The sequence below is a fragment of the Planobispora rosea genome (assembly GCF_014648175.1).
Taxonomy (GTDB): Bacteria; Actinomycetota; Actinomycetes; order Streptosporangiales; family Streptosporangiaceae; genus Planobispora; species Planobispora rosea.
This window is the reverse complement of record NZ_BMQP01000027.1, coordinates 54,248-108,109: the sequence shown is the minus strand read 5'-3', so window position 1 is coordinate 108,109 and position 53,862 is coordinate 54,248. Positions and strand designations below refer to the sequence as shown.

44 protein-coding genes (1 of these 44 running past the window's edge) are annotated in these 53,862 nt (G+C 72.8%); 13 read left to right on the top strand and 31 right to left on the bottom strand.

Annotation, left to right across the window (positions count from 1 at the left end; genetic code table 11):
- Positions 1-122: 122 nt before the first annotated feature.
- The 3 genes from IEZ08_RS25150 to IEZ08_RS25140 all read right to left on the bottom strand — a co-directional run bounded on the left by IEZ08_RS25150 (position 123) and on the right by IEZ08_RS25140 (position 6,432).
- A complete protein-coding gene (locus IEZ08_RS25150) occupies positions 123-935 on the bottom strand; it encodes a hypothetical protein (RefSeq protein ID WP_189243109.1) in 813 nt (270 codons plus the stop codon).
- A gap of 103 nt (positions 936-1,038) precedes the next feature.
- Positions 1,039-5,280, bottom strand: coding sequence for an AAA family ATPase (locus IEZ08_RS40345; protein WP_189243108.1), 4,242 nt, complete (start codon positions 5,278-5,280; stop codon positions 1,039-1,041).
- Positions 5,281-6,432, bottom strand: coding sequence for an exonuclease SbcCD subunit D (locus IEZ08_RS25140; RefSeq protein WP_189243107.1), 1,152 nt, complete (start codon positions 6,430-6,432; stop codon positions 5,281-5,283).
- Between the two features lie 147 nt (positions 6,433-6,579).
- Between IEZ08_RS25140 and IEZ08_RS25135 the strand changes: the two genes are divergently transcribed.
- Complete coding sequence (locus IEZ08_RS25135; protein ID WP_229803484.1) at positions 6,580-8,103, top strand: alpha/beta hydrolase family protein; 1,524 nt, start codon at positions 6,580-6,582, stop codon at positions 8,101-8,103.
- Between the two features lie 44 nt (positions 8,104-8,147).
- On the opposite strand, the gene IEZ08_RS25130 is transcribed toward IEZ08_RS25135, so the two are convergent.
- The 5 genes from IEZ08_RS25130 to IEZ08_RS25110 all read right to left on the bottom strand — a co-directional run bounded on the left by IEZ08_RS25130 (position 8,148) and on the right by IEZ08_RS25110 (position 13,479).
- Positions 8,148-8,747 (bottom strand): response regulator transcription factor, encoded by a 600-nt coding sequence (locus IEZ08_RS25130; protein ID WP_189243106.1) that lies wholly within the window; start codon positions 8,745-8,747, stop codon positions 8,148-8,150.
- Positions 8,744-9,928, bottom strand: a complete 1,185-nt coding sequence (locus IEZ08_RS25125; RefSeq protein WP_203863265.1) for a sensor histidine kinase — start codon at positions 9,926-9,928, stop codon at positions 8,744-8,746. Before IEZ08_RS25125 ends, IEZ08_RS25130 begins: the two co-directional genes overlap by 4 nt.
- Before the next feature lie 10 nt (positions 9,929-9,938).
- Complete coding sequence (locus IEZ08_RS25120) at positions 9,939-11,540, bottom strand: carboxylesterase/lipase family protein (protein ID WP_189243105.1); 1,602 nt, start codon at positions 11,538-11,540, stop codon at positions 9,939-9,941.
- 98 nt (positions 11,541-11,638) lie between these two features.
- Complete coding sequence (locus tag IEZ08_RS25115; RefSeq protein ID WP_068928948.1) at positions 11,639-12,592, bottom strand: alpha/beta hydrolase; 954 nt, start codon at positions 12,590-12,592, stop codon at positions 11,639-11,641.
- Positions 12,593-12,597: 5 nt separating this feature from the next.
- Positions 12,598-13,479, bottom strand: a complete 882-nt coding sequence (locus IEZ08_RS25110; RefSeq protein ID WP_068924509.1) for a crotonase/enoyl-CoA hydratase family protein — start codon at positions 13,477-13,479, stop codon at positions 12,598-12,600.
- 197 nt (positions 13,480-13,676) lie between these two features.
- Here IEZ08_RS25110 and IEZ08_RS25105 point away from each other — a divergent pair, with 197 nt between their 5' ends.
- Complete coding sequence (locus tag IEZ08_RS25105) at positions 13,677-15,152, top strand: LCP family protein (protein WP_229803483.1); 1,476 nt, start codon at positions 13,677-13,679, stop codon at positions 15,150-15,152.
- Between the two features lie 67 nt (positions 15,153-15,219).
- Here IEZ08_RS25105 and IEZ08_RS25100 read toward each other — a convergent pair whose 3' ends face one another.
- The 3 genes from IEZ08_RS25100 to IEZ08_RS25090 all read right to left on the bottom strand — a co-directional run bounded on the left by IEZ08_RS25100 (position 15,220) and on the right by IEZ08_RS25090 (position 18,567).
- On the bottom strand, positions 15,220-16,233 hold the full coding sequence (locus tag IEZ08_RS25100) for an enolase C-terminal domain-like protein (RefSeq protein WP_189243103.1): 1,014 nt from the start codon (positions 16,231-16,233) through the stop codon (positions 15,220-15,222).
- 105 nt (positions 16,234-16,338) lie between these two features.
- Entirely contained in the window at positions 16,339-17,757 is a 1,419-nt protein-coding gene (locus IEZ08_RS25095; protein ID WP_229803481.1) for an MFS transporter, read from the bottom strand.
- A 48-nt stretch (positions 17,758-17,805) separates the two neighbouring features.
- Complete coding sequence (locus tag IEZ08_RS25090) at positions 17,806-18,567, bottom strand: TetR/AcrR family transcriptional regulator (RefSeq protein ID WP_068924516.1); 762 nt, start codon at positions 18,565-18,567, stop codon at positions 17,806-17,808.
- Between the two features lie 226 nt (positions 18,568-18,793).
- Between IEZ08_RS25090 and IEZ08_RS25085 the strand changes: the two genes are divergently transcribed.
- On the top strand, positions 18,794-20,245 hold the full coding sequence (locus tag IEZ08_RS25085; RefSeq protein WP_189243101.1) for an MFS transporter: 1,452 nt from the start codon (positions 18,794-18,796) through the stop codon (positions 20,243-20,245).
- 120 nt (positions 20,246-20,365) lie between these two features.
- On the opposite strand, the gene IEZ08_RS25080 is transcribed toward IEZ08_RS25085, so the two are convergent.
- Genes IEZ08_RS25080 through IEZ08_RS25060 form a run of 5 tightly spaced genes read right to left on the bottom strand, consistent with a single transcriptional unit; the run spans position 20,366 to position 27,773 of the window.
- Positions 20,366-21,568, bottom strand: a complete 1,203-nt coding sequence (locus IEZ08_RS25080; protein WP_229803479.1) for a VWA domain-containing protein — start codon at positions 21,566-21,568, stop codon at positions 20,366-20,368.
- Complete coding sequence (locus IEZ08_RS25075) at positions 21,565-24,006, bottom strand: DUF5682 family protein (RefSeq protein ID WP_189243100.1); 2,442 nt, start codon at positions 24,004-24,006, stop codon at positions 21,565-21,567. The genes IEZ08_RS25080 and IEZ08_RS25075 overlap by 4 nt, the downstream gene beginning before the upstream one ends.
- Positions 23,993-25,069 (bottom strand): ATP-binding protein, encoded by a 1,077-nt coding sequence (locus tag IEZ08_RS25070; protein WP_068924520.1) that lies wholly within the window; start codon positions 25,067-25,069, stop codon positions 23,993-23,995. The genes IEZ08_RS25075 and IEZ08_RS25070 overlap by 14 nt, the downstream gene beginning before the upstream one ends.
- Positions 25,066-26,460, bottom strand: a complete 1,395-nt coding sequence (locus IEZ08_RS25065; RefSeq protein WP_189243099.1) for a DUF5691 domain-containing protein — start codon at positions 26,458-26,460, stop codon at positions 25,066-25,068. The genes IEZ08_RS25070 and IEZ08_RS25065 overlap by 4 nt, the downstream gene beginning before the upstream one ends.
- Before the next feature lie 32 nt (positions 26,461-26,492).
- Entirely contained in the window at positions 26,493-27,773 is a 1,281-nt protein-coding gene (locus IEZ08_RS25060; RefSeq protein ID WP_203863266.1) for an SWIM zinc finger family protein, read from the bottom strand.
- A gap of 214 nt (positions 27,774-27,987) precedes the next feature.
- Here IEZ08_RS25060 and IEZ08_RS25055 point away from each other — a divergent pair, with 214 nt between their 5' ends.
- Positions 27,988-28,476, top strand: a complete 489-nt coding sequence (locus IEZ08_RS25055; protein ID WP_189243097.1) for a cupin domain-containing protein — start codon at positions 27,988-27,990, stop codon at positions 28,474-28,476.
- A 9-nt stretch (positions 28,477-28,485) separates the two neighbouring features.
- On the opposite strand, the gene IEZ08_RS25050 is transcribed toward IEZ08_RS25055, so the two are convergent.
- The 4 genes from IEZ08_RS25050 to IEZ08_RS25035 all read right to left on the bottom strand — a co-directional run bounded on the left by IEZ08_RS25050 (position 28,486) and on the right by IEZ08_RS25035 (position 32,544).
- Entirely contained in the window at positions 28,486-29,334 is an 849-nt protein-coding gene (locus tag IEZ08_RS25050) for a sugar phosphate isomerase/epimerase family protein (RefSeq protein WP_068924524.1), read from the bottom strand.
- 133 nt (positions 29,335-29,467) lie between these two features.
- A complete protein-coding gene (locus IEZ08_RS25045) occupies positions 29,468-30,304 on the bottom strand; it encodes a carbohydrate ABC transporter permease (RefSeq protein ID WP_068924526.1) in 837 nt (278 codons plus the stop codon).
- Positions 30,298-31,185, bottom strand: a complete 888-nt coding sequence (locus tag IEZ08_RS25040; protein ID WP_068924528.1) for a carbohydrate ABC transporter permease — start codon at positions 31,183-31,185, stop codon at positions 30,298-30,300. Before IEZ08_RS25040 ends, IEZ08_RS25045 begins: the two co-directional genes overlap by 7 nt.
- A 36-nt stretch (positions 31,186-31,221) precedes the next feature.
- Positions 31,222-32,544 (bottom strand): ABC transporter substrate-binding protein, encoded by a 1,323-nt coding sequence (locus IEZ08_RS25035; RefSeq protein ID WP_068924530.1) that lies wholly within the window; start codon positions 32,542-32,544, stop codon positions 31,222-31,224.
- A 338-nt stretch (positions 32,545-32,882) separates the two neighbouring features.
- Between IEZ08_RS25035 and IEZ08_RS25030 the strand changes: the two genes are divergently transcribed.
- From IEZ08_RS25030 to IEZ08_RS25020, 3 genes are all read left to right on the top strand, one after another.
- Positions 32,883-33,884: an SIS domain-containing protein gene (locus IEZ08_RS25030; RefSeq protein WP_068924532.1), complete on the top strand. Its 1,002-nt coding sequence runs from the start codon at positions 32,883-32,885 to the stop codon at positions 33,882-33,884.
- A 107-nt stretch (positions 33,885-33,991) separates the two neighbouring features.
- Complete coding sequence (locus tag IEZ08_RS25025) at positions 33,992-34,879, top strand: PfkB family carbohydrate kinase (RefSeq protein ID WP_068924534.1); 888 nt, start codon at positions 33,992-33,994, stop codon at positions 34,877-34,879.
- A 73-nt stretch (positions 34,880-34,952) separates the two neighbouring features.
- Entirely contained in the window at positions 34,953-36,053 is a 1,101-nt protein-coding gene (locus IEZ08_RS25020) for a LacI family DNA-binding transcriptional regulator (RefSeq protein ID WP_068924536.1), read from the top strand.
- 6 nt (positions 36,054-36,059) lie between these two features.
- Here IEZ08_RS25020 and IEZ08_RS25015 read toward each other — a convergent pair whose 3' ends face one another.
- Positions 36,060-36,620, bottom strand: a complete 561-nt coding sequence (locus tag IEZ08_RS25015) for a TetR/AcrR family transcriptional regulator (RefSeq protein WP_084780360.1) — start codon at positions 36,618-36,620, stop codon at positions 36,060-36,062.
- Positions 36,621-36,661: 41 nt separating this feature from the next.
- Positions 36,662-37,684, bottom strand: a complete 1,023-nt coding sequence (locus IEZ08_RS25010; protein ID WP_189243096.1) for an SDR family NAD(P)-dependent oxidoreductase — start codon at positions 37,682-37,684, stop codon at positions 36,662-36,664.
- Positions 37,685-37,804: 120 nt separating this feature from the next.
- Between IEZ08_RS25010 and IEZ08_RS25005 the strand changes: the two genes are divergently transcribed.
- On the top strand, positions 37,805-38,320 hold the full coding sequence (locus IEZ08_RS25005; protein ID WP_068924542.1) for an NUDIX hydrolase: 516 nt from the start codon (positions 37,805-37,807) through the stop codon (positions 38,318-38,320).
- On the opposite strand, the gene IEZ08_RS25000 is transcribed toward IEZ08_RS25005, so the two are convergent.
- A complete protein-coding gene (locus tag IEZ08_RS25000) occupies positions 38,287-38,784 on the bottom strand; it encodes a hypothetical protein (protein ID WP_068924544.1) in 498 nt (165 codons plus the stop codon). The two genes, IEZ08_RS25005 and IEZ08_RS25000, sit on opposite strands and share 34 nt — an antisense overlap.
- Before the next feature lie 99 nt (positions 38,785-38,883).
- Between IEZ08_RS25000 and IEZ08_RS24995 the strand changes: the two genes are divergently transcribed.
- Entirely contained in the window at positions 38,884-40,419 is a 1,536-nt protein-coding gene (locus IEZ08_RS24995) for an aldehyde dehydrogenase family protein (protein ID WP_189243095.1), read from the top strand.
- A gap of 129 nt (positions 40,420-40,548) precedes the next feature.
- On the opposite strand, the gene IEZ08_RS24990 is transcribed toward IEZ08_RS24995, so the two are convergent.
- Positions 40,549-40,884: a hypothetical protein gene (locus tag IEZ08_RS24990; protein ID WP_141704132.1), complete on the bottom strand. Its 336-nt coding sequence runs from the start codon at positions 40,882-40,884 to the stop codon at positions 40,549-40,551.
- Between the two features lie 156 nt (positions 40,885-41,040).
- Here IEZ08_RS24990 and IEZ08_RS24985 point away from each other — a divergent pair, with 156 nt between their 5' ends.
- Positions 41,041-41,868 (top strand): class I SAM-dependent methyltransferase, encoded by an 828-nt coding sequence (locus IEZ08_RS24985; protein ID WP_229803477.1) that lies wholly within the window; start codon positions 41,041-41,043, stop codon positions 41,866-41,868.
- 84 nt (positions 41,869-41,952) lie between these two features.
- Here IEZ08_RS24985 and IEZ08_RS24980 read toward each other — a convergent pair whose 3' ends face one another.
- The 4 genes from IEZ08_RS24980 to IEZ08_RS24965 form a co-directional block, all read right to left on the bottom strand.
- Complete coding sequence (locus IEZ08_RS24980; protein ID WP_068924553.1) at positions 41,953-43,773, bottom strand: M14 family metallopeptidase; 1,821 nt, start codon at positions 43,771-43,773, stop codon at positions 41,953-41,955.
- 190 nt (positions 43,774-43,963) lie between these two features.
- A complete protein-coding gene (locus tag IEZ08_RS24975) occupies positions 43,964-44,317 on the bottom strand; it encodes an ATP-binding protein (RefSeq protein WP_176728553.1) in 354 nt (117 codons plus the stop codon).
- A 177-nt stretch (positions 44,318-44,494) separates the two neighbouring features.
- Positions 44,495-47,512 carry an AAA family ATPase gene (locus IEZ08_RS24970; RefSeq protein ID WP_068924558.1) on the bottom strand — a complete coding sequence of 1,006 codons (3,018 nt, stop codon included), beginning with the start codon at positions 47,510-47,512 and terminating at the stop codon, positions 44,495-44,497.
- A gap of 13 nt (positions 47,513-47,525) precedes the next feature.
- On the bottom strand, positions 47,526-48,200 hold the full coding sequence (locus IEZ08_RS24965; RefSeq protein ID WP_189243094.1) for a hypothetical protein: 675 nt from the start codon (positions 48,198-48,200) through the stop codon (positions 47,526-47,528).
- A 425-nt stretch (positions 48,201-48,625) separates the two neighbouring features.
- Between IEZ08_RS24965 and IEZ08_RS24960 the strand changes: the two genes are divergently transcribed.
- Complete coding sequence (locus IEZ08_RS24960; protein ID WP_189243093.1) at positions 48,626-49,027, top strand: carboxymuconolactone decarboxylase family protein; 402 nt, start codon at positions 48,626-48,628, stop codon at positions 49,025-49,027.
- Between the two features lie 34 nt (positions 49,028-49,061).
- On the opposite strand, the gene IEZ08_RS24955 is transcribed toward IEZ08_RS24960, so the two are convergent.
- Complete coding sequence (locus IEZ08_RS24955; RefSeq protein WP_189243092.1) at positions 49,062-50,279, bottom strand: PQQ-dependent sugar dehydrogenase; 1,218 nt, start codon at positions 50,277-50,279, stop codon at positions 49,062-49,064.
- A gap of 156 nt (positions 50,280-50,435) precedes the next feature.
- Between IEZ08_RS24955 and IEZ08_RS24950 the strand changes: the two genes are divergently transcribed.
- On the top strand, positions 50,436-51,188 hold the full coding sequence (locus IEZ08_RS24950; RefSeq protein WP_068924566.1) for an SDR family NAD(P)-dependent oxidoreductase: 753 nt from the start codon (positions 50,436-50,438) through the stop codon (positions 51,186-51,188).
- An 87-nt stretch (positions 51,189-51,275) separates the two neighbouring features.
- Here the strand turns inward: IEZ08_RS24950 and IEZ08_RS24945 are convergent, their stop codons facing one another.
- The gene (locus IEZ08_RS24945; RefSeq protein ID WP_068924568.1) at positions 51,276-52,493 is read right to left on the bottom strand and encodes an ABC transporter ATP-binding protein; all 1,218 of its coding nucleotides are present in this window, start codon (positions 52,491-52,493) and stop codon (positions 51,276-51,278) included.
- Between the two features lie 178 nt (positions 52,494-52,671).
- Between IEZ08_RS24945 and IEZ08_RS24940 the strand changes: the two genes are divergently transcribed.
- Positions 52,672-53,658, top strand: coding sequence for a LacI family DNA-binding transcriptional regulator (locus IEZ08_RS24940; protein WP_068924570.1), 987 nt, complete (start codon positions 52,672-52,674; stop codon positions 53,656-53,658).
- Between the two features lie 92 nt (positions 53,659-53,750).
- Here the strand turns inward: IEZ08_RS24940 and IEZ08_RS24935 are convergent, their stop codons facing one another.
- Positions 53,751-53,862, bottom strand: partial view of a glutathione peroxidase gene (locus tag IEZ08_RS24935; RefSeq protein ID WP_068924573.1) — the end only. 374 nt of this gene lie beyond the right edge of the window; 112 of the gene's 486 nt are visible here — the last part of the coding sequence; the start codon falls outside the window, past its right edge — the gene reads right to left on this strand; it ends in the stop codon at positions 53,751-53,753.

Sequence of the window (53,862 nt, the reverse complement as noted above, 5' to 3'; positions counted from 1 at the left end):
GGCCTGTTCCTGCATGCGTCGCAGCATGGCGGCCATGCGGGCCACGACCAGCATGAACAGCGCGGCGGAGGTGACGGCCACGGCCCAGGTGCTCGGTTCCAGCCCGAAGGCGAGCTGCACGATCAGGGTGCCGGGGGCGAGCAGGACGACGGCGGTGAGGGTGAGCAACCGCCGGGGGTGAGGGAGGGAGCCGCCTCCGGAGTGGCGCGCAGCAGGTCGGGGGCGGAGGGGTGCAGCGCCGCCGCGCCCCAGAGCAGGTAGGCCGTCAAGAAGGGGATGACACCGAGCGACAGGCTGAACCCCTGCGGGTCCTCCACCAGGACGAAGACCACGTCACCCGCGAGCACGCCCACCAGCGCCGCTGTGATCATCCGGAAGGCGGGTGTGCGTGCGCCCGCGGTGGTCAGCAGCCGTACGAGTCCGGCGAGCATCAGCGCGTCGGCGAGGGGATACCCCAGCAGGATCGCCCGGGTGAGGACCGGGCCGTCGCTGTCGAGCCGGGGGTCGATCAGCAGCACCCAGTACGGCAGCACCAGGCCAACGACGAGGATGGCGCTGTCCAACCGGGACTCCCGGTCGGCGGGAGAGCGGCGGCGCCGGGCGAGGATGTGCAGAGCGGCCGCGACGATCGGATACTCCAGCAGGTAGAAGCCGTCCGCCAGAGAGGGGAACGGGTTCACCTCGGCGATGTGCTCGTAGTAGACCCACAGACCGTCGCCGAGGACCGCCATGAGCACGCCGGTTCCCATCAACGCCCAGGGAAGGGACACCGCGCTGCGGAACCGGGCGGCCGACACCAGCATGGCCACCACACCGCACAGACCGATCACGACGTACAGCACGTCCCGGGGCATGCCGTACGGCAGCAGCATGAAAATCCCCAGGACGACGAAGCCGCCGAGGAGATAGACACGCCAAACCCGAGAACTGTCCATGCCGCTCCATCGGCGGATCGCAAACAATCCTTAGAGTAGGCGAATTGTTACATGCTGTGGGAGCTATCGCCACACTCGCCTCTGGGACACCGGCGACCCTGGATCACTGGTGGATGGACGAGCCGTGGCGGTCCTTGCGGACGTGGAGCCGGGCGGGGATCCGGGTGCGCAGCTCGCCCACGTGGCTGACGATGCCGACGGCCCGCCCGCCGTCGCGCAGGCCGTCCAGGATGTCGAGGACCCCGTCCAGGGTGTCCTCGTCGAGTGTGCCGAACCCCTCGTCCACGAACAGCGTGCCGAGCTCCACTCCCCCGGCCTCGGCGGTGACCACGTCGGCCAGGCCGAGGGCGAGCGCCAGCGAGGTGATGAAGCCCTCCCCGCCGGACAGGGTCGCGGGGTCGCGGTCCACCCCGGTCCAGCCGTCGAGGACGCGCAGGCCGAGCCCGCCGCCGGATCTGCTCCGGTCGCCCGCCGACCGCCTGAGGTCGTGCTCCAGGAGGTAGCGCCCGCCCGACATGTGGTCCAGCCGCTCGTTGGCCGAGTCGACGACCTGCCGGAGCCGCTCGCCGAGCACGTAGGACGACAGCCGCATGCTCCACCGGTTGTCGGAGGAGTTGCCGCTGGTCAGGGCGGCGAGCCGGTCGGCCAGACGGTGGCGTTCGGCGGCGGGCCGCCAGCGGCCCAGGCACCCGGCCAGCTCGGCGCGGAGCGCGACCAGCCGGTCGCGGCGGCTCTCGGCGCGGTCCCGGGTGGCCAGGAAGGCCGCGTGCGCGGCGTCGGCGGCGTCCCGGGCCGCCTCCAGCGCGGTCAGGTCGGGTTCGGGTTCCGCAGCGGCGGCGATCAGCTCCGGGTCGGCCAGCCGGGCGTCGACGGCGGCGCGCTCCCGGTCGAGCTCGCGGAGACGTTCGGCCTTGTCCGCCTGCTCGGCGGCCGGCCGGACCGCCGCGCGGGCGTCCTCGAGTCCCAGGAACCCCGCCTCTGCGGCGGCGGCCCCGGCCCGCGCCAGGGCCGCCTCCAGCTCGGCGGCTGCGGCCCGTTCCTGCCCGGCGGCCTCGGCGGCCTCCCTGAGCAGCTCGGCCTCGTCGGCCAGCCGCTCCAGCCGGGCCGCCAGCGTCGGGTCCTCCCCCCGGGCCGCGTCGAGGCGCGCCGTCATCCGGCCGGCCTCGGCGGTGAGCCGTTCCACGTTCGCGCGGCGCGCGGACAGGCCCACCGCGAGCCCGCGCGACCGTTCCTCCAGCTCCCTGAGCTCGGCGACGAGGCCCCCGAGCTCGGTCTCGAGCACGGGAACGGCGCCCGCCGCCTCCCGCAGCCCGGACAGCAGCCGCTCCGCCTCCCGCAGGTCCTCGGCCGCCCGGGCGGCGCTCAGCGCGCGGGACCCGTCCGCCGCCGCGTCCCCGGCTGCGTCCCCGGCTGCGTCCCCGGCTGCGTCCCCGGTCGTGTCCCCCGCGGCGGGCGCGTCAGCGGGATCGGCGGCCGGACCCCGGTCGATGCCGTACCGGGTGGACGCCTCCCGGTGCAGGGCGGAGGTCTCCTCCACCCGTGCCACCGCGGTCAGGGCGAGGGCGAGCGCGGCGGTCTCGGCGGCGAGACGGTCGCGGCGGGCCCGGACGGTCGGGTCCGCGCCCCGGGCCCCGTCGAGGCGGGCCGTCAGCCGGGACTGCTCGGCCCGCGCCCCGGCCCTGCGGGCCCGCCCCTCGGCCAGGCGCCGGTCGATCTCCCCGGCACGCTCCTTCACCGCCTCCAGTTCGGCGGTGACCCGGTCCAGCCCGGCGGCGAGAGCGGGTTCGGCCTCGGCGGCGGAGAGCAGCTCGGCGAGTTTCTCCCGCGCCGCGGCGAGCGCCTCCCCGGCCTCCGCGACGGCGAGCCCGCCGGCGACGGCGACGGCATCGTCCAGCTGGGAGGTGAGGGCGGCGACCGTGCTCTCGGCGGCCTGCCGCCGGTCGGTGGCCGCGTCGTAGTCGCCCTGGGCGGCACGCTCGTCGTCGGCGGTGGGCGCCTCCTCCGCCGGGGCCGCCGGGGCGGGGTGGTCGGGCGAGCCGCAGACCACGCACGCCTCACCGGGGACCAGCCCGGCGGCGAGCTCGGCCGCCATCCCGTCGATGCGGGCCTGCCGGACGCGCTGGAGCCGGTCGCGGAGGTCCTGGGCGCGGTCGACGGCCTCGGCCTTGACGATGCGCGCCGTCTCGAGTTCGGCCTGGAGCGCGTCACGGCGCCGGGCGGCCTCCAGCACGGCGGCGGCGGCCTCGGCGGCCGCCTGGGCCGCCGGGACCCCGGCCGCCTCGGCCCGGACGGCGGCCAGCCGGGCGGACGCCTCGGCGAGCGCGGCGGGCAGCTCCCGCTGGGATCCGGCGAGCGCGGCCTCCTGCCCGGTCAGGTCCTGAAGGTCCGCGTCGAGGGCGGCGAGTTCGGCGTCCAGCTCCGCCAGGCGCGCCTCGTCGGCGCGGAGCCCTTCCAGCCCGGCGAGGGCGTCACGGCGCTCCCGCTCCCGGGAGACCAGCGCCTCCCTGAGCCCGGTCACCTCCCAGGGAACATCCACACCCCCGGATCCGATCACGCCCTCCGGGACAGCCAAGCCCCGGAGGTCGGCCCCCTTCCAGGAAGCATCCGCGTCCACGGTCACGCTCCCGGATCCGGCCGGGTCCCCTTCCGCGTCGCCGGGAACGGCCTCACCCGTCACGGGCAGGGCGGAGAGCCGCTCCGCCAGCTCCCTCCGGGCGGCGGCCAGGTCGGCGGCCAGGCGGTCGCGGTCCTCGACCGCCCGGAGGCGGACGGCCGCGGTCTCCCTGGCCGACTCGGCCGCGGGCAGGCGGGCGGCGTCCAGCCGGGCGGCGGTGAGGCGGGCGTCCAGCCCGTCCCGGAGACCGGGCAGGACCCGCAGACGGGCCTCGACCCCGGCCTGTTCCCCGGCCAGCCGGGTGATCTCCAGCTCCTCCCGTTCCCGCTCCCGGAGGATCTCCCCCAGCCGCGTCTCCTCGGCGCGCAGCTCGCCCAGGCGGGTGATCTCGTCTCGCCGGTCCCGCTCCAGCGCGGCGAGCAGGTCCGGGCTGACGCTCCGCTCCTCGGCGGACCCGGGAGCGCCGTCCGAGCCGCGTCCCGGCGCGGCGGGACGGCCGGGACCGGTGACGGGGTCCTCCCCTCCGGCCGCGGAACCGGCCCGGCGCAGCAGCGGGAGGGCGCGGGTGAGCGCGTCGGCGGCCAGGTCGCGGGTCTTGGCCGCGGTCTCGGCCCGTTGCCCGGCCTCCTGGATCAGGGGCAGCACCCGGTCGGCCCGGGCCGCCTCCGCGAGGATCGCCTCCAGGTCGGCGCGCTCCTCGGCGCGCTCCTCCAGCGCCCGGCTCCGCGTCAGCGCCTCGGCGTGGCGCCGGCGCCGGTCCGCCAGGGCGGCACCGTCCTCCAGGCGCCTGCGCGCCTCCAGCACGGCGGCCTCGATCTCCTCGCCGGTCACCGCGGCGGCCGCCTCCCCGGCCAGCGTCACGAGCGCGTCCGCCCAGCCCAGCGGGTCGTCCTCCGCCGAGACCGCCCCGGCGGGCCCCGCCGGGCCCGGTTCCGCGCCGGGAAGGAGGAAGAGAGCCTCCGAGGGGTCGTCCCCGGGCGTGAAGAGAGCGTCCGCGGAGGGGTCGTCCCCGTCCGCGGAGGGGATCTCCGCGGAGGCGGCGAGGGCGGCCAGGAGCTCGGGGCCGGCGGCCTCCTCGATGCGGTGGACGACGGAGTCGACCTCCCTGCGGAGGGCCTGCTGGTCACGGAAGGCCTCGGTGCGGCGGTCGGCGAGCCAGGACTCGGCGGCGGCGTAGATCTTCACGGAGAAGAGGCGTTCCAGGACCTTGCGCCGCTCCTCCCCGTCGGCGCGCAGGAAACGGGCGAAATCTCCCTGGGGCAACATGGCGACCTGACAGAACTGGGCGGCGTTCATCCCGAGCAGGCCGCTGACCAGCTCTCCGGCCTCGTCGGCGCGGGTGGTCAGCCCGGTCCACTCGCCGGAGGCGAGCAGCTCCTCGACGATGACCTTGGCCTTCTCCTCGGTGGTGCCGGTACCGCGCTGCTTGGGGCGCTGCCAGGCGGGCGAGCGGGTGATCCTGAAGCGGCGCCCCCGGATGGTGACCTCCAGGACCACGCGCGGGCCCCGGCTCGGGGGAGCGTGGTCGCAGCGCAGGCTCCTGGCGCTGTTGCGCTGGCCGGGCACCTGGCCGTAGAGGGCGTAGCACAGCGCGTCCAGCACGGTGGTCTTGCCCGCGCCGGTGGGGCCGTGGATCAGGAACAGCCCGGCCTCGGAGAGGGCGTCGAAGTCGACCTCCTCCTCCCCGGGGAACGAGCCGAACGCGGTGATCCACAGGCGGTGCGGGCGCATCTACGCCATCGCCTCCTTGGTACGGCAGGCCTCCACGGCCCGCTGGAGCAGCACGATCTCGTCGGCGTCGGCGGCCTCGCCGCGCACCTCCCGGACGAAGTCGAGCGCCACCTCGATCTCGGGCCTGCCTGCGGTCCGGGCGCGGGTCACCGTCTCCCGGACGCCGCCCTCGGGCTCGAAGGCGAGGGTGAGCGTGTGCGCGAAGCGGGTCCGCAGGCGCTCCATCGCGCCCTTGGGGCGGACCGGGTCGGTGAGCGTCACCTGGAGCCAGCGGTCCTCGTGGTCGGCGTACTCGGCGGAGGTGAGCAGGTCGTCCAGGCGGCCGGTGAGCCGCCCGAGCCGCCGGGGCACCGGCGCCTCGGCGAACTCGGCGCCGGCGAACCCGTCCGGCCCCAGCTCCACCAGCCACGAGCCCTTCACCTGGTCGGCCTCGGAGAAGGAGTAGGCGATCGGGGACCCGCTGTAGCGCACGGTCTCGGTCATCCTCTGGCGGCCGTGCAGGTGGCCCAGGGCGACGTAGTCGGCGCCGTCGAAGGCCGTGACCGGGACGTGCGCGAGACCGCCGACGCTGATGTCGCGCTCGCTGTCGCTGCCCCGGCCGCCGGTCACGAACGCGTGGGCCAGAACCACAGACCGGGTGCCGCGCCGGGCCGCGTCCGCCCGGATCAGGGACATGGCGTGCCCGATCGCGGCGGTGTGGCTGCGCTCGGGCAGCTCCCACGGGCCGCGGACCAGCTCGGGCTCCAGGTAGGGGATGCCGTAGAAGGCGACCTCCCCCGCGGCGCCGCCCGCCGGGTCCTCGATCACCACGGGCTCGCCGACCCGGGCGGGATCGGTGCGCAGGTGCACGCCCGCGGCGTCGATCAGCTCGGCGCCGAAGCCCAGGCGGCGCGCGGAGTCGTGGTTCCCGCTGATCAGGACGGTGCGCACGCCCTCGGCGACCAGCCGCCGCAGCGCCTGGTTGCACAGGTCCACCGCGTCGACCGAGGGCAGCGCCCGGTCGTAGACGTCGCCGGAGACGACGACCACGTCGACCCGCTCGGACCTGACCGTCTCGATCAGGTGGTCGACGAACACGCCCTGGGCCGCGAGGAGGCTCTCCCGGTGGAACGAGCGGCCCAGATGCCAGTCCGATGTGTGCAGCACCCGCATGTCGCCTGAAGCTAACAGCCCTCAGCGACAAATGACGCCACTCTTACCCCTCCGCTCTCGCCCGCGCCGTTGGGCAATGCCGGGAAACGCCTGTTACGAGTAGGCTTGAAGATCTAAAGGAGAATGTGACGAAAACCATCCGAACACATGACAGTCGCGGGGATCGGGGAGCGTATCGGCATGCGGGTGGGCCGTGGCACGATGGGCGTGGCCGCCGGTTTGATCATGGTGGCTCTCGCGACGGTGGGCTACACCCTGCCGCCGCCGTTCGATCCGGCGCCGCTGAACGTGGACCCGGCCTTCCATTCCCTGCCCGCCCAGCCCCCGGCCGAGCGCCGGGCGGTCACCGCCACCGCCGGGATCAGCACCCAGGACATCACCGTCCGGGTCCGCGGCACCACCCTGGGGGCGACGATCCGCGCGCCGCTCACCCCCGGCAGGCACCCGGCGCTCGTCTTCGTGCAGGGCGCGGGTGCGGGCCTGCGCGATGAGTTCACCACGCAGGCCGAGTGGCTGGCCAGAGCGGGGATCGTCACGCTCGTCTACGACAAGCGGACGGTGGGCTACGACTTCCGCCACCGCGACTTCGGGCTGCTCGCCGACGACGCGCTGAGCGTCCTGGCCGAGCTGCGCAAGCGCCCCGACGTCGACCCGGCGCGCACCGGCCTGTGGGGGGTCAGCGAGGGCAGCTGGGTGGTGCCCATCGCCGCCTCCCGGAGCGACGACGTCTCCTTCGCCGTGCTGGTCTCCGCGCCGAACGTCTCGCCGCTGCGGCAGGTCAGCTGGGCGCTGGGCGAGCAGCTGGACCGGCTGCACGCACCGGGCGGGGTGCGCGAGCTGCTCATCCGGGCGATGGGCGCGGTGGACATGAACTTCCTGCGCCACGACGCCGAGCCCGCGCTGCGCCGGACGCGCCAGCCGGTCCTGGCGCTGTACGGCACGCGCGACCCGTCGATCCCGTTCGTGGAGAGCACCCGGGCGCTCACCCGCGCGCTCACGGCGGGGGGCAATCCGGACTACACGATCCGCTACCTCGACGGGGCCGACCACGGCATGCGCCTGCACGGCGGGCCGTTCGCCCCGGGCTACCTGGAGACGCTGGCCAACTGGGTCACGGGCCTGCCCGGCACGGCCCGTCCCGCGGTGCCCCTCGCGGGCGCCACCCCGGTCCAGCGCTTCGAGGCCAGCGACGTTCCCGTCGCCCCGTGGTACGCCGGGGGCGCGGTCCTGGGTCTCACGCTCTGCCTGGCCGCCGTCGGGTACGTGGCCGGTCCGGTGGCCGCGATGGTGGTACGGCTGCGCGGCCGCCACCTGCCCGCCGAGGCCAACGCCCGGCTCTGGCCGCCGATCCGGCGCCGGTTCCGGCAGATGGCGTGGACCGCGCTCGGGCTGCTCGCCTCGGTGATGGCGCTCATCGTCCTGCTGGTGCTGTTCTCGGTGAACCAGGCGGGGGCCTGGCCCGCGGTGCTCGCCGGCTGGCTGGTGGTCAGGGCCCTGGCCGTGCTGATGCTCCTGCAGGAGGTCACAGCCGTCGCCGCCGTCGTCTCCGCGCTGCGGGAGGGCTGGCGGCCCAGCCGCCCGCAGCACGTCGCGATCGCCGGGGTGCTCGGCGGGACCGGTCTGCTGCTGGTCGCGGCGGCCTACTACAGCCTGTTCGCCCTGCCCTGGTGACGGCGCCCCGGGGCCGGGGAGACCAGAGCCACCGCAGAGCCGCTTCAGAGCCACCCGTTGTCGCGGGCGAGCCGCGCGGCCTCGATCCGGTTGCGGGTGTGGGTTTTCCCGATGGCCGACGACAGGTGGTTGCGCACGGTGCTCTCCGACAGGTGGAGCCGGGCGGCGAGATCGGCGATGGCGGCGCCGTCGAGGGCCGCGGCGAGCACCTCGCGCTCACGGCCGGTCAGCGGGCTCGGCCCGGCGTTGAGCGCCTCGGCGGCCAGGGCGGGGTCGACGATCCGCTCACCGGCCACGGCCCTGCGGATCGCGGCGGCCAGATCCTCCACGGGGCCGTCCTTCACCAGGAAGCCCGCCGCGCCGGACTCCATCGCCCTGCGCAGGTAACCGGCCCTGGCGAAGGTGGTCACGACCAGGACGACGGCGCCGTCGCGGGACAGCTCGCCGACGGCGTCGAGGCCGCTGCGGCCGGGCATCTCGACGTCGAGCAGGACGACGTCGGGACGGACCCGCCGGGCGACGTCGGTGATCGTCTCACCGTCTCCCGTCTGGGCGACGATCTCGATGTCGTCCTCCATGTCCAGCAGCAGCGCCAGGGCGTCGCGCATCATGCCCTGGTCCTCGGCGATCATCACCCGGATCACGCGGTCTCCCCGGGACGGCCCGCCGCACTCCCGTCCGCCGCACTCCCGTCCGCCGCGCCCCCGAACGGCGCGCCCCCGCCCGCCGCGCCCCCGGGCGGTGCGTCCCCGGGCGGCAGCACCGGCACCGCCATCCGGAGGCGAAACCCGCCCCCCTCCGCGGGACCGGCCTCGAACGCCGCTCCCGCGGCGGCCGCCCGCTCGGCCAGCCCGCGCAGCCCGTTGCCCCACTCCCCCGGCCCGGCGGCCCCGTCGTCCACGATCTCCAGCACGGCCTCTCCCCTTCCCTCGCTCACCCGGATCTCGCACACCGCGGCCCCGGCGTGGCGGATCACGTTGGTGACGCCCTCCCGTACGGCCCAGCCGAGCAGCGCGTCGGCGTGCGGCGCGAGCCGTACCTCACCGGCGCCGACGACCGCCCGCACCCCGGCGGCCCGCAATGCCGCGTCCGCGGCGTCCAGCTCCCCGGCCAGCCCGCGCCCCCGGTAGCCCGAGACGGCGGCGCGCACCTCGGCCAGCGCCCGGCGGCCGATGGTCTCGATGTCGGCGGCCTGCCGGGCGGCCGCGGCGGCGTCCCGGGGGGCCAGCCTGCGCACCGCCTCGGCCTTGACGACCATCAGCGAGAGCGTGTGCCCGAGCAGGTCGTGCAGGTCGCGGGAGAAACGCTCGCGTTCCTCGCCCACCGCGGCCAGGGCCAGCTCCCGCCGGGTCCGGTGCAGCTGGAGGGTGACGTGGACGACGACGCCCGCGATGCCGGTGCCCCAGGTGACGGCGGCGACCGCGTCCTGGCCCCCGCCCTTCCAGAGCGTGACCGCCATGGAGGCGAGGGTCACCGCGGCCAGGGCCACCGGCACGGCCCTGCCGCCCAGCACCAGCCCGCAGGCGATGGAGACCAGCGGGCACAGGTAGAACCACGTCCCGCCGTAGACCGCGCATCCGGCCAGTGTGACACCGGCCAGGGCGGTCAGCGCGGCGCGCGCGGCGGCGGGCCGCCCGAAGGCGGCCCGCACGCCCAGCAGGTAGCAGGCGGTGACCGCGGCCAGGCCCGCGGCCTCCGTCCACCGGAAGCCGCGGGCCAGGTCGGCGGCCGGGAAGAAGACCAGCGCCACCCAGAAGGAGAACGCGGCGGGACCGCTCCACGTCCGGTCCACGCCGTTTCCCGCCCCGTCCACGTCAGCTCTCACCCGATCCACGCTAGTTCGCCGGTCCGTGTTCCTCCGTGCCCGGTCCGCGCCCCTCCACATCCGGCCCGCGCCTTTCCGCATCCGGTCCGCGCCGGTTCCAGAAGTCCAGCCGGTGCCCGGCCGCGTAGTCGACGGGCCGGACCGCGCCCGGCGCCAGGGACTGCACGCCCCGTTCCACACGCGGCCAGGCGGGCAGGCCGGGGCCGTTGGGGTCGCCGGTGCGGGCGAAGTTCGTCCAGTAGGCGACCATCTGCCGGGACAGCTCGCGCTGGCCCGCGTCGAGCTCCGCCGCCGGGTCCGGGAAGAGGTAGGGCAGGTCGCCCGCGTGGTAGGCGCCCCAGTCGAAGTCCGTCCCCAGCGGCAGGAACATCGGCGCGTCACGGTCGGCGAACTCGTAGCCGTAGACCGGTGCGCGCCGGGCGAGCAGGGTGTTCTGCTCGTGGGTGGCCCGGGCCCACATCCGGTCGGTCAGGACCGTCGCCCACGCGATGCCCGGGGAGGCGAAGTCCCGCGCCGGATACCGCCGCAGGACGCGCGCGGCGTCCTGGCCGAACGCCTCCGCCACCAGCTCGCGGTACCGCCGCCCGGTGATCGGCTCACCCTGCGCGTCGTAGGTCATCCCGACGAAGAGGCGGTGCTCGTCCCTGGTCGCACCGGCCAGGACGGGCACGCGGTGGAAGCGCCCCGCGCGGATCGCCTCCGGCGGCGGCTGCGGGAGGACCTCGTTGCCGTAGGCGTACGCCTGGAAGGCGTTCATGATCTGCGGCACTCCGAGGATCCTCTCCACCGGCAGGGCGCGCAGGCACGCCAGGTCGCCGCAGCCGAGCTGCCCGGCGTAGTGCACGCCGAGCTGCTCGGTCTCCCGGGCGCCGCGCCAGGCGAAGTGCGGCTGCGCGGGCAGGCCGGGGACCATGCTGCCGGCGGGCATGTCCATCATGGTCTCGCCGCTCTGCATGATCGCCCGGTGGAACAGCCCCTTCGCGCCGGGCGAGGTGAGGTGCCCGCCGATGGACAGCGCGCCGTAGGAGACGCCGAAGAGCGTCACGTTGCCCGGGTCGCCGCCGAAGGCGCGGATGTTGCGCCGCACCCAGGCGAGCGCCGCCTGCTGGTCCTGCAGGCCGTACGTGCCGGAGCCGCGCAGCCCCGGGTAGCCGAACCCGCCGAAGACGCCGAGCCGGTAGTTGACCGTGACCACGACCGCGCCCCGCGAGGCGAGCCTGCGCGCGTCGGAGTGGTGTCCCGCCCCGAGCGCGCCGTCGCCGTGCAGCCAGACCATGACCGGCCGCGCGCCCGCCGGTTCACGCGGGGCGGTGACGTTGAGCACCAGGCAGTCCTCGGTGGTGCTCGTGACGGGGGCGTAGTCGGAGCCGACCTGCGGGCACGCGTTCCCGGGCGTGGTGGCGTCCTTGACGCCCCGCCAGGTCCCGGCCCGCCGCGGCGGCTCCCAGCGCGCCGCGGCGGCGTACGGGACACCCTGGAAGATCCGGTGATCGGCGGTGACCGTACCGCGCACGGCCCCCGCCTCGGTCCTGACGATCGCGGGATCCTCCCGCGGCGGCTGTGCGCCGGTGCAGGCGGTGAGCAGGACGGTTGTCGCCAGAAGAACTCTCATGGGTTCAACGCTGCCGGGACCGGCCCCCGATCAGAAGATCCGTCGATACCGGGTTGTCCACGACAAAAGTCCTGGTTCCGCGGATTCCCGCGGCGCCGTCACCCGCCCGGCGAGAGGTAGCAGCCGATCCAACGGTCCATCTCCTCGAAGACCCGCTTGCGCGCGGGCTCGGGCGAGAGCACCAGGTCGTGCATGCCGCCGGGCACCCGGACGCACGTGACGTGCCCGCCCACCCGCGTGGACCAGCGGGCGATGTGCTCGGGGTCGAGCACGGTGTCGGCGCCCTGCGCCTCGGGGGTGAAGTCGCGCATCTGCAGGCCCTTCTCCGCGCAGAGCACCAGGACCGGCACGTCCACCCGCAGACCGCCGTGGAGACGCCGCTGGGCGCGGCGGACGGCGGCCAGCCAGGCGGCGTGGACCGGGAACCCGCCGACCGGCTTCCACTCCAGGTCGAACTCCCACTCGCCGTGGTGCTCCCGGTGCAGGCTGGTGCCGTACGCGGTGGACACGCCCACGGGCAGCACGGTGCGCACGGGCAGCCGGGAGAGCGGGCCGCGCAGCAGGTCGGCCGCGATCCGCAGGCCGGCGGGGACGTTCAGGTCGAAGAAGGGGCTGTTGAGCACCAGGCCCTGCAGGCGGCCCCGGCCGCGGACCCGGTCGGCCCAGAGGGCGGCGATGAGGCCGCCGGTGGAGTGGGCGTTGAGGATGACCGTGTCGTGGCCGTCCTCCTCGCGGATGATCCGGACCGCCTCGTCGATCTCCGGGAAGTACTCGGTGACGCTGCGCACGAACCCCCGGGTCTGGTGCGGCAGCAGCGAGCGGCCGTACTTGCGCAGGTCGAGGCCGTAGAAGTCGGTCCCCTGGGCGGCGAAGTGGTCGGCCAGGTGGGTCTGGAAGAAGTAGTCGGTGAATCCGTGCACGTAGAGCACGGCCCTGCCGGTCGCCGGCGCGGTGGCGCGGCGCCGTACGAGGGAGGCGACGACCTCGCCCTCGTAGTCGTCGGCCATGGGCAGGACCGTGAGCTCGTAGTCGGGGCCGAGAACGTCGGACATGGACGTCACGATAGTTCGTAGGGGTTGACCGGCCAGGAGGGGACCGCCTCGGGGAGGTCCTGGCTGACCTTCATGGGGAAGTTCGCCGGGCGCTTCTCCAGGAACGACGTGACGCCCTCGGCGGCGTCGGGGGCGGCGCCGAGTGCGTGCATGAGCTTGGAGTCGGCGCGGTGGGCCTCCCACGGGGAGGCGGCCGACAGGCCGGACCACATGAGCCGGCGGATGGCGGCGACCGAGACGGCGGAGGTGTTGTCGGCGATCTCGCGGGCCAGCGCGTGGGCGGCCGGGAGGAGCTCGTCGGGGGCGAGGACCTTCGAGATCAGGCGGCCGGCGAGCGCCTCGGCGGCGGGGAAGACGCGGCCGGTCGCGGCCCACTCCATCGCCTGGGAGATGCCGACGATCCGGGGCAGGAACCAGCTGGAGGCGGCCTCGGTCACGATGCCGCGCCGGGCGAAGACGAAGCCGAACTTCGCCGTGTCGGAGGCGAGCCGGATGTCCATCGGGAGCGTCATGGTCACGCCGACGCCGACGGCCGGGCCGTTGATCGCGCCGATGACCGGCTTGAGGGAGCGGGCGATGCGGAGCACGACCGTGCCGCCGCCGTCGCGGGGCGAGCCGTCGACGGTGTCCCGGCCGCCGAACATCTCCTCCGACCTGCGGTGGTTGAAGGTGTCTCCCCCGCCGCCGAGGTCGGCCCCGGCGCAGAAGGCCCGGCCCCGTCCGGTGACGATCACGGCGCGGACCTCGTCGTCGGCGTCGGCGCGGTCGAACGCCTCGATCAGTTCGCCGCGCATGACGTAGGTGAAGGCGTTGAGGCGCTCGGGCCGGTTGAGCGTGATGGTGGCGACACCGTCGGCCACGCCGTACTCGATCTCCGTGAATGACATGACCGAATCTTATTCCAGTACCGGCTGCGGACCGGGCACCGGCCTTGCGGGCTCCCTCCGGATACAGAACTGATCAGAAGGGCTTTCCATCCCGTTAACTCACATGTCGCTAGATGTCCCGACGATTTACCTATCATCTCCCCCTACGGCGCACGAGTGGGTATGAAGAGCCCACAAGCGGAGGAAACGGGGATCAGGTGGACAGCTCACAGCCACCCAGCGTCGGTGCGGTCATCGGATGGACGGCGCTGTCCGCCGTCGCCCCCGGGGCCGCCCACCTGCGAGCCGGCTGGCGCCGTACCGGCCTGACCCTGCTGTCGATCCACACCGCCGCCCTGCTCGCCCTGCTCTGGATCGGGCTCACCTCCGACCTCGGCGACCTGGCCGGGCGGCTGGTGGCCTCCTCCGGGCTGACCATCCTCACCGTCGTCTCCCTCATGCTCGGAGTCGCCTGGTTCACCCTGGTCGTGCACTCCTTCACCGTGCTCGGCCCCGGCACGCTCCCCCGGGCGGGTCAGACCGTGGCCGGAATCGTCGCGGGCGTGCTCGCGGTGGCGGTGCTGTTACCGTTCGGCCTGGTCGGGCAGTACGCCGCGGTCTCCCAGACCGCGCTCGACAACGTCTTCGTCGCCCCGCCCACGCCGCTGCCCACCGAACGCCGGCAGGACCCGTGGGCGGGCCGGAGTCGGGTGAACATCCTGCTGCTCGGCGGGGACGCCGACGACCACCGGCCCGGCATCCGGACCGACAGCATCAACGTGGCCAGCATCGACGTCAGAACCGGCAACACCGTCCTGCTCAGCCTGCCGCGCAACCTCGAGAACGTACGGTTCACGCCGGGGACGCCGATGGCCGAGCGTTTCCCCGACGGCTTCCGGCTCCCCGTGGGGCCGGGCGGCGGACGCGACGACCTGCTGTTCGGGGTCTGGGAGTACGCCGACGCGCACCCGGAGATCTTCGGAGGCAGGAAGGGGCAGGGCGCCCACGCGCTGATCGACGCCGTCGGCTACACCCTCGGCCTGGAGATCGACTGGTACGCCCTGGTCAACATGTGGGGCTTCGCCCGGCTCATCGACGCCATCGGCGGCGTGACCATCACGGTGCCGGAGGACGTGGTCTTCGGCAAGTACAACGAGGGCCTCGTCAGAGCGGGCACCCGCAGGCTCGGCGGCGCCGACGCGATGTGGTTCGCCCGTTCGCGCACCAACAGCGACGACTACACCCGGATGCGCCGCCAGCGCTGCGTGCTGGGCGCGCTGCTCGCCCAGGCCGACCCGGCGACCGTGCTGTCCCGGTTCAACCGGGTCGCGCTGGCGACCAAGGAGCTGATCAGGACCGACATCCCGCGCCCGATGCTGGAGCACCTGGTGCCACTGGCCCTGAAGGTCAAGAACGCCCGGGTCACCAGCGTGCAGTTCGTGCCGCCGCTGATCAACACCGGCTACCCCGACTGGACCAAGATCCGCGCGATCACCGTCAAGGCCATCCGCGACTCGGTCGTCACGCCCCCTCTCGTGGCCGCCACCCCCGGGCCCTCCGCCACCGTGGCCGCCACCCCGTCCGCCATCCCGTCCGCCACCGTGACGGCGCGGGCCGAGGTGAAGCCGGGACAGCCCACGGCCAAGCCGGCCGACCCCGCCAAGCCCAAGGGCATCACCGAGGGCTGCGGCTGACCCCGCCTACGCGCGGTGGCACCGTCTCCATGGTAAGGAGGAGGTCAACGGTTCGACCTGGCCCCGCCTACGCGCGGTGGGACTCCTTGGCCAGGCGGCGCACCTGGTCCTCGTCGATCCCGTGACCGAGGCCCGGCTGGGTGAGCGGGACCGCCACGACCCCGCCGTCGACGCCCACCGGCGGGGTGACGATCTGCGCGCTGCGCGGCGGCTCGGCCACGTCGCACGGGAGGGCGCACCCGGGCAGGCTGGCGGCGGCGACGGTGGCCGCCCTGGCCAGGCCGGTGCCCTGCCCCCCGGCGCAGGCGATCTCCCAGCCCGCCGCCGCCGCGATGTCGTGCACCCGCCGTACCTCGCGCAACGATCCCAGCGCGGCCGGGCGCATCAGCAGCGCCCGGCCCGCTCCCGCGGCGACCGCCTCCGTCAGCTCCACCGCCGAACCCACCTCCAGCAGGACCGGGGCGGCGACCCGCTCCTGCAGGTCGGCGTGGTCGGCCAGGCCGCCGGGGCCGGTGAACGGCCGCTCGATCATGGAGGGGGTGTAGGCGTCCAGCGCCTCCAGGGCCTCGACGTCGGTGTAGGCGCCGCGGGCGTCCAGGCCGATGCCCAGGGCCGGGTAGGCCATGCGCACGGCGCGCAGCGGCTCGACGTCCCAGCCGGGGTGCACGTCCATGGTGATGTGCGCGTATCCCGCGCAGACGTGCCGGTTCACCCGGGCGATGAGGCTGTCCAGGTTGCGCTCGGCGCCGATGCGCACCGTGGCCATCAGCGACGTGCGGCTGCCGCCGAGGGCGTGGGCCAGCGGGACGCCCCGCATCCGGGCCCACAGATCCCAGCAGGCCATGTCGGCGGCCGAGCCGCCGGGGACCACGCCCAGCTCGTCGGGGTGCTCCCAGTCGACGCCGATCAGCGCGGGAGCGAGCCGCTCCTGCAGGATCGACCACGTCTTGGGGTCGGAGTCGACCACCTCGCCCCAGCCGGTCATGCCCCCGTAGTCGGTGAGCCTGACGAGGATGCTCTCCGGTCGCCTGCCGTACGGCAGGACCAGCCGGAACACCTCGAGCCCGCACACACGCGGCATGAACTCCCCTTGATCTCTCACCCCTGGAGAACGCGAATCCCGCCGGAGGCGGGACCATCCCCTCAACACGAATGAGGGACGCGTTCTTCCATCGTGCCACGGCGATCAGGGGACGGCTCTGCGCGCTACCAGCGTTCCGGTGAGCGCCACCAGGGCTATCAGCGCGAATCCCGCCAGGTAGACGGAGCCGGTGGCGCCCAGTCCCGCGACGATCGCCCCCACCGCGGCGACCGTCATCACGGTGAAGACCGACTCCCCCACGCCCATCGAGGCGCTGTTCTCCCCCTCCTCGCCGGGTGCGGACAGCTCCAGGACGAGCACCGACAACGTCGGGTACACGATCCCGATGCCGAACCCGGACAGGGCCTCACCGGCGAAGGCCAGGGCCACCGGGGCGGAGTCGAGCACGGACAGGGCCATCAGCAGCAGTCCCGCGGCCATCACCAGCGGGCCGACGCTCAGGATCAGGGTCCGGTCGTAGGTCTTGCGCCCGACGATCCACGAGCCCAGCGACCAGGCCAGCGCGCCGCCGGTGAGGACGGCCCCGGCCTGGGTGAGCGAGAGGCCCCGCTCGGCGTGGAGCATGAGCGGCAGGTACACCTCGCCGCCGAGGAACGTGCCGGCCACGATCCCGCGCAGCGCGATCACCGAGGGCAGCCCGCGCCCGCCGCGCAGGGTCCCGGGCGGGAGCAACCGGGGCAGGGACACGGCCAGCAGGACCAGGCCCGCCGCGAGCACCGCGATCCCGGTGCCCGGCCCCATCGCGCCGGACGCCGCCCCAGCCGTCCCAGCCGCCTCAGCGGAGTGCGTCCCGCCGGACTGCGCGCCGGACTGCGTGAGCGCCGCACCGGCGGCCGTCAGCACCGCCCAGCCGAACCTGCGGGCGATCGGCGTGCGGGTGGCCGGTTCGGCCGGGTTCTCCATGGGCGCGGAGGCGAGACCGCGCCAGAGCAGCAGGGCCGCGGGCGCCACCAGCAGCGGCACGCCCAGGAAGACCCAGCGCCAGCCGAGGTGCACCGCCACCGAGCCCGCGATCACCGGCCCGACCATGGACGGGACTACCCACGCCGCGGCGAGCGCGCCGAACACCTTGGGGTGCAGGGCGGCCGGGTAGACGCGCGAGACCAGCACGTACAGCGCGACCTGGAACACCCCGCCGCCGAAGCCCTGCACGAACCGGCCGGCCAGGAACACGTCCATCCCGGGCGCGGTCCCGCTGATCACGAGTCCCGCCACGAAGGCGGCCAGCCCCGCCCAGAGGGGGGCGACCGGCCCCCGCAGGTCGCCCCAGCGCCCGCCCAGCACGGTCGCGATCATCCCGGCGGCCATCGATCCGCTGAAGGCCAGCGCGTACAGGCCCAGTCCGTCCAGATCGCGCCCCACCATCGGCATCGCGGTCGCGACCGCGAGCGACTCGAAGGCCACCAGCACGACCAGGGCGAGCACGCCGACCATCAGCGCGCGGTGGTGCCTGGTGAATATCCCTGTTCCTGTCCCCGTGGGGGTTTCCAGCGTCGTCGTCATGATCGGACCGTACGGCCGCCGCCCCGGCGGGCGCATCGGTCCCGTGGATCAGTCCTTCGACGTAGGACTTCCGGAAACCGGAGGCGCGGAGCCCGCCTCGGCGGCGTAGGACGCCAGGCCGCGCAGCATCAGGTCGAGGCCGAACTCGAACCGCTCCCGGTCGTCCGCCGCCACCAGATCGTCCACGTGGGCGACGAGGGTGGGGAAGCGGTCGGCGGGCAGGGCGCGGTAGAAATCCCCGATCTGCCCGAAGACCTCCTCCAGGAACTCCTCCAGTTCCTTGCCGCTGCCCCGCTGCCGGAGGTAGTAGAGCGAGCCCTCGAAGGCGTCGGCGCAGACGTACAGGGCGAGCCGGTCGACCATCAAGGACGCGATCTTCGGCGGCACCCCTCCGGCGATCATGATGCGCAGCTGGCTCTCGGCGATCCGCAGCGCGTTGGGGGTGGTCGGGATGTTGGCGAGGCCGACCCTGGCGATGTCGGCGTGGGCGCCGAACACCCGGGTCGCCTCCAGGACCACCTCCCTGATCTGCTCCAGCCAGCGTCCCGGCTCCGGTTCGGGGACCCGGATCTCGCCCATCACCTCGTCGTAGATCAGGTCGAGCAGTTCCTCCTTGTTCTCCACGTGGGCGTAGAGGGAGGCGGGCCCGGTGCCGAGCTCCTGGGCGACCCGGCGCATGCTCAGCGCGTCGACCCCTTCGGCGTCGACGATCCGCAGGCCGGCGGAGACGATGAGATCCCTGCTCAGGACGGTACGCGGAGGACTGCTCTTACGCGCCTTGCGCCAGGGCGGAGCGGGGATGTCGGCCATGCCGGGATGGTATCCCACCCCGGATTCCCCTCGCGAACACCGTACCGACCACGAACGGCATACGTTCCGCGAACACCGTACTTGACACGAACATCGTTCGCCTATACAACACTGTTCGTAGAGCACGAACAGTGTTCGTCAGAGTGCCTCGCGCTCCCCTGTTCCCCGCTCCCGGGATCCGCCCGCAGCGGTCCCGCGCGCTCCCACGAACCGAACGGAGTCCCCCATGACCCACGCCGCCACGACCGGCGCCCCCGCCGAGCTGTACCGATGGCGCTGGCCGGCGCTCTTCGTGATCCTCGCCGCCGAGGTGATGGACCTGGTCGACGCGATGATCACCACCATCGCGGGGCCGACCATCCTGGCCGACCTGGGCGGATCGTCGAGCCTGATCCAGTGGCTCGGCGCCGCGTACACCATGGCCCTGGCCGTCGGCCTGATCACCGGCGGGCGCCTCGGCGACCTCTACGGCCGCAGGCGCATGTTCCTCGTCGGCGCCGCCGGGTTCACCCTCGGCTCACTGCTGTGCGGACTGGCCTTCTCGCCCGAGACGCTGGTCGCGGCCCGCGTGGTCCAGGGCCTCTTCGGCGCCGTGATGCTCCCGCAGGGACTCGGGCTGATCAAGGAGATGTTCCCGCCGAAGGAGATGGCCGCGGCGATGGGCGCGTTCGGCCCGGTGCTGGGACTGTCCACGGTGGCCGGGCCGGTGCTCGCGGGCTGGCTCGTCGACGCCGACCTGTTCGGCACCGGCTGGCGCATGATCTTCCTGATCAACCTGCCGATCGGGCTGCTGGCCATCGCCGGGGCGCTGCGCTTCCTGCCCGAGTCCGGCTCCCCGCACGCCTCCAGGCTGGACCTGACCGGCATGGGACTCGTCACCGGCGCCTCCCTGCTGCTGATCTACCCGCTGGTCCAGGGCCGGGAGCTGGACTGGCCCGCCTGGACCTTCGCCTCGATGGCCGCCTCGATCGCGGTCTTCCTCCTCCTGGCCCGGCACCAGAGCCGCAAGCAGCGGACGGGCGGGGACCCGCTCCTGGTGACCACTCTGTTCCGCAAGCGCGCCTTCAGCGGCGGTCTGATCACCGGTCTGGTCTTCTTCACCGCGATGATCGGCTTCTCGCTCGTCTTCGGTGTCTACGTCCAGATCGGCCTGGGCTACGACCCGTTGAAGGCGGGGCTGGCGAACCTGCCGAACGCCGTCGGCACCGTCCTCGGCTTCATCGTGGTCAACGCCGCCGGACTGCCCCGGAAGGCGGGCCGCAAGCTGATCCACATCGGCGCGATCGTGATGATCGCGGGTGTCGCCGGCGTCGGCGTCACCCTCGGCCTGGCCGGGGTCGGCGTCACGCCGTGGCAGCTGGCCCCCGCCCTGCTCGTCACCGGCGCCGGCATGAGCATGATCATGGCTCCGTTCTTCGACATCGTGCTCGCCGCGGTGGAGCCGCACGAGTCGGGCTCGGCCAGCGGCGTGCTCACCGGGGTCCAGCAGCTCGGCGCCGCGCTCGGCGCCGCCGCGATCGGCACGCTCTTCTTCGGGCTGCTGGAGCGGGGCCGGTCCTTCACCGACACCATGGAGGTGACGATCTGGGTCACCTCAGGCCTGATCGCCGTCACATTCCTGGCCGCCTTCCTGCTCCCGCTCCGGGCCCGCCCGGAGGAGGAGGCCGCGGGCCACTGAGCGGCTCGGACCGCGCCGTACGGACCGCCCGGGTGGAGGAGTCCCCCCCACCCGGGCGGTCCCGGCGTCCCGGATCCGGCGAGGATGGGCCTCCGTGCCGCCCTCGCCGGATCCGTCCGTTCAACCGGCCGGGCGCTCCAGGTGGCGCTCGGCCCACTGGCCGATGTCGCGGCGTTCGATCGCGGCGGCCATCAGGCCGGGGAAGGCATCGGGGGTGCACGCGAAGGCGGGAACCCCCATCGCCGCCAGCGCGGCGGCGTTCTCCCGGTCGTAGAAGGGCGCCCCCTCGTCCGACAGCGCCAGCAGCACGATCACCTGCACCCCGGAGGCGGTCATCTGGGCCACCCTGCGGAGCATCTCCTGGCGGACCCCGCCCTCGTACAGATCGCTGATCAGGACGAAGATGGAGTCGCCGGGCCGGGTGATGAGGCCCTGGCTGTAGGCGATGGCCCGGTTGATGTCGGTGCCTCCGCCGAGCTGGGTGCCGAACAACAGCTCGACCGGGTCGTGGAGCTGGTCGGTGAGGTCCACGACCGCGGTGTCGAACACCACCAGCGACGTCTTCAGCGAGCGCATCGAGGCGAGCACCGCGCCGAAGACGCTGGAGTAGACCACGGAGGCGGCCATCGAGCCGCTCTGGTCGATGCAGAGCACCACCTCGCGCTGGACCGCCCGCTGGCGCCTGCCGTACCCGACCAGCCGCGAGGGGATCACGGTGTTCTTCTCCGGCAGGTAGTTCTTGAGGTTGGCGCGGATCGTACGGTCCCAGTCGATGTCGGCGACCCGCTTGGGACGGTGGGTGCGCGCCGCGCGGTCGAGCGCGCCGGTCACCGCGGCCTTGGTCTTCTGCGTCAGCCGTCGCTCCAGCTCGGCGACGACCTTGCGGACCAGCGCGCGGGCCGACTCGCGTGCCTTGTCGGGCATGACCCGGTTGAGCGACAGGAGCGTGCCGACCATGTGCACGTCGGGCTCGACCGCCTCCAGCATCTCCGGCTCCAGCAGCAGCCGGGTCAGGTTCAGCCGCTCGACCGCGTCCTTCTGCATCACCTGGACCACGGTCGAGGGGAAGTAGGAGCGGATGTCGCCCAGCCAGCGCGCGACCCGCGGCGCGGAGGCTCCGAGCCCGGCGCTCCGCTCGGCGGACCCGCCCTCGCCGCCGGAGTTGTAGAGCGCGGCCAGCGCGCCGTCCATCTGCGCGTCGGTCCCGCCCAGCGCGCACCCGGTGCCGTCGGCGTCGCCGCCGAGCACCAGCCGCCAGCGGCGCAGCCGCTCGTCGCCCGGCGCGGCTCCCGCCGCCGCGGCCCCCGTCACGGCGTCCGTCACGATGCCCTCCCCAGGATCTCCAGTACGGTCCGTACGGCCGCCGCCGCACGCTCCTCGTCGATGTCCTCGGCCGCCGCGGCGGCGCTCTCGCCCCCGCCGAGCGAGCGCACCCGCTCGCCGATCGAGCGGCGCTCCGGCGCGGCGAAGGCGCCGAAGGTCCGCCGCAGCAGCGGCAGCACGTCCGTGAACGCCTCCGGGGCCAGCCCGGTCAGCCACCCGTCGATCAGCCCCAGCAGCCGGGCGTCGTGCACGAGCAGCAGCCCGCCGCCGGAGACGAACCCCTCGACCCAGGCCGCCACCCGGGCGGGCGGATGCCCGGCCGACATCGCCCGCGACATCCGCCGCCCGGCGCGGTCGGCGTCGAGGTCCCCGGCGTCCAGCAGGATCCGGACGATCCGCCCCTCGATCAGCCCGTGCAGGTCCGACCGGCCCGACACCGCGCGCAGCGCGGCCAGCCAGCGTGTCCCGGGCGGTTCCTCGCCCGGGACCTCGCCGCCGGTCTCACCGCCGGAGCCGCCGCCCGCCGCACCGGAGTCGAGCAGCCCGACGGCGGCGTGCACCGCGTCGACGTGGCGGAGCAGGTCGCGGGCGGCGTCGTCGTCCAGGCCGGTGACCGCCGCGCCCAGGCCGACGCAGACGCGGGTGAGCAGGGCGTCGACGATCGTGGACAGCCCGGCGGCGGGCGTGCCGCGCACGTCGCCGTAACGCTGGGCGCGGACCATCGCGGGCAGCGCCGCCATCAGGTGCGTCACGTCGCTGTCCAGCGCCGCCCGCGCCGACAGGGCGTCCAGCACGTACGGCAGCGCGTCCGGAAGGTCGGCGAGCAGGCACTTCTCCACCAGCCCGGTCAGGTCGGCGAGCGAGACACCGCCGGACTGCCCGGCCCCTCCCTGCCCGGCCCCTCCCCGGCCGCCCGGCCCGGAGCCCCGCCCCCCGGACGGGCCACCGGCCGCCCCTCCGCCCCCCGCGAGGTCGCGGACGCGGGCCGCGGCCGCCGCCGGGACGGTGGTTCCCCAGGCGCTCGCCTCGATCAGGTCGATGTCGAACTCAGGACGCCACACCAGCGTCCACGACTCGCGGAAGGTGCCCTTGCCCCGGCTCTCCCGGAGGGTCCCCCAGCCCACACCGAGCAGCCTCAGGCGGTGCAGCAGCCTGCTGCGGTCCAGGTCGAGGGGCTTGCGCAGGTCGAGGTCGAGCTCGCGGTCGAGCGCCTCCGGCTTGAGCCTGAGCCGCCGCTGCTCCTCGCGCAGGTGGCGCTGGAGCGGGACCATCGGGGTCGTGTCGGGCACCCGGCCGAGCCGCTCCCCCACGACCATGCGCCGCTGGATCAGCTCCACCGGCAGGTCGTCGCCCTCGCACAGGACGGCCCTGACCGCCTCGGTGACCTCCGCCAGCCCGGCCAGCGGCCGTCCCCGGAGCACCGCGAGCGAGTGCGCGAGCCGTACCGCCTCGATGACGTGCGCGGAGGAGACCGGGAGGTCCTCGGCGCGCAGCACCCCGGCGGCCCCGGTCAGCCACCGCTCCACCGGCCGGTCGGGCGCGGCGAACAGGTGGTGGTACCAGCCCGGGGAGGTCACGCCCGCGCCGTACCCGCTCCAGGCGCCCAGCCGCCCGTAGGTCCACGGCACCCAGGTCATCTCCACCTTGGCCTTGGGCAGGCCGCGCAGCAGCGCGTCGTCGGCCCTGGCCGGCGGCAGCCCCGCGTCCCACCTCCGGGCGCCCGCCGGTCCGGCCAGGGCCGGGACGTGCCAGGCGCCGCAGACGACGGCGATCCGCTCGAACCCGTCCTTGACCGCCCTGCGGATCGTCCGGCGCATGAACGCCTCGCGCCGCGCCTCGTTCCCCTCCGGGACGTGACCCTCGCGGACCGCGGCCATCGCCTCGGCGATCACCTCGAACGGTGTGTCCCCGCGGTGCTCGACCGCGTCCTCCCACCAGCGCTCGGGATCGTCGTATCCGGCGGCACGGGCGAGCGCGCCGATCGGATCGATCCGCACGGCCCGCGCTTCTCCGTCCTTCTCCTCCCCGTCCTTCTCCCCGTCCTTCTCCTCCGCCTCCACCGCGGCTTCGGCGTCTTCGGCGGGGGAGGCGAGGCTGTGCGCGGCGGGCAGGTCGCAGAACCGGACCGGCACGCCCGCCTCGGCCGCGTAGCCGATCGCCTGCCATTCGGGAGAGAACACCGCGAACGGCCAGAACGCCGCCCTGGACGGCTCGCCCGGCACGTGCGCCAGCAGCGCCACCGGCGGTTCCAGCTCCGGGTCCGCGGCGAGGGCGACCAGCTCGTCGGCCTCCGGCGGGCCCTCGATGAGCACGATGTCCGGCTTGAGGCGCTCCAGCTCCGCGCGGAGGGACCGCGCCGAGCCGGGCCCGTGGTGCCGGACGCCGAGGACGGACACGCCCGCCGCCCGCGCGGCGGCCTCCGGCTCAGCCCGCGTCACGGCAGGCCCGGTAGAAGTCGCGCCAGTCCCGGCGCTCCCGCACGACGGTCTCGAGGTACTCGCGCCAGACGACGCTGTCGGAGACCGGGTCCTGGACCACGGCGCCGACGATCCCGGCGGCCACGTCGGCGGGGCGCAGCACCCCGTCGCCGAAGTGGGCCGCCAGGGCGACGCCGTTGGTGATGACGGAGATGGCCTCGGCGGTGCTGAGGGTGCCGCTGGGCGACTTGACCTTGGTACGGCCGTCCTCGGTGACCCCGGTCCGCAGCTCGCGGAAGACCGTGACGACGCGGCGGATCTCCTCCAGCCCGGCCGGGATCCCGGGCAGTTCCAGGGAGCGGCCCAGCTGCTCCACCCGGCGGGTGACGATGTCCACCTCCTCCTCCGCGGTGGCCGGCACCGGCAGCACGACCGTGTTGAACCTGCGGCGCAGCGCGCTGGACAGGTCGTTGACGCCCCGGTCGCGGTCGTTGGCGGTGGCGATGAGGTTGAACCCGCGGGAGGCCTGGACCTCCTCGTTCAGCTCCGGGATCGGCAGCGTCTTCTCCGACAGCACGGTGATCAGCGCGTCCTGCACGTCGGAGGGCATGCGGGTCAGCTCCTCGACCCGGGCGATGCGGCCCTCGGCCATCGCCCGCATCACCGGGCTGGGGGTGAGCGCCTCCCGGGACGGCCCCTCGGCCAGCAGCCGCGCGTAGTTCCAGCCGTAGCGGACGGCCTCCTCGGCGGTGCCCGCCGTGCCCTGCACCAGCAGGGTGGAGTCGCCGCTGATCGCGGCGGCCAGGTGCTCCGACAGCCAGGTCTTCGCGGTTCCGGGCACGCCGAGCAGCAGCAGCGCCCGGTCGGTGGCCAGCGTCGCCACGGCCACCTCGACGATGCGGCGGGGGCCGATGTACTTGGGAGTGATCCGCTCTCCGTCCCCCAGGATGTAGGCGGTCACCGCCCACGGCGACAACTTCCAGCCCGGCGGCCGGACCCGGTCGTCGTCCTTGGCCAGGATCTCCAGCTCCTCGGCGTACTGGTCCTCGGCGTGGGCGCGCAGCACCGGCTGCACCGTCGTCATGAGAGCTCCTTCAGCATGTCGTCACGGAAACGCAGGAGGGCGGCGACCTCCTGGATGGGGGGTTCGGGCGAGAGCCGCTCCGCCAGGCCGTGCAGCGCCGGATCGACGCGCTCACCGGCCAGCTTGGTCAGCTCGCCGAGGTTCCACGGCTGGGTGCCCGACACTTCGAGGATCTTGTGGAACACGGCCCGGGACAGCTCCTGCCCCCACGGGGCCGCCACGCCGCCGAGGACCATGATGAGCTGCCCGTCCAGGCCGTGCCCGCGGACGAAGTCCGTCGCCAGGGTCTCCTGTTCCCCGCGGGGCAGTACGGCCAGCAGGTCGGCCAGGGGGTCGGAGGCGAACAGCTCCCGTGCCCACTCCGGGTCCTCCTGGATCACGGTCGCCCTGACCCATCCCGCCATGACCTCCCGGCCCCAGTCGACGACCTTCATCCGGACGAGCTCGCGGGGCGAGTGCCCAAGTAGGTCGCGCCAGACGGCGAGCGGGGTGCGGGACACCAGCTGCCGCAGCCACCAGCCCTGCTCGCCCATGCCCCGGGGCGGCTTGGGCCGGATGCCGTCGCGCTCCATCGCGGCGTCGCACTCGAGGGGCGGGTCCACGTTGAGCCTGCCGCGCGCGACGGCGAAGCGGCGGGCGGCCCGCTCGGCCATCCGCCGCCCGAGCCGCGAGTCCGGCAGGCGGGTGAGCAGCTCGGAGGCCCTGTGCCTGACCTCGATGCGGCGGTCGTCGAGCGCGGCCTCCAGGAACGGCTCGTCGTCGAGGGAGAGTCCCTCCCCGAGGAGCTCCAGGAACGCCGCCCGATCCTCGGGGGTCTCCTTCTCCCACGCCGCCGCGAGCAGCTCGCGGGCGGCCCCGGGATCGGCGGCCCGCAGCGCGGCCAGGTAGGCCCGGCGGTCCCCGGAGGTGCCCAGCTCCCACACCTCCGGCCGCGGCCGGGCCGCGGTGACCTCCTCCAGCAGGAAGCCCCAGGCGGGGTTGAGCCCGGCCAGCCAGCGCCCCCGGTGCCCGGCCAGGATGCCGACGTGCGGCCGGATCGAGCGGTCCCGGGCGGCGTGGTCGAGCAGCTCGGGCAGCAGGTGCGGCGCGAGGCGGTAACCGCGGCCCGCGGCGGTCTGCAGCCACTCGGCCAGCAGCCTCGGCCGCTCACCGCCGAGGATCCGGGCCAGCCGGTCGGCGGCGGCGCGCGAGACGACGGGCTGCTCCTCCGGCGGGGCCGCCTCCAGCGGCGTGCCCGCGCGCAGCCGCTGCCCGGCACGGACGCGGACGGTGTGCACGGCGGCCCGTTCCAGCAGCTCCACCGCCGGGTCGGCGCCGGCCGGGGCGCCCGGCAGCGGCCTGCGGTCGGTGCCGACGAGCGCGGTGGACACGAGGTCCTCCCACGGGGTCATGGTCCCCTTCGGAGAACCGCTCGCAGAGGCGCTCACAGCACCACCACCCGGCCTTCCTCATCCCAGGTCGACAGGGGCCGCAGGCCCTGCGGGGTCCATTCGGCGGCGACGGTCAGCGGGCGTCCGCCGGAGGCGGCGACCAGCCGCCACGGGGTGCCCGCCGACGGGTGCAGCGGGATCCCGCCGTCCGGGCCGCCCAGCAGCCACCCGCCGTTCCGCAGCGGGACGACCCCGTCGAGGACCACCGGCCAGGAGTCCGTCCACGGGTCCCCCGCCAGGGCCGCCGCCACCTCCCGCAGCGCCTGCTCCGGGCCGGAGCCGGGCGGGACCGCCGCGGGGGCGGCGCCGTGCCGGGTGGCGACCAGGGCGCGCAGCGGGGCCGATCCGGGGTAGAACGCCAGGTCCGCGTCCACCGTCATCCCCGTGACGAGCGAGGCGTCGAGCGTCTGCGTCTGCCCGGCCGGGGCGAAGGAGAGCACGAGCGCCGCCCGGCCGGTCGTACGGCCGCGCAGCCAGGCCCGCCGCGTGATCAGCCGGTCCTGTTCCTCGTCCCGCCGTCCCAGCACGTCCCACCGGTCGCGGACCGTCTCCCCGGCGAGCACCTCCTCCTTGGAGGTCGGGAACCCGACCCGCCCCCGCGCGGTCGGCGCCGGCGGCTCGCGGCGGTGGGCGGTGACGAGCAGATGCAGCAGCGCGTACTCCGACAGCAGGCGGGCCGGCCAGTCCTCGCCCCCCAGGACGGTCCCCAGACGCGAGACGGTCCCGGCGGCACCGGGGGCCTGGGCGTCGATCAGGCGCTTGACGAGTCCGTCCCAGTGGTCGTGGCGGCGCGATCCGGCGATGCCCTGCCGCACCTGGTCGGCCAGCCAGCGGTCCAGCTCCTCCAGGCCGGCCGCGACCCGCTGCTCGCGCTGCTCGGCCCGTCTCGGGTCGGGGGCCGCGGCGGCCGCCGCACGGGGCGCGGGCGCGGGCCTCTCGGCGCGGGCGCGGCGCTGGTCGAGCCACTCGGCCACCCAGTCGGCGGGCCCGTCCGCGCCCGGGACGCCGTCGGCCGACCACAGCAGCAGCAGGCCGAGGGCGTGCTTGCAGGGGAATTTCCGGCTCGGGCAGCTGCACCGGTAGGCGGGACCGGACAGGTCCACGCAGGCCCGGTAGGGCTTGGAGCCGCTGCCCTTGCACTCTCCCCACACCGCCTCGGCGGTGACACCGGTATTCGACCACTTCCCGGGGGACGACACCCCATGGGCCGCTTTCTGGGACGAGGCGTCGGGCGCGAGCGCGAGCACCTGGTCCCGGTTCCACCGTTCGATCACGCGCCGAACGCTAACCAACCCCGCCGACAAATTCCCGGCATCCCGGCATGCCGCGTGTTCTCCCTGTTCATCGGCCGGAAACCAGTCCTCTCCTCCTGCCGCCGGGCCCTCGTGGCCGTGCCCGGAGAGCGTCTGCCGGGCCCGCGCACCCGCCCGGGAGGCGTCCCCGCGGACCGGCGGGAATCCGTCGGGGGCACCCCCTACCATCGGAGCGGTGACCGTACCTTCACGACCTTCGCAGTCCCCCCGGTCCTCGCAGCCCCCGGAGTCCCCGCGGCCTCCGCAGCGCCCGCCGCTCGCCGAGGTCCTGGACCTCCGGCCCCACCCCGAGGGGGGCTGGTTCCGCGAGACCTGGCGCACCTCCCACCAGTTCGCCCCGCCCGGGTACGGCGGGCCCCGGGCGACCGCCACCGGGATCTACTTCCTGCTCTCGCCCGGCGAGGAGTCGCGCCCGCACGTCGTCCGCTCCGACGAGGTGTGGCTCTGGCACCGGGGCGGCCCGCTGACGCTGGTCCTCGGCGGCCACGAGGGCCAGCCTGCCGGCACGCTCACCCTCGGCCCGCTGGTGGAGGAGGGCCAGGTCCCCCAGGCCCTCGTCCCGGCCGGCACCTGGCAGGCGGCCCGCCCGGCCGGGGACGAGGCCGTCCTGGTGAGCTGCGTGGTCTCCCCCGGCTTCGACTTCGCCGACTTCCGCATGATCTGAGGCGGCGCCTCAGCGGCGGCCGGGCTCCGCGAGCGCGTCCCCGACCGCCGCCAGGCACCGTTCCACCACCGGCCGGGGGGCGAACGCGTAGGCGCCGTCGCCGAAGAGCTCGAAGGTCATGGACCCGCGGTATCCCCGGCGTTGCAGGGCGGCCAGGTAGTCGGCGAGCGGCAGTTCCCCGTCGCCCCACGCCAGGTGCCCCGCGGGCCTGCCGTCGATCAGGTGCACGTGGCGGACGCGGTCGCCGAGCGTGTCGAAGTAGTCGTCGACGCTCTCACCGGCCACGGCCATGCCCACGGTGTCGAGCACGGCGCCGAGGTTCGCCGCGCCCACCTCGTCGATCATCTCCGCGAGCGTGCGGGAGTCGTTGACGAGGTTCGACTCCACCCGCTGCAGCGGTTCGAGCACGCACGTCACTCCTAGCGCGGCGGCGTAGGCGGCGATCTCGCCGACCGCGTCGGCGGAACGGCGCCGGGCGGCCTCCACCGGCTCGTCCTCGAAGCCGCGGCCGGGGGTGAGCAGCAGCAGCTCCGCCCCGAGCTCCGCGCACAGCTCGGCCGCGCGGCGGAACATGCCGATGCTCGCGGCCCGCAGCCAGGTGACGGGCGAGGCGATGTTGACCGGGTACATCACCTGTTCGGGGGTGAGGCAGTGCACCGCCAGGCCGCGCGATTCGAGGCGGCGGCGGACGGCGCGCGCCTCGGCGTCGCTCACCTGCGGGATGTGGAAGTGGGGCGCGACGCCCCACAGCTCCACCCGCTCGCGGCCGAGGGCGGCGGCGTCGTCGAGGAAGCGCTCGAACGGCAGGTGCTGGTAGGCGAAGTTCGAGCCGGTGATCTGCTGGAGGGAGAGGGTCATCGGGACTCCTGTCGTACGGCGGCGTGCTCCGGCCCGGTTCCCGGCCCCGCCGGAGGGGTCCGGTCCCCTCCGGAGGGTCGTCTGTTTCCAGCTCCGCCGGGCAGCGGCCGATTCCCGCCCCGCCGGAGGAGGGTCACTTGCCGATCCCGTCGGCCAGGCCCCTGACGATGTAGCGCTGGCCGAGGAAGAACAGCAGCACCACCGGGACGGCCGCGATCACCATGCCGGCGAAGACGACGGGGAAGTCGGTGCCGTGCCTGCTCATCAGGCTCGTCAGGCCCACCGGGAGGGTCTGCACGCCGCTGCCGCTGGTGAAGACCATCGCGAACAGGTACTCGTTCCAGGCGAAGAGGATGTGCAGCAGGACCGTCGAGGTGATGATCGGCTTGCACATGGGCAGGGTGATCCGCCAGAAGGCGGTCCACCGGCCGGCCCCGTCCATCTCCGCGGCCTCGTCGACCTCGCGTGGCAGGTCGATCATGTAGGCGCGGATGAGGAAGGTGGTGAACGGGACGCGGAAGGCGGTGTACAGGATGAGCAGCGCCCAGAAGCTGTTGTACAGGCCCATCGCCTGGAACATCTTCACCAGCGGGACGAGCGCCACGGTGGGGGCGAGCATCAGTCCGCCGAGGATCAGGGCGGTGACCGTCCGGCTCAGCGGGATCTGCACGCGGGTCAGGCCGTAGGCCGCCCAGGCGCTGACGAACACGGTGGCGACCGTGGAGGTCACGGTGACGAGCACGCTGGTGGTCAGGTAGCCGCTCACTCCCCCGTTCCACGCCTTGCGGTAGTTGTCGAAGCTCCAGTCGACGGGCAGGGCGAAGGGGTCCCCGAAGAGCTCGGCGTTGGTCTTGAACCCGCTGAGCACCATCCACAGCAGCGGATAGAGCACGACCACCGCCAGGCCGATGAGGAAGGCCCACATGAACACGCGGACGATCACCCCGAGAAAGCTCAGGCGACTCACCATTCCACCCTCCTCCTGCGCGCGAACCACAGCTGCGCCAGCGCGATGCCCAGCGTGATCACGAAGAGCACCGTCGCGATGGCGGCGGCGTAGCCGAAGTCGTTGCGGACGAATCCGCTCCGGTACAGCCAGGTCCCCAGCACCTGGGTCGAGTTGTTGGGCCCGCCGCCGGTCATCACCATGACCTCGTTGAACACCTGGAAGGACCCGGAGACGGTCACGATCGCCATCAGGCCGGTCATCTCCCTCACCAGGGGGAGCGTCACGTGGAAGAAGCGGCGGACCGGCCCGACGCCGTCGATGGCCGCCGCGCCGTAGATCTCCGAGGGGATGCGCTGGATCGCCACGGCGAACAGCAGGGTGGAGTAGCCGAAGCCCTGCCACTGGCTCATCGCGATGATCGCGGTCATCGCGGTGCTCTCCTGTCCCAGCCACGCCTGGGCCAGCTCCTCCAGCCCCATCGCCCGGAGCATGTGGTTGAGCGGGCCCAGGCTGGGCTCGTAGATGAAGTAGAAGAGCAGGCCCGCGACGGTCAGCGAGATCGCCGAGGGGATGAAGTAGACCGCCCGCAGGCCGCGCCGCCACCGCTCGCTCCGGACGCCCTCGATCAGCGCGGCGAGCACGAGGGCGCCGAACACCTGGACGGCGATCGAGATCACCGCGTAGAGCAGGTTGTTGCCGAACGACGACCAGAAGACCGGGTCGTCCAGGAGCTTGCGGTAGTTGTCGAACCCGATGTATTCCTGGCTCCCGCTGTAGATGTCCCATTCGAGCGTGCTGAACCGGAGGTTCTGCACGAGCGGCAGGTAGACGAACACCCCCACCAGCACGAGGGCCGGGACGACCCACGCGAGGCCGAGTGTCCTCTGGACGATGGCGCGCACCGGCGTGCTCTCCCTTCTCTCCCTTCGGCCGCGCGGCTACTTGGCCGACGCCGAGGCCCGGCGCACGCTCTCGAGCACCTTCTCGGGGGTCGCGCTGCCGCTGACGAGGGCTTCGCCGCCGGCCAGCCAGGCGTCGGCGACTTCGGGGACGGTCACCGTGTCCAGCCAGATGGCCAGCTGCGAGGCCTTGTTGACCATCTCGATGCCCTCGAAGACGGCCTTGCCGGAGGTCTCCTCGGTGACGGCCCCGACGACCGTGCTGGGCTGGGCGTACGGCGCCGCGGAGAGCTTCTTGGCGTTCTCCGTACCGGTGAGGAACTTCATGAAGTCGACGGCGAGCGCCACGCGCGGCGACCTGGCGTTGATCAGGTAGCCCTCGGGCGCGCCCTCGATCGCCCCGGGGTCGCCGGCGGCGCCCTGCGGGACCGGCAGCGGGAAGATGCCGAAGTCGTCCGGCTTGAGCTCCCGCTCGTCGGTGACGTTCGCGAACTCCAGGATCTCCTGGTAGTACATCGCCGCCTTGCCGTTGAGGAACTTCTCCTGCGCCGAGCTGTAGAGCACGCCGTTGGTGGCGTCGCGGGTGTCGGTGCACTGGTCGACGAGGGTCTTGAACTGCTTGAGCGCGGTGACGTAGCCGGGGTGGTCGAGCTTGGCCGTCCGGGGGTCGAAGTCGGCGTTCAGGGTGTCGCGCGGCACGTGGTAGGCGAACAGCTGCTGCAGGTAGTGCAGGGCGGGCCAGCCGTCCTTGTTGCCGAAGGTGATGGGCTCGTATCCGGCCTTGCGCAGCGGCGCGCAGGAGGTCAGGAGTTCCTCGAAGGAGGCGGGCACCTTCACCCCGGCCTTGTCGAACGCGGCCTTGTTGTAGCCCATGAACTTGCCGTTGTTGTACAGCGGGACGCCGTAGTACTTGCCGTCGTAGGCGAAGGCCGACAGCGCCGCCGGGCTGAAGGTCTTGCCCCATGCGGTGTCGGGGCCGATCACCTTGGTCAGGTCGGCCGCCAGGCCGCCGCGGACGAAGTTCTCCGCCCAGTTGCCGGTCCAGCTGAAGTAGATGTCGGGCAGGGCGTTGGAGGCGGTCAGGGTCTTGGTCTTGTCCTTGATGCTCTGGTCGGTCTCCTGGATGAGTTCGACCTGCACATCGGGGTGCAGCTTGCGGTAGTCGGCGACGACTCCCTCGAAGTAGGGGCTCAGGGAGTCCCCGGCGAACTTGGTCAGGATGCTCAGCTTCCCGGAGAACTCCGGGGTGGCGGCGGCGTCGGCCGCGGGGGCCTTCGCGGCCGGTTCGCCGGCGCAGCCGGCGAGGGCGAGCACCGAGGTCCCGGCGAGTGCCGCGAACGTCGTCAGCGCGCGAGAGCGCATGGGCTCTTCCTTTCTCTCGGGGGAGAGGGGACCGCCGGTGCGCGGGGCACCTCAGATCCGCCGTGGGGGGTCTGCGCCACGAAGCGCTTGGCATGACGTGGTGTGGGCCGACTGTACAGACCTTCTGATACCGGTACCAGGTCTAAGTTCAAGATCTTTTAATGAATAAGTGCTGCCGCACTCACTTCTCCGTGCCACATCAGCTCAGATAGGAGGAGTCTATTGACGAAAGACGGTGTTGACGGGGCCCGTTCACCTGTGCCAGCGTGACCTCCGCGTGATACCGGTATCAGGCCGCGGAGCGGCACCGGCCGCAAGCAATCCCGAAAGGACGCAAGATGCTCCGATTCAACGAGCCGGAATTCCTCCAGCAGATGACCAGCACCGTGGCGCTGCGCCCGCAGATCGAGGAACTGGTCGATCGGCTCGTGGACGAGGGGTTCGACAACCTCTTCCTCGTCGGCGCCGGGGGCACCTACGCCCAGATGTGGCCGTACGAGCACCTGGCCCGGCGCTCCTCGACCCTCCCGGTGCGCGCCGCGATCGCCGCGGAACTCATCGCCTCCGGCGACGCGTCCCTCGGCGAGCGCTCCGTTGTGATCTTCCCCTCGGTCTCCGGCACCACCGACGACAGCGTCCGCGCGATCGAGTACTGCCGCTCCAGGGGCGCCCGCACCATCGGCCTCACCGGCTACCCCGACTCGCCCGTCGCCCAGAAGGTCGACGTCGCGCTCATCTCCGAGCCCAAGGCCTGGCCCTTCGACGCGCAGATGCTGCTGTTCATGGGGCGGCTGCTGGCACGGCGCGGCGAGTTCGACGGCTACGACAAGCTCGCCGGCGAGCTCGCCGGCCTCCCACGGATCCTCCTCGACGTGGCCAGGCAGGCCGACCCGGTCGCCGCGGCCTTCGCCGAGGCGCACAAGGACACCGACTACCACTTCCTGGTCGGCGGCGGGAACCTGTGGGGCTTCACCTACCTGTACTCCATGTGCATCCTCGAGGAGATGCAGTGGCTGCGCACCACCCGCGTGCACAGCGCCGAGTTCTTCCACGGCTCCCTGGAGCTGATCGAGGAGGACACAAGCGTCGTCATCTTCCAGGGCGAGGACGAGACGCGCGCGCTCACCGACCGCGTCGAGTCCTTCGCCCGGCGCATCTCCAAGGACGTCACCGTCTTCGACACCCGCGACTACCCGCTGGAGGGGATCAGCCCCGAGTTCCGCGGCCTGATCGCCCCGCTGGTGCTCGACACCGTGCTCGGCCGGGTCAGCAAGCACCTGGAGCGGGTCCGCGACCACTCGCTCGACCTGCGCCGCTACTACCGCGTCATGGACTACTGACACCTCCCCGTCCCACCGGCTCCCGCGCCCCGCACCCGTCCCGGCGGACGGCCGCGCCCGTCCGGGCTCCCGCTCCGCGGCGCGGGAGCCCGCCCACAGGAGAACCCATGAGAGTCCTCGGCTTCGGCGACAACATCGTCGACCGATTCGTCGACCGCGGCGTCGACTATCCGGGCGGCAACAGCGTGAACGTCGCCGTATACGCCCGCCGCCTCGGTCTCGAAGCCGCCTACCTGGGAGTCTTCGGCGACGACGACCTCGGCCGGTTCCTGGGCGAGGCGATCGCCGCCGAAGGGGTCGCCACCGGCCGCTGCGTCGTGCGCGCGGGTGAGACCGGTCTCTCCCTGCTCCGGGTCGACGACGGCGACCGCGTCTTCCTCGGCTGGAACGGCGGCGGGGTCACGGTGCGGGAACCGCTCACGCTCGACGCCGGGCTCCTGGAGTACGCCTCGTCCTTCGACCTGGTGCACTCGAGCGTGTACTCCCGCAGCGAGGACGAGCTGCCGAAGCTGGCCGGGCTCGGCACGCTGGTCAGCTTCGACCTCTCCAGCGAGGAGGAGTTCCGTACCCCCTCCTACCTGGACCGCGTCTGCCCGCACGCCGACCTGGTGCTGCTGTCGTGCTCCCACCTGGACGAGACCGCCACGCGCGCCCTGCTGGCCGAGACCGTACGGCGGGGCGCGCGCCTGGCGCTCGCCACCCGCGGCGTGCACGGAGCCGTCACCTGGGACGGCCGCACCGCCCTGACGGTCCCGGCACGCCGGGTGGAGGACCCGGAGGAGATCGTCGACACGATGGGGTGCGGCGACGCCTTCCTCGCCGGATTCGCGGTCTCGCTGCTGCGCGACGGCTGGTCCGCGAGCGCCCCGCCGCGGGCCCCGATGGTCGAACGCGCCCTGCACGAGGGGGCCGCGTCGGCCTACCGGCAGTGCTTCGTCGAGGGCGCCTTCGGCCGCGGCCGCCCCTGCGAGGCGCCGTCCGGATCGCCCCGGTAGGCCGGAAGCCTCAGCGGGCCAGCCCTTAGCATGTGGCGAGCCTTCCGAACCCGAGAAATGAGGGACGCGATCCATGCCAGCTGACCGGAGCCAGGCGGCGGGACGGCCGACGATCTCCGAAGTGGCCGCCGAGGCCGGCGTCGGCCGCGCGACCGCGGCCCGCACGCTCGGCGGGTACGGATACGTCAGCCCGGAGCTGCGGGAGAGGGTGCTCGCCGCGGCCGAGAAGCTCGGCTACCGGGCCAACGCGCTCGCGCGCAGCATGTCGACCGGGGTGAGCCACACCCTGGGAGTGATCGTCGCCGACATCGGCAACCCCTTCTTCGCCGGTGTGGTGCGCGGGATCTGCGACGCCTCCCGGGCGCGGGGTTTCGACACGATCGTGCTGAGCACGTACGAGAACCTCGACGAGGAGATCGCGGCGACGAACGTGCTCATCGACAAGCGCGTCGACGGCGTCATCATCGCCTCGGCCGCGGTCGACCGCCGCGAGGTCGCGCACATCGGGGCGGCGATGGACCGGGGCATCCCCGTCGTCCTCGTCGACCGCGCGATCGCCTCGCTCGACCTCGACACGGTCGTCATCGACAACCGCGACGCGGCCCGGGAGGCGGTCGAGACGCTCATCGCGGCCGGGCACCGCCGCATCGGGTTCGTGTGGGGACCACCGGTGGCGCAGGCGCCCACGACGCGGCGCGGGCTGTTGGCGGAGGCGTCCCGGAACCTGTGGACCGACGGGGAGCGCCTGCGCGGCTACCTCGACGCGCTCGACGACGCGCGCATCCCCTTCGACCCCGAGCTGGTGATGGTCGGGCGCAAGACCGAGGAGCGGGCCACCGAGGAGGTCACCCGCATGCTCTCCCTGCCCGACCGCATCACCGCGGTGTTCTGCACCGAGACCGACGGGGTGACCGGGGCCCTGCGCGCGCTGCGGGCGGCGGGCCTGTCATGCCCGCGCGACGTCGCCCTGATCGGTTTCGACGACAGCTCGTGGGCGGCGGTCATGGAACCGCCGCTGACGATGATCGAGCAACCCGTGCACGAGCTCGGCGCCACGGCGGCCGCGGTGCTCCTCGACGCGGTCGAGGGCGGCGAACCCCGCCGCGAGACGCACACGCTCCGCTCCCGCCTGATCGTCCGCTCCTCGGTCGCCGCCCCGCCCGCCTCCGGATAGGGCCGTTCAGCGGTCCGAGGCCGGCGTCAGCAGCTGCTGGAGCAGCGGGCCGTACCGGGACACCAGTTCCTCGCGGCCGGCCGCGAGCAGACGCTCGTCCCCGACCGCCCACAGCGCGTACAGCAGCCCGCCCACCAGCGCGCCCGCCAGGCGGGCCCGCACATCGGCGTCGGGTCCGGACAGGCGGGCGCGCAGCGGCTCGACGAAGACGGTCTCGTGGCTGGCCCTGAGGCGCTCGGCGATCTGCGGTTCGTTGCTGCCGCGCAGCAGGGCCAGGAAGACCCCGCGTGAGAGATCCTCCTGGTCGAGGAGGACCTCGACGAACCTCTCCCCGAGCTGCTCCAGCGGTACCGCCAGCAGCGGCTCGTCGTCCAGCGTCAGGTGCATCGTCTCCAGGAACAGCAGCTCTTTGCTGCGGAAATGCCGGATCACCAGAGCCGGGTCCGCACCGGCCTCCGCCGCGATCTCACGCACGGTGGTGCGCGCGTACCCCTGCTCCCGGAACAGCCGGGTCGCGGCGGCATGGATGGCCTCACGCGTACCGGAACCGGAGCGGGGACGTGGCATGACGCCAGGATAGGTGATCATGCGGCCCCGGTCCGCCGGCCCTACTGCACCGACCAGCCGCCGTCCGACGGCAGAACCGCTCCGGAGACGTTGACGCCGTCGTCACTGAGCAGGAAGGTGATCGACGCGGCCAGTTGCTCGGCGGTGGCGATCGGCGGGATGAGGGCCAGGACGCCCCCTGTACGGCTCTTGCCGAATTCGGACATGACGCCCCCGCTCCCCATCCCCGTGGCCACACCGCCGGGCGCGACGGCGTTGACGCGGATGCCGTGCGGGCCGTACATGAACGCCGAGCTGCGCGTGATCCCCACGACGGCGTGCTTGGAGGCGGTGTAGGCCACCCCGGCGGTGGAACCGCGCAGCGCCGCCTCGGAGGCGACGTTGACGATCGAACCGCGACCGGCCTCCAGCATCGCCGGGACGACGGCGCGGGTGAGCCGGAACAGCCCGTCGACGTTGACGGCGAAGACCCGCTCCCAGACCGCGTCGGAGACCTCGTGGATGGGCGTGAAGTCGTCGACGATGCCCGCGACGTTGGCCAGGCCGTCGATGCGCGGCCCGGCCGCGGCGACGATCCGGGCGATGTCGTCGGTCTTGGTGAGGTCGGCCGCGACGGTGATCACCTTGGCGTCCGGCACCTCGGCGGCGAGACCGTCCAGCCGGTCGGCGGCGATGTCCACGGCGATGACGCGTCCCCCTTCGCGGGCGACCCGGGAGGCGGTGGCGCGGCCGATGCCGGAGGCCGCCCCGGTGACGACGACGACCTGACCGTCGAAGCGGCCGGGCACGATGCGCTCACGCCATCCGGCGGTGGCGCCGTCCTGCTCGACCGGGATGACCCCGCCGTTCGCACGCCGCACCAGATCGTCCACGACCTCCTGCGAGAGCGCGCCCCGGCTGAGGACGACCATCTGCTGCAACGGGAGCTGCCGCACGGGTGCGAGCACCTGCTCGTCGAAGCCTCCCTGCGCGAGCATCTCGCGGATGAGCGGGCCTCCCCCGGGGCGGTCCAGCCACTCGCCGATCGAGCTGTTCGCGGTCAACGGCTTGGATTCCTGCGTCATGTCGTCTCCCCTCGGCGGGCCCGCCGATCAGCGTCCAGGCCATGTCAACTTAGTTGACAGTTCATGCTATCCGAGGTCGGCAGTGGGACGGGAAGGGATGATCGCGTAGGGTCAACGATCATGACGGGAACCGCGTACGACCCATCCGCCTGTGTTACCAGGGCCGGAAGGCCGGCCTTCGTCGTCAACGTCGAGGTCTTCCTGGAACGGGACGGCCGCTGGCTGCTCATCGAGCGGGGCGAGCGGGAGGAGCACGCCCCCGGCCTGCTCAGCGGCGTCGGCGGCAAGGTCGAAGCCCCCGGAGCCGGGACCGGCGTACTGGAGGAGACCGCCCGCCGGGAGGTCGCGGAGGAGATCGGCGTCGATCTGGCCGGGAGCGGACTCACCTACGTGGAGAGCTCGTTCTTCGTGACCGACGACGGCGATCCGGTGGTCAATGTCGTGTTCCGGGGGCCCATGCCGCCCGGAGCCCAGCCCGTCGCCGCCTCGCCGGAGGAGGTGGCCGGGTTCGTCTGGCTCACCGTCGCCGAGGCGGAGGCGGATCCGGGGTGCCCGCCGTGGATCCTGGGCAGCCTCCGGCGCGCGGCGTCGGGCACGGGCCGTCAGACGCCGAGTTCGTCGCACAGATCGACGTAGCGGTCGAGGTGGTCCGGGTTGCTCCGGAACGTACCGAGGCCGATCACGTCGAACTCGTCCGCCGAAGCGGACGCCCGTACCCCGAGCGCGGCGAGCGCCTCGTTGATCAATGCCCTGTCACTCGTCAGCCGCCTCTCACCGGCGAACGCCACGGCCCACTGGTCGCCCATACCGGCGTGGTACTCCGTCTGAATGATCGCGAACCGCGGCTCGTCCGTTCCCGTCACCTCGCGGACGAGGTCGCGCAGTACCGCCTGTCTCGGGAATACGCCGGTGAAGCAGCGGCGCGGCACGTCGAGCGACGCCCTGTCGCCCCGCACCGCGGCCCAGTAGGCGGAGAAGAAGTGATCGATCGGGAACACGGTGAGATCGCCGTGCGCGAGTTCGGCGTGCAGTCCCACCGAACGGGCCCGCTCGGCGTCGACCCGTCCGGCCACGACGAGGGCGCAGATGTTGTGAGGCATACCCGCACCCTACGAGGAACGAGCGGCGCGAGCGGATGTGACGGTTCCCGGGCGGGTGGAGAGAATGCGGTTACAGCCCCTACGCAGAGGAGGTCAACGATGACCCTCGAGATCGGCTCCGTCGTCGGCGGGAAGGAAGCGGCCGGCGGCGCGGCCTACGATTCGATCAATCCCTCCCGCGTGGACGAGGTCGTCGCCCGGGTGCGGCTGGCCGACGCGGACGTGTTCTCCTCCGCCTGCCGTACGGCCGCCGCCGCGCAGGGCGAGTGGGCGCGGGTCCCGGCGCCGGTGCGCGGGCGGGTGATCGCCTCGATCGGGAGGCTGGTGGAGGCCAACGCCGAGGCGCTGGCCCGGCTGGTCACGCGGGAGATCGGCAAGCCGTACGCCGAGGCCCTGGGCGAGGTGCGCGAGATCGTCGACACGTGCGACTTCTTCCTGGGCGAGGGGCGGCGGCTGTACGGGCAGACCGTCCCGTCGGAGATGCCGGACAAGAACCTGTTCACCTTCCGGGTCCCGGTCGGTGTGGCCGCGGTGATCACGGCGGGGAACTTCCCGGTCGCGGTGCCGTCGTGGTATCTCGTCCCGGCGCTGCTGTGCGGCAACGCGGTGGTGTGGAAGCCCGCGGAGTACGCCGCGGCGTCCGCGCACGCGCTCTACCGGCTGTTCGCGGCGGCGGGGCTGCCCGAGGGCGTGCTCAATCTGATCCTCGCCGACGGCGAGGCGACCTATGCCGGGCTGGACGCGGCGCTGGAGGAGGGCACGGTGCACAAGGTCGGGTTCACCGGCTCCAGCGCGGTCGGCCGGAGGATCGGTGAGCTGTGCGGGCGGCATCTGCAGTCGCCGTGCCTGGAGCTGGGCGGCAAGAACCCGATGGTGATCATGCCGGACGCCGATCTGGACCTGGCGGTGGAGGGCGCGCTGTTCGCCGGGTTCGGTACGGCGGGGCAGCGCTGCACCTCGCTGGGGACCGTGATCGTGCACGAGAGCGTCCACGACGAGTTCGTCGCCCGGTACACGCGCGCCGTGGCCGACGCGGCGATCGGCGACCCCGCGGGCGAGGTGCTCTGCGGGCCGCTGCTCGACCACAAGTTCGCCGGGCGCTACGAGGAGTACCTCGGCTGGATCGAGTCCCATCACACGGTCGTGTCCGGTCCGACCGGCCGGATCACGGCGGACAATCCCCGGGGGGGCTTCGACGGCGCGGGCGGCCTGTACTACCACCCCGTGGTCGTGGACGGCGTGCGCGCCGGGGACCGGCTGTTCATGGAGGAGACCTTCGGGCCGATCGTGGGCGTGACCTCGTTCGGCACCCTGGAGGAGGCCGTCGGGCTGGCCAACCTGCCGGGGTACGGCCTGTCGTCCTCGATCTACACCACCGATCCGAAGGCCGCCTTCCGGTTCCGGGCGGACATCGGCGCGGGCATGGTCAGCGTCAACAACTCCACCTCGGGGGCCGAGGCGCACCTGCCGTTCGGCGGGAACGGCAGATCGGGCAACGGCAGCCGCCAGTCGGGGATGTGGGTGCTCGACCAGTTCACCCGCTGGCAGGCGATGAACTGGGACTACTCCGGCCGCCTGCAGAAGGCGCAGATGGACGTGGCCGAGATCGTCCCCGATCTGGACTACCGGATCTGATCTTTGCCGTTCCCCGGGGTTCCCCCCACCGTGATCGCGGCACGTTCACGGTGGGACGGCCCCTTCGAGGGGACGGCCCGGCCCGTGCGGATCCGCGTGCTGCGGCGCGGCCCCGCACGGGTCACATCATCAGTAGAGCGGGATCGACGGGCGGGGCGGGACGGGCGAGTACAGCCGCTCCACGGGCGGGCGGTCGAAGTCCGCCGATGCGGGCGCGCGCCGCCGCGCGTACTCCCCCTGGGGGAAGGCGCTCACCCTGTCCATGTCGCAGCCGGGGCAGTTCGTCCCCGCCCACGGCGGCTGGACCGGCACCTCTCCTCTCATCCAGACCACGACGTCGTGGCCGTGCCCGTCGGTCATGCGGCGGACGGTGTATTCCTCCTGCCATTCGTGCCCGCAGTGCAGGCACTCGAGCGGCCATGTCTCGCGGACGCTGAGCTCCTCGCGCACGCGAACCACCTCCATCGGTGACACCGACGATGGTTCGAGTCTGTGCGCCGTTCGCCGCGACAACAAGCGCAGGAACGTATGGATTGAGTAATTCTCATATAATAAGACAAAATCTCTCAGTTTATGAGACAGCTGTTACGGTGGGCCCACCCGATCATGAGGAGTGACCCCGTGGCTTCCCCAGACGCCGTGACAGCGAAAAAGGCCGTGTACACCCACGGTCACCACGAGTCCGTTCTGCGCTCCCACCGCTGGCGCACCGCGGAGAACTCGGCGGCCCACCTCCTGCCGCACCTGGAGCCCGGGATGTCGCTGCTGGACGTGGGCTGCGGCCCCGGCACCATCACCGCCGACCTGGCCGGCCGGGTCGCCCCGGGGACGGTCACCGCGGCCGAGGTCACCGAGGAGGCCCTCGGCCTGGCCCGCGCCGAGGCCGGCCGGCGCGGGTCGGCCAACATCGCCTTCGCCGTGGCCGACGTGCACGCGCTGGACTTCCCCGACGACTCCTTCGACGTCGTCCACGCCCACCAGGTGCTGCAGCACGTGGGCGACCCGGTCCTGGCGCTGCGCGAGATGCGGCGGGTCTGCCGGCCGGGCGGGATCGTCGCGGTGCGCGACAGCGACTACGCCGCATTCACCTGGTTCCCCTCCCATCCCGAGCTGGACGAGTGGATGGCCCTCTACCAGAAGGTCGCCCGCGCCAACGGCGGCGAGCCCGACGCCGGGCGGCGACTGCTCTCCTGGGCCCGCGCGGCGGGCTTCACCGACATCACGGCGACCTCCTCGACCTGGTGTTTCGCGACGCCCGAGGACCGGCAGTGGTGGGGCGGCATGTGGGCCGAGCGGATCCTGAAGTCCGACATGGCCCGCCAGGCCCTCGGCTCGGGCGCCGCCACCGAGGAGGACCTGCACCGCATCTCCCGGGGATGGCGGGCCTGGGCCGCCGACCCGGACGGCTGGTTGTCCCTGCTCCACGGCGAGCTGATCTGCCGCGTGTGAGGTGACGGCACGGCCGCCGGGCCGGGTTCCGGAGCGGGCCGGTACGGCCGCCGCGACCGGGCGGCGGCCGTACCGTTCAGCGGCTCAGGGCTGCTGGGTGATCTTGACGTTGTCGACCCCGGCCTCGACCAGCGAGGCACCGGAGGCGTCGGCCGCCTCGATCACGATCCGGACGGTCTGCCCGGCGAAGGAGGAGATGTTCGCCGTGGCCGTCGCCCACGAGCCGTTGCGGTTGGTCGCCGCGCCGGATTGCGTGAGGACCGTCGAGGCGGTGGCGCCGACGACCCGCACACGGAGGTAGTCGGCACTGGAGGAGTTCGACCCGTGCGCCAGGTACCACGACAGCGACAGGCTCAGCGTCCCGCTCGACGGCAGGGCGATCGGCGGTGACTGGATGCTGGTGACGCCGCCGTCGATGTCGTAGGCGCCCGCCGAGGCGCCCGCCAGCCGCCCGGTGACCAGGTCGTTGGTCCCGCTGACCGTGGTGCCGAGCTGCTTGGCGCCGCTGGAGGTGGTGGCCTCCGGGTCGCCGCGCTCCCACTGGCCGAGGGTGGCGGTGTCGGTGCCGTTCGGGTTGGCCGTCCAGCCGGTCGCCGTCTCGAACTCGTCGGAGTAGACCGTCACCGGCGGTGTGCCGGTCCCGCAGTACTGCGCCTCCTTGCCGATGATCCGGTAGACGCAGTCCGAGTACTCCAGGAAGCGCAGCACGGCCTCCCTGTTGCGGGCGGTCTGCGGGCCGATCTGCTCGTCCGGCGGGTAGAAGCCCGGCGAGCCGGTCGGGTACATCTCGAAGGTGTAGCTGAAGATCTTTTGGGCCCCCCACATCCAGTCGTCGATGCTGCCGTCGGTGATGTAGAGGTCGCTGGCCTGCTGCGGGGTGTAGCCGTTGGTGGAGGCCATGTTCTGGCCCAGCGTCGCATGGGCGTCACGGTCGTCCTGGGTGAGCCCGGGAGCGGTGTCGTTGTAGGTGTAGCCGTACGGCCACAGGATCAGCTCGCCGTAGGTGTGCCAGTCGATGTGCGACTTGATCTGCTGCACGCCGCCGACGACCCGGCTGCGCACCCAGTTGGCGGCGGCCCGGACCTCGGGCGCCGACTCCGCCGACGGGCCGCGGTAGGTGTCACTGGAGGCGGACCCGGAGGAGCCGCCGCAGCAGCCCCAGTTGTAGGCCCAGTTGCGGTTCATGTCGGTGCCCACGGCGGACGAGCCCGCGTTGGGCTGGCGGTTCTTCCGCCAGGAGCGGTAGGAGCCCGTGGCGATGTCGTACTCGCCGCCGTCCGGGTTCATGTCCGGCATGATCCAGATCTCGCGGCTGTTCACCAGGTTCGTGATGCGGCTGTCACTGCCGTAGTTGTCGGTCAGCAGGCGCATGATGTAGAGCGCCATCTCGACCGTCAGGTGCTCGCGGGCGTGCTGGTGGTGGGTGAACAGCACCTCGGGCTCGTTCTCGTCGGTCCCGACGTTGTCGCTGATCTTGATCAGGCGGAGCTGCCTGCCCTCGTAGGACGTGCCGTAGTTGGACTGGCTCATGATGGTCGGATGGGCCGCGACCAGCGCGTTGATCGCGGCGTTCATCTCCGCGTAGTTGTGGTAGCCGGAGTCGGCCGGCGGGAAGTCGAGGGCGCGGGCGTCGGGGGATAACGATCTGTCGATCCTCGTGACCTTGTAGCCGAGCTTCTTGATGGCGGCGACCTCGGCCTCCGTGGCGGTGACCACGATCGAGGCGGGGTCCACCTGGTCGATCGCGGCACCCGTGGCCGCGACCGCGCTGCGCTGCCGGGAGTCGCTGGGGCCCTCGACCGTGTACTGGCCGTTGGGCGGCGGCTCGGCCGAGGCGTCCACCCCGGTCATGCCCAGACATAACAGCGCCAGGGCGGCGATTCCGACGATCAGACGGTGTCTCACCGGGTCCTCCTCAGGCGCGTTCTCGGGGGGTTTTCACGCGCCTGAACCGAGAGTCAGGTAAACAGGTGAGTAGGGAAAGGCCCAAATTTCCCGCAGCCCGCACGGGGAGCTCCGAGCCGTCACGCTCCGGAGTGCCCGCAGTCGCGAGCTCCCGGACTCCCCCCATCCCCGGACCGCCGGGCCGTACCCCTCAGAAGGCGATCTGGAACCAGACCGTCCGCGGCCCGCACGAGCCGTCCTGCCTGACGCCCCAGCGGGCGGCGAGCAGGTCGACCAGGAACATCCCCCGGCCGCCCTCCTCGTCCGGCGCGAAGCGCACCCGCGGCGCGGAGTCGGCAGACCCGGCGTCGCACACCTCCACCGTGACCGTCCCGGCCTCCACCGCCAGGGTCATCGCCACCCTGCCGCCGTCCGCCGACCCGGAGTGCACCACCGAGTTGGTGACGACCTCGCTGACGAGCAGGATCACGTCCTCGGAGGCCGGGTGGCCCTCACCCAGCAGCTCCCTGGCACGGCGCCGGGCCACCGCGACCGACTCGGGCACCCCTCGCAGGGTCACCGTTGATCGGGGCGGAACGATCTGCTGCCCGGTTACCATGTCCGGCCTCACTCCTGGCGGGCGAACTCCACTGGGGGTCGCGGTCCGAGACGGCACACTCACTCACGGTGAACTTTTCTATCAAAAATCAGAGCGGCCCGTTCCCTCAAAGGACTCAATCCCTCAGGGTCTGCCGTTCCCGGTCTCCTCGCCGCCCTCCGCGCCGCGGTACCCCAGCAGCCGCATGGCGACTTCCGGGTCCATCGCCGCGGCCAGGAGCTGGGCCCGTTCCACCGCGCGGTCCCGCTGGGTCTCGGCCCTGGTCCGGGACGCCTGGGCGCCCCGGACCACCGCGTAGGCGATCCCCGCCACGACGACGGCCGCCACCACGGCGATGACCACTCCCAGCAGGGGGCCGGGCTCGGGCATCGTCCCCGCCGGTCCGGCCGCCGCGACCGGCGCTCCGGTGAACACGTACACGCCGAGGAGTGTGAACGCGGCGAGCGCGGTCAGGCTGGCGGCGACCGTCAGGGCGGCTCGTACGCCCCGCCGCGGAGCCCGCCGCGGCGGGGAGGCGTCGAAGCCGAAGGGGACCGGCCGGGCCGTGCCCTCGTCCGGGAACGGCGGCGGGACCCCCCTCTTCTTCTCCCAGGGGACGAAGTCCGGTCCCGATTCCCCCGCCGGTTCGAGCATGGAGGAGTCGAGGGTCGCCGGTTCGAGCGTGGCGGAGTCGAGGGTCTCCCGGGCGCCGTGCCCGTTGCCGGTCACCACCGCGCCCTGGACGACCGCGGCGGGTTCCAGCCGCAGCGCGGCCACCGGAGTGGGCAGCCCGCGCTCCACGCGGTTGTGCTCCCGGTGCGCCCGGGCGGCCTCCAGGTGGTACGCCTCGATCTCGGCGTAGAACTCGTCCGAGGCGTAGATCGACCCGTCGATCAGCGGCCCCGGGCGCCGCTGCAGGACCGCGACCACGTCGTCGCCGTTCAGCGTCTTGTGCGTCTCCAGCGCGTGGGCCAGGCAGAGCACCTCCCGCCGGTGCTCCTCCAGCAGCTCCTCCGTCTCCTTCAGCAGGCGCACCAGGTTGAACTCGATCCGCTCGCCGAGCACGTCGGGCACGCTCGCCTGCCTGCCGCCCCGCGGCGGGGGAGTTCCGTGGCCGCCGGTGCCGGGCATCGACTTGCCGCCCGAGATCTCCAGTTCCTGCAGGGCGGGCAGGGAGGTGACGCCGCGGCCCATGCCCCAGTGCGACTCCATCAGCGCGGTGAGGTACGTGGCCGAGAACAGGTCGCCGGAGACGCCGGAGGAGTTGTCGCCGGCGAAGAACATCCGCTCCCCGGCCAGCGAGGCGAGGGAGACCATGATGTCGGCCTCGTGCTCGGACTTCCAGCGGGTGAACTGGTCCTCGGGCTTGATGCTGGCCACCATGCCGAGGTAGTCGGCGCCCTTCTCGATCGTGGCGACGTCGATCTCCAGGTGGAAGCGGGTGCGGTAGGCGGCCACCGCGTGACAGGCCTCGTGCACGGCCACCGCGTGGCGCTCACGCTCGATGTACTCCACGTCCTCGGGCGGGCCGAGCTGCTTGAGCCGCTTGGCGTGCATCACGTCGGACCAGGTGATGACCTCTCTGCCGTCGCGGATCGCGGTGATCAGCGACTCGTTCACCAGGTCCTTGATCGTGGCTCCGGTGGCGTAGGGGGTGATCGTGGCCAGTTTGTCCAGCTGCTCCTCGGTCAGCTCGTGCCGGACCTTGTCGAAGTAGCCGCGGTAGGTGCGCACCCGGCCCGCCTTGGACGGGTAGCCCACCTTGTAGATGCGGTCGATGCGGCCGGGCCGCAGCAGCGCCTCGTCCAGCGCGTTGGGCATGTTGGTGGCCATCATGACCAGGATCCGGTACTTGGGCGGCGGCTTGGGCTGCATGCCGAACAGCCGCCGCACGTAGCGGTTGACCAGGCCGCGCGGCTTCTTCAGGCCGGACAGCTCGGTGAGCAGCGCCTGCAGGGTGCCGGGATCTCCGCCGCCGCCCATGTTCCCGCCCATGAAGAAGCGGTTGCGCGTGGGGTCGGGCCGGCCGTTGCCCGCCTTCCCGGCGAGGAGCGAGCGCGCGTCCTGCGACAGGTAGGTGAAGCCGTGGCAGCCGCCGAGCTGGTCGAGGTGACCCGCGTGCCCCGTCCGCCCGGCGCCGCCCGGCCCGGCGAACCCGGGCTGCCCGCCCCGGGGCCCCTGCTGCGCCAGCGCGCCGCGGCGGCCGAGGGAGTCGGCCTCGTCGAAGAAGACGATGACGCCCCCGTACCGCAGCGCGAGCTTGCGCAGCTTCCGGAACAGCGACTTCACCTTCAGGATGCCGATGCCCATGAACATGTTGACGAACGCGCCGGGGTCCACGAAGACGTACGGTTTGCCGGTCTCCCCCGCCACCGCCTCGGCCATCAACGTCTTGCCGGTGCCGGGCGGCCCCCACAGCAGCAGGCCGCTGGGCACGTAGCCGCCGCGCTCCTCGATGGCGTCCGGCTTCTCCAGGAAGACGATGTTCTCCTTGACCCGCTCGACCACGTGGTCCTGGCCCCAGACGTCGGTGAAGCGGGTCTTGATGTCGTCGGGGAAGTAGGTCTCGACGCCGCCGCGCGACAGGAACCAGAACAGGCCGACGAACTGGAAGATGATGAAGAAGAACGCGAAGGCCAGCTGCGCGGCGTACGGCAGCACCGACCACAGCAGCGCCGGGGCCTGGAACAGCGCCAGGGCGGGCGAGGTCTCCAGGATCTGGCCGAGGACCAGCGCGAGCACCGCGATCCAGAACAGCCACTTGAGCAGGCGGGCGACGCGGAAGCGGCTCCAGTCGGAGAACCGGCGGCGGCTCCAGCGCTCGAACCCGCCGAACACCTTGCGCGTCCAGAAGCCGTGATATCCCGCCGAGCGCTCGCTGACGAGGAAATGGATCTGCCGCAGGGTCTCCAGGCCCAGCAGCCAGAAGATCCAGGTGGCCTCCCCCGCGGTGACGATCATCGCGTCCCGGAGGCTCATGATGCCCTCGAAGGAGGCCAGCTGGTTCCAGACCAGGACGAAGTAGATGATCGTCAGGATGAGGAGGAACTTGATCCGGTCCCACATGGGCATGCGCTTGCGGGTCAGGGGGTGCGGGTCGGCCGGTCCGGTACCGGGGGGACGGAGGCCCTCGACGTGCGAGGTCGACGAGGATGGCTTCATCTGCGGGCTCTCCTCACCCGATGGGGCGCTTGATGGTGAAGGACTTGCTGATCTTGTCGAGTTCCTGCGCGCGCTTGCGGTAGCACTCCGCCGAGCAGCGGATCATCATCGTGGAGACCCGCTGGCCGTCCGCGGCCAGATAGGAGGTAACGTCGAAGGTCTGGGTCCGGGCGCCCCGGATGGCGTAGTTGAACCGCACGTGGACCCCGCGCACCCCGTCGCCGGGGTGGACGACCTCGTCGATGAGCGGCTCGAAGGCGCTGAGCGGATACCCCGGCAGCTGTTCGAGCTGCCGGCGCCGGTCGGCGGTGAAGGGCAGGAAGGCGTCGCGCATGGAGTTCAGGGAGATCGCGTCGCGCTCGGTGGGGAAGAGGGCCGTGGTCCGGACGAAGACGAACGGCTCGTCCTGGGTGCCGAGCCCGTAGAAGTGGGAGACGGACGGCTCGGCGTGGGCGTCGTAGGCGGCCAGCGCCATGCGTTCCTTGCGGATCTGGGCCATCGCCGAGGCGGGGTCGCCCGGCTCGAAGAACTCCTGCAGCGCCTTCTGGTCGACCTGGCGCCAGGAGGCCGGGACCTTGAAGTAGGTCTCTCCGTCGTGGAGGTTGACGTAGGTGAACTCCGGGTTCCCGCACCCGGCCGTTCCAGCGGTCAGGACGGCGGTGAGCGCCACCGCCGTCGCGGCGAACATTGCCCTCGATCTTCTCACCAGGGCTGGACCTCCGCTTTACGGGCCAACGGGGAACTTATGCCCCACTTTTCGGCATCTCTCCCTCTACGCATCATGATCATCTGGAAAATCTTCACCAGATTTTGGCGTTATCTTGACCCCGTTCGTTACAGAAAATTATGGAAATCCAGTGAAGTGACGATGCCGCGTCATCCCGGGAAGCGGACTACCGGCAAGGAACGGACATCCCCGCAGCAGAAGACCGGAGCGGGCCGGGAGCCGGAGAAAGGCGGGAGCGGACCGGAGCGGGCGGGGAGAATCGCCGGGAGGCCCCGGTGACGCTCCGGCGGACCGCGGCGTGAACGGCGGCCCTCCCATGTGATCTTCTATGGAGCGAGGGGGCGGCCCCCTCCCGACCCGGTCGGCCGACGGACCCGGAGTGACCCATGGACCAGCACTCGGACGACACAGCCCCCGAACGGCGGGCCCGCGACCCGGAGACCACGAGGCGGGCCTCCGGCCGGGACCGCGCCGGCGAGAGCCCCGGCGGCGACTTCTTCTCGATGACGGTCGAGCACCTGTTCACCGAGGTCTGGTCCCGCGACGGGCTGTCCGGGCGGGACCGGAGGCTGCTCCTGCTCGGCCTGCTCGTCGGCCAGGGCATGGACGACGCGCTGGAGGTGCAGATCGACGCCGCGCTGCGGACCTCGGAGCTCACCCCCGGCGAGCTCCGGGAGATCGTCCTCTTCCTCACCCACTACGCGGGCTGGCCGCGCGGGGCCCGGCTCAACGGACAGGTCGAGGATCTGATCACCCGGTCCGGCCGGGACCGCGGAGCCGGCCGCTGAGGCCGGGTCGCCGGCCGTGCGGGGCGGCGCGTGTCTAGGGGGCGGCCTCCAGGCGGTAGACGGGGCCGGTCAGGCTGAGCGCGTAGAGCTCGCCGTCGTGGTCCTGGCCGAAGGACGACAGCTGCTCGACCCTGCCCACGTCCCGCCCCTCGCCGGGCCGGTCGGCGGGGGCCGACTTGATCCAGCCCGCGCAGAAGTCGCCGTAGAGGAACCGGCCGGTCAGGCCGGGGAGCTTCGTGCCCCGGTAGACGTATCCGGCGATGACCGAGCAGTTGCCGCCCTCGCCCAGCGGGTACTCGATCACCGGGTCGACCGTCCCGCCCTTCGCGCCGCCCCGGAACGGGTGGCGGCCCTCCCTGAGGTTCCAGCCGTAGTTGCGCCCGCCCTCGCCCGCGGGCTCGAAGTCGACCTCCTCCCAGGCGTTCTGGCCGACGTCGCCGATCCACATGTCACCGGTCCGGCGGTCGAAGGTGAAGCGCCAGGGGTTGCGCAGGCCGTAGGACCATATTTCAGGTTTCGCGCCCTTCTCACCCACGAACGGGTTGTCCTCCGGCACGGTGTACGGCCTGCCGCGCGGGTCGATCCTGAGGATCTTCCCCAGCCAGGTGCCCAGGTCTTGCCCGTTGCCCTGGGGGTCTCCCCCGCTGCCGCCGTCACCCAGCGCGATGTAGAGATGCCCGTCCGGCCCGAAGGCGAGCTGCCCCCCGTTGTGGTTGGCGTACGGCTGCCGCTGGACGAGCACGTCCCTGCGCCCGGTCGCCCTCCGCCCGTCGAAGGCCCACTCGGTGACGTGGGTGTGCCCGTCGCGGTCGGTCCAGTTCAGGTAGAGGAAGTCCTCCTCCGGATGGAACGCCACCCCCAGGAGCCCCTGCTCGTTGCCCCGGCTGATCTCCTCCGACAGGTCCACGACGGGCTCCTCGGCGACCTCCCCGCCGGTGATCGCCCGCAGCCGGCCGCTCTGCTCGGCGACGTAGAGCGTGTCGTCGCCGGGGCGCAGGGCCATCGCCACCGGCATGTCCAGCCGGGCGATCTCGGTGAACCTCGGCCGGGCGGTCCCGGCGGGCGCCGGGGTCCCCGTGGCCGGGGTCTCCGTGGCCGGGCCCGGTGCGGCGCCCGTGGCCGGCCGGGACGCGGGCGTGCCGGGCTCGGCCGTCGCGACGGGCTCACCCGCCGAGCAGCCCGCCAGCGCCGTACAGAGCGCCGCGCAGAGCAGGGCCGCCCCCGCCGCCCCGGTCCGGTAAGAGATCGGCACAGTCCTCATCCTCCATTGCGGTCGGCCGTACTTGCGATGATCCCTGTACCCGGCCGCCGCCGGGAAGGTTCCGGCCCCTCGGGGTGTCCTGTGAATCTTCTCGCCTGCTGCGGCCGCCGGGCGAAGATCCACAGGACACCCCCTAGACTGCTGGCCATGCCTTCCGCACTGATCACGGGCGCGACCGCCGGCATCGGTGCCGCGTTCGCCCGCCGCCTGGCCGCCGACGGTTTCTCCCTCGTCCTCGTCGCCCGCGACGAGAAGCGCCTGCGCTCCTCCGCCGAGGAGCTCCGCCTGCGCTACGGGGTGGAGGCCGAGGTGCTCCCCGCCGACCTGACCGCCGAGGACGGCCTGACCGCCGTCGAGGAGCGGCTGCGCGGGGGGATCGACCTGCTGGTCAACAACGCGGGCTTCGGCCACCCCGGGGCCTTCCTGGAGGTGCCCGTCGCCGACGAGCTGCGCATGTTGAAGCTGCACTGCGAGGCGGTGCTGCGGCTGACGCTGGCCGCCCTGCCGGGGATGAAGGAGCGCGACCGGGGTGCGGTGATCAACGTCGCCTCGGTGGCGGCGTTCTTCACCCGCGGCACCTACAGCGCGTCCAAGGCGTGGGTGGTCAACTTCAGCGAGTCCGCGGCCGCCGAGCTGGCCGGGAGCAGGGTCCGGGTCATGGCGCTGTGCCCGGGGTTCGTGCGCACCGAGTTCCACGACCGCGCCTCGATGGACACCTCCGGCATCCCCGGCTTCCTGTGGCTGTCGGCCGGCGACGTGGTCGACGCGGCCATGCGCGACCTGGCCCTGGGCACGTGGGTGAGCGTTCCGGACCTGCGCTACAAGGCCATCGTCGCGGTCGGCAGGCTGATCCCCAGCAGCGTCGCCGGCCGGATCTCCGGCCGCCTCGGCCGCCGCTGAGACCCCCGCCGTACGGCACGAGCATGCGAAAGGGCCCGCGCCACGGGAGGGGGTCGTGGCGCGGGCCCAGTCGGCTTACGGGGATGGTCAGACGCGAGCGCCGGCGTGGCCGATCGACAGACCGGAGGCCGGGTCGAAGAAGTGCAGGTTGTGGGTGTCCACGACCAGCTCGATGTTCTGGCCGGGACGGACGTGGCTGCGGGAGTTCACGCGGGCGGTCCACAGCGACTTGTCGCCGACCAGCGGGAGGGTGGCGTCCTCGTCGTCACCGGCGTCGGCCGCGGCGACGGTGTCCTGGTGCTGGACCGGCGGGGCGTCGATCAGGAACAGGACGTTGATCTCGGAGCCCAGTTCCTCGGTGACCTCGGCGCGGACCGGCAGGCGGACCCAGCCGCCGGCGTGGCCGTTGGCCGCGACCGAGTCCTCGAAGTCGGAGGGGCGGATGCCCAGGATGAGCTTCTTGCCGAGGTACTGGTCGAGGCCGGGCTTCTCGGCGAAGGTCGACTGCGGGACCGGCAGCTTGTAGCCGGCGAACGCGACGGCGGCGCCGCCCTCGCCGCGGACCAGCTCGGCGTTGACGAAGTTCATCGACGGGGAGCCCATGAAGCCGGCGACGAACAGGTTGACGGGGCTGTCGAAGAGGTTCTGCGGGGTGTCCACCTGCTGGAGCAGACCGTCGCGCAGGACGCAGACGCGGTCGCCGAGGGTCATGGCCTCGACCTGGTCGTGCGTGACGTAGACGGTGGTCACGCCGAGGCGCTCGTGCATCGTGTTGAGCGAGGCGCGCATGGAGACGCGGAGCTTGGCGTCCAGGTTGGACAGCGGCTCGTCCATGAGGAAGGCCTGCGGCTCACGCACGATGGCGCGGCCCATCGCGACACGCTGGCGCTGACCACCGGACAGGGCGGCCGGCTTGCGCTTGAGGTACTGCTCCAGGCCGAGCATCTTGGCGGCCTCGCCGACCCGCTTGGAGATCTCGGCCTTGGGCATCTTGCGGAGCTTCAGACCGAAGGCGAGGTTCTCCTCGACGGTCATGTGCGGGTAGAGCGCGTAGTTCTGGAAGACCATGGCGATGTCGCGGTCCTTCGGCGGCAGGTGGTTGACCACCTTCTCGCCGATGAGGATCTCGCCGCCGCTGATGTCCTCAAGGCCGGCGATCATCCGCAGGGCGGTGGACTTACCGCAACCGGACGGACCGACCAGCACCATGAACTCGCCGTCCCTGATCTCAAGGTTGAGGCCGTTCACGGCTTTCACGCCGCCGGCGTAGATCTTGTCGACGTTGCTGAGAACGATGGATGCCATGGACAGTCCTTAGCGCTTCGGGCCAACCCCGCGTTCACCCGATAGTGGATACGTTTTCATGCATCTCACCGGAACCGGCCATCTCTGTCAAGACTCCTTGAAGTTTTCCCCTGTCACACCGGATGCCGTTACCTCTCCGTGCTGGATCGACCACGGAAATCATGATGGAATCGTTTCCATGAACGTGCGCCGGGCAACCATCAAGGACGTCGCGGAGGCGGCGGGGGTCGGAGTGGCCACGGTCTCGCGGGTCCTGTCCGGCGGATCGGCCAGCCCGGAGACCAGGGAGCGCGTGCTGACCGTCGCGGCCCAGCTCGACTACCGGCCGAGCGCGCTCGGGCGCAACCTGCGCCAGCGCCGTTCGGGCGGGATCGGGCTGCTGGTGCCCGACATCACCGACAGTTTCTACGGCCGCCTGGTCGACGGCGTCCTGGCCTGCGCCCGCTCGGCCGGCGAGCCGGTCGTCCTGGGCACGACCGGCGACGACGCCGAGCGCGAGGCCGAGCAGATCGGCATGCTGCTGGAACAGGGAGTGGAGCGGGTGGTCGCCGTCCCCGCCGGGAACGGGGAGATCTGGGAGCCGACCCTGCGGAGCGGGATCACCACGGTGTTCGCGCACCGGCCGGTCGGCGGCCGCGACGACGTGCCCGCCGTACTCGCCGACGACAGGGCGGGGGTGCGGACCGCGGTCGACTACCTGACCGGGCTGGGCCACCGTCGCATCGCCTACCTCGGCGGTCCCGGCCAGGGACAGCGTGTGACGGCCTTCCGGCAGTCGCTGGGCGCCCTGCTGGACGAGGAGCTCATCGTCTCCGCCCGGGGCAGCCGCGACTCCGCCTACGCCGCGGCGGCCGGCCTCTTCCAGCACCGGCCCGACCTGACCGCGGTGCTGGCCGGGGGCAACCTGCTGGGTGAGGCCGCCGTCCTCGCCGCCCGGGAGCTGGACCTGCGGGTGCCCAGGGACCTGTCCCTGGTCATGTTCGACGACGTGCCCTGGGCCGAGCTGTGCGCTCCCCCGCTGACCGTGATCGCCCAGCCCGCGCAGGACATCGGCTACCGTGCGGCCGAGCTGGTGCTGCGTGCGGGCGGGCGCCGCCCGCGCGGCGTGCTGCTGCCGACCGAGTTGATCGTCAGGGGCAGCTGCGGCCCGAGGCGCACGTCGTAGGGTGTCCGGACGATCGCCGCCGGGAGGGCGACGACCGCCGTCAGGATGATTCTCACCGCCGGATCCTCACCGCCGGCGGGAATTCTCCGCCGTCAGAGCGACTTCTCGATCGCCTCCACGAGTGCGGGGGCCTCGGGCTCGACGGCCGGGCGGAACCGCCCCAGGACCTCACCGTCCCGTGAGACCAGGAACTTCTCGAAGTTC

What these genes read in the sequence shown, in the direction of transcription:
- IEZ08_RS25070 (WP_068924520.1), bottom strand. Translation starts at nt 25,069, where the DNA reads ATGACGACGGTGCAGCCGGTGCTGCGCGCCCACGCCGAGGACCAGTAC.
- IEZ08_RS24990 (WP_141704132.1), bottom strand. Translation starts at nt 40,884, where the DNA reads ATGGAGGTGGTTCGCGTGCGCGAGGAGCTCAGCGTCCGCGAGACATGG.
- IEZ08_RS25140 (WP_189243107.1), bottom strand. Translation starts at nt 6,432, where the DNA reads ATGCGGGTGCTGCACACATCGGACTGGCATCTGGGCCGCTCGTTCCAC.
- IEZ08_RS25090 (WP_068924516.1), bottom strand. Translation starts at nt 18,567, where the DNA reads ATGGCCGACATCCCCGCTCCGCCCTGGCGCAAGGCGCGTAAGAGCAGT.
- IEZ08_RS24945 (WP_068924568.1), bottom strand. Translation starts at nt 52,493, where the DNA reads ATGGCATCCATCGTTCTCAGCAACGTCGACAAGATCTACGCCGGCGGC.
- IEZ08_RS24995 (WP_189243095.1), top strand. Translation starts at nt 38,884, where the DNA reads ATGACCCTCGAGATCGGCTCCGTCGTCGGCGGGAAGGAAGCGGCCGGC.
- IEZ08_RS24940 (WP_068924570.1), top strand. Translation starts at nt 52,672, where the DNA reads ATGAACGTGCGCCGGGCAACCATCAAGGACGTCGCGGAGGCGGCGGGG.
- IEZ08_RS24950 (WP_068924566.1), top strand. Translation starts at nt 50,436, where the DNA reads ATGCCTTCCGCACTGATCACGGGCGCGACCGCCGGCATCGGTGCCGCG.
- IEZ08_RS25045 (WP_068924526.1), bottom strand. Translation starts at nt 30,304, where the DNA reads ATGGTGAGTCGCCTGAGCTTTCTCGGGGTGATCGTCCGCGTGTTCATG.
- IEZ08_RS25030 (WP_068924532.1), top strand. Translation starts at nt 32,883, where the DNA reads ATGCTCCGATTCAACGAGCCGGAATTCCTCCAGCAGATGACCAGCACC.
- IEZ08_RS25150 (WP_189243109.1), bottom strand. Translation starts at nt 935, where the DNA reads ATGGACAGTTCTCGGGTTTGGCGTGTCTATCTCCTCGGCGGCTTCGTC.
- IEZ08_RS25110 (WP_068924509.1), bottom strand. Translation starts at nt 13,479, where the DNA reads ATGTCATTCACGGAGATCGAGTACGGCGTGGCCGACGGTGTCGCCACC.
- IEZ08_RS25115 (WP_068928948.1), bottom strand. Translation starts at nt 12,592, where the DNA reads ATGTCCGACGTTCTCGGCCCCGACTACGAGCTCACGGTCCTGCCCATG.
- IEZ08_RS25065 (WP_189243099.1), bottom strand. Translation starts at nt 26,460, where the DNA reads ATGACCCCGTGGGAGGACCTCGTGTCCACCGCGCTCGTCGGCACCGAC.
- IEZ08_RS24965 (WP_189243094.1), bottom strand. Translation starts at nt 48,200, where the DNA reads ATGTTCGCCGCGACGGCGGTGGCGCTCACCGCCGTCCTGACCGCTGGA.
- IEZ08_RS25005 (WP_068924542.1), top strand. Translation starts at nt 37,805, where the DNA reads ATGACGGGAACCGCGTACGACCCATCCGCCTGTGTTACCAGGGCCGGA.
- IEZ08_RS25135 (WP_229803484.1), top strand. Translation starts at nt 6,580, where the DNA reads ATGACAGTCGCGGGGATCGGGGAGCGTATCGGCATGCGGGTGGGCCGT.
- IEZ08_RS25000 (WP_068924544.1), bottom strand. Translation starts at nt 38,784, where the DNA reads ATGCCTCACAACATCTGCGCCCTCGTCGTGGCCGGACGGGTCGACGCC.
- IEZ08_RS25035 (WP_068924530.1), bottom strand. Translation starts at nt 32,544, where the DNA reads ATGCGCTCTCGCGCGCTGACGACGTTCGCGGCACTCGCCGGGACCTCG.
- IEZ08_RS40345 (WP_189243108.1), bottom strand. Translation starts at nt 5,280, where the DNA reads ATGCGCCCGCACCGCCTGTGGATCACCGCGTTCGGCTCGTTCCCCGGG.
- IEZ08_RS25095 (WP_229803481.1), bottom strand. Translation starts at nt 17,757, where the DNA reads ATGACGACGACGCTGGAAACCCCCACGGGGACAGGAACAGGGATATTC.
- IEZ08_RS25085 (WP_189243101.1), top strand. Translation starts at nt 18,794, where the DNA reads ATGACCCACGCCGCCACGACCGGCGCCCCCGCCGAGCTGTACCGATGG.
- IEZ08_RS25025 (WP_068924534.1), top strand. Translation starts at nt 33,992, where the DNA reads ATGAGAGTCCTCGGCTTCGGCGACAACATCGTCGACCGATTCGTCGAC.
- IEZ08_RS24960 (WP_189243093.1), top strand. Translation starts at nt 48,626, where the DNA reads ATGGACCAGCACTCGGACGACACAGCCCCCGAACGGCGGGCCCGCGAC.
- IEZ08_RS25010 (WP_189243096.1), bottom strand. Translation starts at nt 37,684, where the DNA reads ATGACGCAGGAATCCAAGCCGTTGACCGCGAACAGCTCGATCGGCGAG.
- IEZ08_RS25050 (WP_068924524.1), bottom strand. Translation starts at nt 29,334, where the DNA reads ATGACCCTCTCCCTCCAGCAGATCACCGGCTCGAACTTCGCCTACCAG.
- IEZ08_RS25015 (WP_084780360.1), bottom strand. Translation starts at nt 36,620, where the DNA reads ATGCCACGTCCCCGCTCCGGTTCCGGTACGCGTGAGGCCATCCATGCC.
- IEZ08_RS25120 (WP_189243105.1), bottom strand. Translation starts at nt 11,540, where the DNA reads ATGAGAGTTCTTCTGGCGACAACCGTCCTGCTCACCGCCTGCACCGGC.
- IEZ08_RS24970 (WP_068924558.1), bottom strand. Translation starts at nt 47,512, where the DNA reads ATGAAGCCATCCTCGTCGACCTCGCACGTCGAGGGCCTCCGTCCCCCC.
- IEZ08_RS25020 (WP_068924536.1), top strand. Translation starts at nt 34,953, where the DNA reads ATGCCAGCTGACCGGAGCCAGGCGGCGGGACGGCCGACGATCTCCGAA.
- IEZ08_RS25100 (WP_189243103.1), bottom strand. Translation starts at nt 16,233, where the DNA reads ATGCCGCGTGTGTGCGGGCTCGAGGTGTTCCGGCTGGTCCTGCCGTAC.